General features: G+C 35.7%; 60 protein-coding genes and 1 other RNA gene (2 of these 61 only partly in view). 21 read left to right on the top strand and 40 right to left on the bottom strand.

The window, feature by feature from the left end; all coding sequences use genetic code 11:
• The 4 genes from ACMAYL_RS10300 to ACMAYL_RS10285 form a co-directional block, all read right to left on the bottom strand.
• Positions 1 to 751: the 5' portion of a hypothetical protein gene (locus ACMAYL_RS10300; protein ID WP_199177554.1), read on the bottom strand. It extends 326 nt beyond the left edge of the window; the window shows 751 of its 1,077 coding nt (coding positions 1-751); its start codon is at positions 749 to 751; its stop codon lies beyond the left edge, outside the window.
• Between the two features lie 31 nt (positions 752 to 782).
• Positions 783 to 1,565 (bottom strand): cytochrome b N-terminal domain-containing protein, encoded by a 783-nt coding sequence (locus ACMAYL_RS10295; protein ID WP_103218399.1) that lies wholly within the window; start codon positions 1,563 to 1,565, stop codon positions 783 to 785.
• Between the two features lie 29 nt (positions 1,566 to 1,594).
• Entirely contained in the window at positions 1,595 to 2,098 is a 504-nt protein-coding gene (locus ACMAYL_RS10290; RefSeq protein ID WP_021267552.1) for a ubiquinol-cytochrome c reductase iron-sulfur subunit, read from the bottom strand.
• Between the two features lie 111 nt (positions 2,099 to 2,209).
• A complete protein-coding gene (locus tag ACMAYL_RS10285) occupies positions 2,210 to 3,079 on the bottom strand; it encodes a HEAT repeat domain-containing protein (protein ID WP_412470529.1) in 870 nt (289 codons plus the stop codon).
• Between the two features lie 90 nt (positions 3,080 to 3,169).
• On the opposite strand from ACMAYL_RS10285, the gene ACMAYL_RS10280 reads away from it, so the two are divergent.
• Positions 3,170 to 3,715, top strand: coding sequence for a hypothetical protein (locus ACMAYL_RS10280; RefSeq protein WP_103218401.1), 546 nt, complete (start codon positions 3,170 to 3,172; stop codon positions 3,713 to 3,715).
• 187 nt (positions 3,716 to 3,902) lie between these two features.
• Here the strand turns inward: ACMAYL_RS10280 and ACMAYL_RS10275 are convergent, their stop codons facing one another.
• Both ACMAYL_RS10275 and ACMAYL_RS10270 read right to left on the bottom strand, forming a co-directional pair.
• Positions 3,903 to 5,228 (bottom strand): hypothetical protein, encoded by a 1,326-nt coding sequence (locus tag ACMAYL_RS10275; RefSeq protein ID WP_412470416.1) that lies wholly within the window; start codon positions 5,226 to 5,228, stop codon positions 3,903 to 3,905.
• A complete protein-coding gene (locus ACMAYL_RS10270) occupies positions 5,229 to 6,410 on the bottom strand; it encodes a thiolase family protein (RefSeq protein ID WP_392993708.1) in 1,182 nt (393 codons plus the stop codon).
• Positions 6,411 to 6,492: 82 nt separating this feature from the next.
• On the opposite strand from ACMAYL_RS10270, the gene ACMAYL_RS10265 reads away from it, so the two are divergent.
• Together ACMAYL_RS10265 and ACMAYL_RS10260 are read left to right on the top strand one after the other, a co-directional pair.
• Positions 6,493 to 6,918, top strand: coding sequence for a hypothetical protein (locus ACMAYL_RS10265; RefSeq protein WP_103218404.1), 426 nt, complete (start codon positions 6,493 to 6,495; stop codon positions 6,916 to 6,918).
• Positions 6,919 to 6,936: 18 nt separating this feature from the next.
• Positions 6,937 to 7,368: a FliG C-terminal domain-containing protein gene (locus ACMAYL_RS10260; protein WP_103218405.1), complete on the top strand. Its 432-nt coding sequence runs from the start codon at positions 6,937 to 6,939 to the stop codon at positions 7,366 to 7,368.
• Here ACMAYL_RS10260 and ACMAYL_RS10255 read toward each other — a convergent pair.
• From ACMAYL_RS10255 to glmU, 7 genes are all read right to left on the bottom strand, one after another.
• Complete coding sequence (locus ACMAYL_RS10255) at positions 7,363 to 7,740, bottom strand: hypothetical protein (protein WP_103218406.1); 378 nt, start codon at positions 7,738 to 7,740, stop codon at positions 7,363 to 7,365. The two genes, ACMAYL_RS10260 and ACMAYL_RS10255, sit on opposite strands and share 6 nt — an antisense overlap.
• Positions 7,733 to 8,176, bottom strand: coding sequence for a cyclic nucleotide-binding domain-containing protein (locus ACMAYL_RS10250; RefSeq protein ID WP_158246901.1), 444 nt, complete (start codon positions 8,174 to 8,176; stop codon positions 7,733 to 7,735). Before ACMAYL_RS10250 ends, ACMAYL_RS10255 begins: the two co-directional genes overlap by 8 nt.
• Positions 8,157 to 9,065 carry a hypothetical protein gene (locus ACMAYL_RS10245; protein ID WP_412471057.1) on the bottom strand — a complete coding sequence of 303 codons (909 nt, stop codon included), beginning with the start codon at positions 9,063 to 9,065 and terminating at the stop codon, positions 8,157 to 8,159. Before ACMAYL_RS10245 ends, ACMAYL_RS10250 begins: the two co-directional genes overlap by 20 nt.
• Positions 9,058 to 11,295, bottom strand: a complete 2,238-nt coding sequence (locus ACMAYL_RS10240) for a hypothetical protein (protein WP_412471056.1) — start codon at positions 11,293 to 11,295, stop codon at positions 9,058 to 9,060. The genes ACMAYL_RS10245 and ACMAYL_RS10240 overlap by 8 nt, the downstream gene beginning before the upstream one ends.
• 18 nt (positions 11,296 to 11,313) lie before the next feature.
• Positions 11,314 to 13,545 (bottom strand): ATP-dependent helicase, encoded by a 2,232-nt coding sequence (locus ACMAYL_RS10235; RefSeq protein ID WP_103218410.1) that lies wholly within the window; start codon positions 13,543 to 13,545, stop codon positions 11,314 to 11,316.
• A gap of 27 nt (positions 13,546 to 13,572) precedes the next feature.
• On the bottom strand, positions 13,573 to 15,402 hold the full coding sequence (gene glmS / locus ACMAYL_RS10230; protein ID WP_412471055.1) for a glutamine--fructose-6-phosphate transaminase (isomerizing): 1,830 nt from the start codon (positions 15,400 to 15,402) through the stop codon (positions 13,573 to 13,575).
• 79 nt (positions 15,403 to 15,481) lie between these two features.
• Positions 15,482 to 16,870, bottom strand: coding sequence for a bifunctional UDP-N-acetylglucosamine diphosphorylase/glucosamine-1-phosphate N-acetyltransferase GlmU (gene glmU, locus ACMAYL_RS10225; RefSeq protein WP_412471054.1), 1,389 nt, complete (start codon positions 16,868 to 16,870; stop codon positions 15,482 to 15,484).
• Positions 16,871 to 17,076: 206 nt separating this feature from the next.
• Between glmU and lon (ACMAYL_RS10220) the strand changes: the two genes are divergently transcribed.
• From lon (ACMAYL_RS10220) to ACMAYL_RS10210, 3 genes are all read left to right on the top strand, one after another.
• Complete coding sequence (gene lon / locus ACMAYL_RS10220) at positions 17,077 to 19,500, top strand: endopeptidase La (protein WP_103218413.1); 2,424 nt, start codon at positions 17,077 to 17,079, stop codon at positions 19,498 to 19,500.
• A gap of 62 nt (positions 19,501 to 19,562) precedes the next feature.
• Positions 19,563 to 19,958, top strand: a complete 396-nt coding sequence (locus tag ACMAYL_RS10215; RefSeq protein ID WP_158246902.1) for a response regulator — start codon at positions 19,563 to 19,565, stop codon at positions 19,956 to 19,958.
• Between the two features lie 4 nt (positions 19,959 to 19,962).
• The gene (locus ACMAYL_RS10210) at positions 19,963 to 20,319 is read left to right on the top strand and encodes a hypothetical protein (RefSeq protein WP_103218415.1); all 357 of its coding nucleotides are present in this window, start codon (positions 19,963 to 19,965) and stop codon (positions 20,317 to 20,319) included.
• A gap of 1 nt (position 20,320) precedes the next feature.
• Here the strand turns inward: ACMAYL_RS10210 and ACMAYL_RS10205 are convergent, their stop codons facing one another.
• From ACMAYL_RS10205 to ACMAYL_RS10130, 16 genes are all read right to left on the bottom strand, one after another.
• Positions 20,321 to 20,533: a hypothetical protein gene (locus ACMAYL_RS10205; protein ID WP_103218416.1), complete on the bottom strand. Its 213-nt coding sequence runs from the start codon at positions 20,531 to 20,533 to the stop codon at positions 20,321 to 20,323.
• A gap of 136 nt (positions 20,534 to 20,669) precedes the next feature.
• Positions 20,670 to 21,734 carry a PQQ-dependent sugar dehydrogenase gene (locus tag ACMAYL_RS10200; RefSeq protein ID WP_412470420.1) on the bottom strand — a complete coding sequence of 355 codons (1,065 nt, stop codon included), beginning with the start codon at positions 21,732 to 21,734 and terminating at the stop codon, positions 20,670 to 20,672.
• A gap of 26 nt (positions 21,735 to 21,760) precedes the next feature.
• Positions 21,761 to 22,378 (bottom strand): hypothetical protein, encoded by a 618-nt coding sequence (locus ACMAYL_RS10195; RefSeq protein WP_146037870.1) that lies wholly within the window; start codon positions 22,376 to 22,378, stop codon positions 21,761 to 21,763.
• A gap of 67 nt (positions 22,379 to 22,445) precedes the next feature.
• Positions 22,446 to 23,810 carry an aldehyde dehydrogenase family protein gene (locus ACMAYL_RS10190; protein WP_412471053.1) on the bottom strand — a complete coding sequence of 455 codons (1,365 nt, stop codon included), beginning with the start codon at positions 23,808 to 23,810 and terminating at the stop codon, positions 22,446 to 22,448.
• Positions 23,811 to 23,909: 99 nt separating this feature from the next.
• The gene (locus tag ACMAYL_RS10185) at positions 23,910 to 24,095 is read right to left on the bottom strand and encodes a hypothetical protein (protein WP_103218419.1); all 186 of its coding nucleotides are present in this window, start codon (positions 24,093 to 24,095) and stop codon (positions 23,910 to 23,912) included.
• 189 nt (positions 24,096 to 24,284) lie between these two features.
• The gene (locus ACMAYL_RS10180; RefSeq protein ID WP_103218420.1) at positions 24,285 to 24,482 is read right to left on the bottom strand and encodes a hypothetical protein; all 198 of its coding nucleotides are present in this window, start codon (positions 24,480 to 24,482) and stop codon (positions 24,285 to 24,287) included.
• 12 nt (positions 24,483 to 24,494) lie between these two features.
• Positions 24,495 to 26,126 (bottom strand): RHS repeat domain-containing protein, encoded by a 1,632-nt coding sequence (locus tag ACMAYL_RS10175; RefSeq protein WP_103218421.1) that lies wholly within the window; start codon positions 26,124 to 26,126, stop codon positions 24,495 to 24,497.
• Between the two features lie 88 nt (positions 26,127 to 26,214).
• On the bottom strand, positions 26,215 to 27,105 hold the full coding sequence (locus ACMAYL_RS10170) for a type II secretion system F family protein (protein ID WP_103218422.1): 891 nt from the start codon (positions 27,103 to 27,105) through the stop codon (positions 26,215 to 26,217).
• Positions 27,106 to 27,120: 15 nt separating this feature from the next.
• Positions 27,121 to 29,376, bottom strand: coding sequence for an ATPase, T2SS/T4P/T4SS family (locus tag ACMAYL_RS10165; RefSeq protein ID WP_103218423.1), 2,256 nt, complete (start codon positions 29,374 to 29,376; stop codon positions 27,121 to 27,123).
• The gene (locus tag ACMAYL_RS10160; RefSeq protein ID WP_103218424.1) at positions 29,376 to 30,899 is read right to left on the bottom strand and encodes a pilus assembly protein N-terminal domain-containing protein; all 1,524 of its coding nucleotides are present in this window, start codon (positions 30,897 to 30,899) and stop codon (positions 29,376 to 29,378) included. The genes ACMAYL_RS10165 and ACMAYL_RS10160 overlap by 1 nt, the downstream gene beginning before the upstream one ends.
• Positions 30,899 to 31,714, bottom strand: coding sequence for a Flp pilus assembly protein CpaB (cpaB, locus tag ACMAYL_RS10155; RefSeq protein ID WP_103218425.1), 816 nt, complete (start codon positions 31,712 to 31,714; stop codon positions 30,899 to 30,901). Before cpaB ends, ACMAYL_RS10160 begins: the two co-directional genes overlap by 1 nt.
• 83 nt (positions 31,715 to 31,797) lie before the next feature.
• Complete coding sequence (locus ACMAYL_RS10150) at positions 31,798 to 32,307, bottom strand: hypothetical protein (protein WP_146037871.1); 510 nt, start codon at positions 32,305 to 32,307, stop codon at positions 31,798 to 31,800.
• 1 nt (position 32,308) lies between these two features.
• Positions 32,309 to 32,836 (bottom strand): hypothetical protein, encoded by a 528-nt coding sequence (locus ACMAYL_RS10145; RefSeq protein ID WP_103218427.1) that lies wholly within the window; start codon positions 32,834 to 32,836, stop codon positions 32,309 to 32,311.
• The gene (locus ACMAYL_RS10140; RefSeq protein WP_103218428.1) at positions 32,823 to 33,137 is read right to left on the bottom strand and encodes a hypothetical protein; all 315 of its coding nucleotides are present in this window, start codon (positions 33,135 to 33,137) and stop codon (positions 32,823 to 32,825) included. Before ACMAYL_RS10140 ends, ACMAYL_RS10145 begins: the two co-directional genes overlap by 14 nt.
• Positions 33,107 to 33,613, bottom strand: coding sequence for a prepilin peptidase (locus tag ACMAYL_RS10135; protein WP_103218429.1), 507 nt, complete (start codon positions 33,611 to 33,613; stop codon positions 33,107 to 33,109). The genes ACMAYL_RS10140 and ACMAYL_RS10135 overlap by 31 nt, the downstream gene beginning before the upstream one ends.
• A gap of 326 nt (positions 33,614 to 33,939) precedes the next feature.
• Positions 33,940 to 34,128 carry a Flp family type IVb pilin gene (locus ACMAYL_RS10130; RefSeq protein ID WP_021267549.1) on the bottom strand — a complete coding sequence of 63 codons (189 nt, stop codon included), beginning with the start codon at positions 34,126 to 34,128 and terminating at the stop codon, positions 33,940 to 33,942.
• A 234-nt stretch (positions 34,129 to 34,362) separates the two neighbouring features.
• On the opposite strand from ACMAYL_RS10130, the gene ssrS reads away from it, so the two are divergent.
• A non-coding RNA gene (ssrS, locus tag ACMAYL_RS10125) (6S RNA) lies at positions 34,363 to 34,535 on the top strand.
• 70 nt (positions 34,536 to 34,605) lie between these two features.
• Positions 34,606 to 35,136, top strand: coding sequence for a hypothetical protein (locus ACMAYL_RS10120; RefSeq protein ID WP_103218430.1), 531 nt, complete (start codon positions 34,606 to 34,608; stop codon positions 35,134 to 35,136).
• Positions 35,137 to 35,142: 6 nt separating this feature from the next.
• Here ACMAYL_RS10120 and ACMAYL_RS10115 read toward each other — a convergent pair whose 3' ends face one another.
• The 3 genes from ACMAYL_RS10115 to ACMAYL_RS10105 form a co-directional block, all read right to left on the bottom strand.
• Entirely contained in the window at positions 35,143 to 36,123 is a 981-nt protein-coding gene (locus ACMAYL_RS10115) for an SDR family oxidoreductase (RefSeq protein ID WP_103218431.1), read from the bottom strand.
• Between the two features lie 92 nt (positions 36,124 to 36,215).
• Positions 36,216 to 37,049, bottom strand: coding sequence for a flagellin (locus ACMAYL_RS10110; RefSeq protein ID WP_103218432.1), 834 nt, complete (start codon positions 37,047 to 37,049; stop codon positions 36,216 to 36,218).
• A 257-nt stretch (positions 37,050 to 37,306) separates the two neighbouring features.
• A complete protein-coding gene (locus ACMAYL_RS10105; protein ID WP_021267425.1) occupies positions 37,307 to 38,155 on the bottom strand; it encodes a flagellin in 849 nt (282 codons plus the stop codon).
• Between the two features lie 243 nt (positions 38,156 to 38,398).
• On the opposite strand from ACMAYL_RS10105, the gene ACMAYL_RS10100 reads away from it, so the two are divergent.
• Entirely contained in the window at positions 38,399 to 39,400 is a 1,002-nt protein-coding gene (locus tag ACMAYL_RS10100) for a GNAT family N-acetyltransferase (protein WP_412470422.1), read from the top strand.
• Here ACMAYL_RS10100 and ACMAYL_RS10095 read toward each other — a convergent pair.
• Positions 39,397 to 41,112: an ABC1 kinase family protein gene (locus ACMAYL_RS10095; protein ID WP_412471052.1), complete on the bottom strand. Its 1,716-nt coding sequence runs from the start codon at positions 41,110 to 41,112 to the stop codon at positions 39,397 to 39,399. The genes ACMAYL_RS10100 and ACMAYL_RS10095 overlap by 4 nt on opposite strands.
• Before the next feature lie 90 nt (positions 41,113 to 41,202).
• Here ACMAYL_RS10095 and ACMAYL_RS10090 point away from each other — a divergent pair, with 90 nt between their 5' ends.
• Genes ACMAYL_RS10090 through ACMAYL_RS10065 form a run of 6 tightly spaced genes read left to right on the top strand, consistent with a single transcriptional unit; the run spans position 41,203 to position 45,874 of the window.
• The gene (locus tag ACMAYL_RS10090) at positions 41,203 to 41,694 is read left to right on the top strand and encodes a hypothetical protein (protein ID WP_103218435.1); all 492 of its coding nucleotides are present in this window, start codon (positions 41,203 to 41,205) and stop codon (positions 41,692 to 41,694) included.
• The gene (locus ACMAYL_RS10085) at positions 41,694 to 41,990 is read left to right on the top strand and encodes a hypothetical protein (protein WP_412463565.1); all 297 of its coding nucleotides are present in this window, start codon (positions 41,694 to 41,696) and stop codon (positions 41,988 to 41,990) included. The genes ACMAYL_RS10090 and ACMAYL_RS10085 overlap by 1 nt, the downstream gene beginning before the upstream one ends.
• A gap of 11 nt (positions 41,991 to 42,001) precedes the next feature.
• Positions 42,002 to 42,472: a transcription elongation factor GreA gene (gene greA / locus ACMAYL_RS10080; RefSeq protein WP_392993748.1), complete on the top strand. Its 471-nt coding sequence runs from the start codon at positions 42,002 to 42,004 to the stop codon at positions 42,470 to 42,472.
• Complete coding sequence (locus ACMAYL_RS10075) at positions 42,459 to 44,537, top strand: ATP-dependent DNA helicase RecG (RefSeq protein ID WP_158246903.1); 2,079 nt, start codon at positions 42,459 to 42,461, stop codon at positions 44,535 to 44,537. The genes greA and ACMAYL_RS10075 overlap by 14 nt, the downstream gene beginning before the upstream one ends.
• A gap of 37 nt (positions 44,538 to 44,574) precedes the next feature.
• Positions 44,575 to 45,012, top strand: coding sequence for a hypothetical protein (locus ACMAYL_RS10070; protein WP_392993753.1), 438 nt, complete (start codon positions 44,575 to 44,577; stop codon positions 45,010 to 45,012).
• A complete protein-coding gene (locus tag ACMAYL_RS10065) occupies positions 44,993 to 45,874 on the top strand; it encodes an alpha/beta fold hydrolase (protein ID WP_158246904.1) in 882 nt (293 codons plus the stop codon). Before ACMAYL_RS10070 ends, ACMAYL_RS10065 begins: the two co-directional genes overlap by 20 nt.
• Here the strand turns inward: ACMAYL_RS10065 and ACMAYL_RS10060 are convergent.
• Entirely contained in the window at positions 45,860 to 47,089 is a 1,230-nt protein-coding gene (locus ACMAYL_RS10060; RefSeq protein WP_103218441.1) for a TIGR04552 family protein, read from the bottom strand. The genes ACMAYL_RS10065 and ACMAYL_RS10060 overlap by 15 nt on opposite strands.
• A gap of 43 nt (positions 47,090 to 47,132) precedes the next feature.
• Between ACMAYL_RS10060 and ACMAYL_RS10055 the strand changes: the two genes are divergently transcribed.
• From ACMAYL_RS10055 to ACMAYL_RS10035, 5 genes are all read left to right on the top strand, one after another.
• Positions 47,133 to 47,651 carry a phosphatidylglycerophosphatase A gene (locus tag ACMAYL_RS10055; protein ID WP_412471051.1) on the top strand — a complete coding sequence of 173 codons (519 nt, stop codon included), beginning with the start codon at positions 47,133 to 47,135 and terminating at the stop codon, positions 47,649 to 47,651.
• Positions 47,652 to 47,823: 172 nt separating this feature from the next.
• The gene (gene recA / locus ACMAYL_RS10050) at positions 47,824 to 48,936 is read left to right on the top strand and encodes a recombinase RecA (RefSeq protein WP_103218443.1); all 1,113 of its coding nucleotides are present in this window, start codon (positions 47,824 to 47,826) and stop codon (positions 48,934 to 48,936) included.
• Positions 48,937 to 49,005: 69 nt separating this feature from the next.
• Positions 49,006 to 49,563, top strand: a complete 558-nt coding sequence (locus ACMAYL_RS10045) for a regulatory protein RecX (protein WP_103218444.1) — start codon at positions 49,006 to 49,008, stop codon at positions 49,561 to 49,563.
• Entirely contained in the window at positions 49,541 to 51,265 is a 1,725-nt protein-coding gene (locus tag ACMAYL_RS10040) for an ABC transporter substrate-binding protein (RefSeq protein ID WP_158246905.1), read from the top strand. The genes ACMAYL_RS10045 and ACMAYL_RS10040 overlap by 23 nt, the downstream gene beginning before the upstream one ends.
• 138 nt (positions 51,266 to 51,403) lie before the next feature.
• The gene (locus ACMAYL_RS10035) at positions 51,404 to 51,802 is read left to right on the top strand and encodes a hypothetical protein (RefSeq protein WP_103218446.1); all 399 of its coding nucleotides are present in this window, start codon (positions 51,404 to 51,406) and stop codon (positions 51,800 to 51,802) included.
• On the opposite strand, the gene ACMAYL_RS10030 is transcribed toward ACMAYL_RS10035, so the two are convergent.
• Together ACMAYL_RS10030 and ACMAYL_RS10025 are read right to left on the bottom strand one after the other, a co-directional pair.
• Entirely contained in the window at positions 51,795 to 52,028 is a 234-nt protein-coding gene (locus tag ACMAYL_RS10030) for a hypothetical protein (protein ID WP_392993760.1), read from the bottom strand. The two genes, ACMAYL_RS10035 and ACMAYL_RS10030, sit on opposite strands and share 8 nt — an antisense overlap.
• The gene (locus ACMAYL_RS10025; protein ID WP_103218448.1) at positions 52,028 to 52,267 is read right to left on the bottom strand and encodes a hypothetical protein; all 240 of its coding nucleotides are present in this window, start codon (positions 52,265 to 52,267) and stop codon (positions 52,028 to 52,030) included. The genes ACMAYL_RS10030 and ACMAYL_RS10025 overlap by 1 nt, the downstream gene beginning before the upstream one ends.
• 179 nt (positions 52,268 to 52,446) lie before the next feature.
• On the opposite strand from ACMAYL_RS10025, the gene rpoZ reads away from it, so the two are divergent.
• Complete coding sequence (gene rpoZ, locus ACMAYL_RS10020; protein WP_103218449.1) at positions 52,447 to 52,659, top strand: DNA-directed RNA polymerase subunit omega; 213 nt, start codon at positions 52,447 to 52,449, stop codon at positions 52,657 to 52,659.
• 65 nt (positions 52,660 to 52,724) lie between these two features.
• Here rpoZ and lon (ACMAYL_RS10015) read toward each other — a convergent pair whose 3' ends face one another.
• The 4 genes from lon (ACMAYL_RS10015) to ACMAYL_RS10000 form a co-directional block, all read right to left on the bottom strand.
• Positions 52,725 to 55,211: an endopeptidase La gene (gene lon / locus ACMAYL_RS10015; RefSeq protein WP_412463562.1), complete on the bottom strand. Its 2,487-nt coding sequence runs from the start codon at positions 55,209 to 55,211 to the stop codon at positions 52,725 to 52,727.
• 12 nt (positions 55,212 to 55,223) lie between these two features.
• The gene (locus ACMAYL_RS10010; RefSeq protein ID WP_103218451.1) at positions 55,224 to 55,706 is read right to left on the bottom strand and encodes a hypothetical protein; all 483 of its coding nucleotides are present in this window, start codon (positions 55,704 to 55,706) and stop codon (positions 55,224 to 55,226) included.
• 73 nt (positions 55,707 to 55,779) lie between these two features.
• Positions 55,780 to 56,382: a hypothetical protein gene (locus ACMAYL_RS10005; RefSeq protein WP_392993765.1), complete on the bottom strand. Its 603-nt coding sequence runs from the start codon at positions 56,380 to 56,382 to the stop codon at positions 55,780 to 55,782.
• Positions 56,383 to 56,499: 117 nt separating this feature from the next.
• Positions 56,500 to 57,671, bottom strand: the end of a protein-coding gene (locus ACMAYL_RS10000) for a hypothetical protein (protein ID WP_412471050.1). The gene runs 1,378 nt beyond the window's last position; 1,172 of the gene's 2,550 nt are visible here — the last part of the coding sequence; its start codon lies off the right edge, out of view; its stop codon occupies positions 56,500 to 56,502.

The following is a 57,671-nucleotide window of genomic DNA, read 5'->3' as shown; positions in this document are numbered from 1 at the left end:
CCCAGAACTCAAATGGTCCATAGAATGTCCAGTTTGGACCACGTAAGAAAGTACCAACGATAATTAGGTACATCCAAAGTACGATCCAACCATATAAGAATCCCCACATAGCGATTGGTCTTTCTTTAATTGTGAAATAACCATTCCCTTTTGGGTTTGTGTCAATATATGGAATCGCAATAAGACCAACAAGAATTAGACCAGGAAGTACAACCCCTGCCATCCAAGGGTCAAAGTATACAAGCATTTCTTGTAGACCAAGGAAGTACCAAGGAGCTTTCGCCGGGTTAGGTGCCCAAGTAGTGTTTGCAGGTTCTTCTAGAGGAGCTTTAAAGATAATCGCCCATACTACTAAGAAGATTGTCGTACCGATCATACACATTAACTCAGTAAATACTAAGTTAGGCCATACCCATACTTTTTCTCTATTTTCTGGAAGTGCTTCGATTGGGCACTCACCATTTTCAATTCTCTTGTCATTCTCTGCTGCTCTATAAAGTGCATACCAAGTAAGCCAAGCGATAAGAACGATAATAATGTTAATTGGAATATTATCTGGCCATAAGATAATTGCTCTAAAGTTTGCATCCATACAAAACCAAACTGTAATAGGTGCAGCAGCAATAAGTGCCCATTTAGCAAATTTCTTGCTTCCTACTACACGATAGTACTTCATCATGAAGAAGAATAGGACCGTCGTAATCGGGAATGATCTAATCGGATCGGCCAGCCAGTTTATAAGTTCTTTCATTTATATATCCCTTTCTCTCAAAATATATTTTCTAAAGTGGAGCTGAAATCCCACCGTCTTTTCTTACACGCCAGAAGTGAACTGCAATTAGAACACCAACAACAAGTGGAATGAATACACAGTGAAGAATATAAAATCTTAGTAGTGCTGGTTCCCCAACGAAACGTCCTGCAAGAAGCTGGAAACGAACGTCGTTTTTATCAGAAACCATCACGAAGTCACCAATTTGAGCTAAAGCTGCACCTGGACCACCATGACCTAGGAAAGGTGTTGCTTTTGCCATGTTCGAACCAACGGCAATCGCCCAAATCGCTAGCTGATCCCAAGGAAGTAGGTAACCAGTAAATGATAGTAGAAGAGTTAATACTAAAAGGATAACACCAACACCCCAGTTAAATTCTCTAGGTGGTTTATATGAACCAGTCATAAATACACGGAACATGTGAAGCCACACAGTAATAACCATGGCGTGAGCACCCCAACGGTGAATTTCACGCATAATCCCTAAAGGCACGTGCTCTTTAAGTGCGATAATATCGTTATATGCGTACTCTGCAGTTGGTCTGTAATAGAACATTAAAAGTACACCAGTAACAGTTAGCGCTAAGAAAATGAAAAATGTAAGTCCACCCATACACCATGTATAACCAAGCTGAACCCCTGATTTTTTTAGTTTGATTGGATGTAAGTGTAAAAACACGTTACCAGCTACGACAGCTGCTCTGTTTCTTGCGTTCGTTGGAGGCCCGTGTCTGAAGATCGATTTCCAGACCTGAGTTTCTCTAATGTAATCAACAACACCTCTTTTAGCCATTGTTATTCCTTCCTATTTATTAATCTAAATTAAACTTTTAAGTAACTTTGTGGATTGTCCCACTGACCTTTCTCATAACGATAAATTTTTGTTTTATCGACAATGATTTTTCCTTCAGCATTTAGTGAGATTTTATATCTCTCTAACGGTCTTGGAGCTGGACCTTCGAAGTTGATACCATTTTGATAGTAACCAGAACCGTGACATGGACATTTAAATTTTAACTCGGCAGGAAGCCAGTTAGGAACACAACCTAAGTGTGTACAGATATTTGAAAGAGCGAAAAGACGTCCTTCCATTTTTACAATCCAAACACCGTAACCATTCTTCCAGCGCTCATCTACACCTTCTTCATAATCGTTAGGACGACCAGCGACGAAATCCATTTCTGGTTCAAAGTTAACGTTTGGATACGTGTAACGGAAAATTAAAGTTAAGAATCCTGCTACCGCAGAAGTGAAGGCTACCCAACCAACAGTAACAAAACTAAAGAACTCTCTTCGGTTTAACTGTTTTTTTACATCATCAGACATTTTAAAAAACCTCTATTTCTAATCATAAATACACAAATTTAAGTCACGATGACCCAATTTATGATTCATAAGTTATTGCAAATTCATTTTATACTTTGAAGGATGTTATCACTATTTCAACGAATTTAAAACTTCCTTTGCAAGACTAACTACTTTTATATCTTTCTCAATATTAATCATTTTCTCGACGCTTGGCGCCATCTTTTTCCAATTCGCTCTCTTTAATGCAGTGAGTACATTAAATTTTAGACCACTGATCTCCTGAACCGTTAACTTCTTACCTAAAGACTCATCATTTAGAGTAAGAATTTCATTTACAGTAGGGATCGCTTGATCACTCTTATATGCGATTAACGCTGTTGCTGCGGCATATCTCACAGAGAAACCAAGGTCGCTATTTAGCCTCTTAATAAATAAATCTTCTGTACCATCAACATTATGAGTAGCTAGAGTCAGAATTGTTACCTGAACCATAGCCGCGTCATTCTTCTCAATAAAGCTTTTTACGATGCTCCAATCAAACGAAATACCTTTAGGCATTTTTGATAGTGCAACCATCGCATGAAAATTAATTTCTGGATTATTTGTTTGTAGTGCATGCTCAAGAACTGGAAGTCCCCCTTCATGTCCAAGGGCACCAATGGCCACGACAATGAAGTCACGTGTTCTTGGGTCTACTGTCGTCTTATAAATATCTCTTAGGTTTGTTACTAACCAAGGGATATCTTCTTCTTTTACTGCTCCAGCAGAGATAACTTTAGAAAGCTCTAATGCTGCAATCCACTTATTACCAAAGGTTTTAGACTTCATCTCGTGGACAAGGTCTTTATAAGAGTGATCGTTAGAAAGCATCTTAGTCACACCAAAAATGATCAGTGCTCCTACTAGTACGATAGCAATAGGAACCATTAAAGAGCCCATTACCGGATTACTTTCGAGTAGTTTTTTATCTAACTTAGTGTTCTGATTTTTCTCGCTCACGAAGAAATTGCCTTATAGTAAATGTTTTATTAAATATGGGATAAGAATTAGCAAATTAGAGTATAGTTGACAATTATAAAAGGTGAAATTATGGCCTATCTACTTAGAGGACTGATCGTTATCATGGTTGCTGCAATTGGATTAACAACTTGCGTAGCACTAGGATTTATTGATGTGGGAATTAGCCACATTAAATTGGCCATTCCAGCCTATCTTTATACAATCTTCGCACAAGCATTTGTGATGTTTTATTTCATCGGTGTTTCACGCCTAGTTAATAACATCAATTTAATAGTGACTAGCGAACAAAATTTAAATGAGCTTTTTGATGAAGCACCAGGTGATTTAACTCCTTATAGAGAAAAAGTTAAAAGATATGTTCACAAAGCTGACCTTGCAAAGAGACAAACTATTCCTTGGACAATGCTAATGATCATTCTAGGAATGATTGCATTCTTTCTTGGTGGTGCTCACGATACGAATATGGTTGAAAAGACAACTCACTCTGGTGTTGCATATGGGTTCATCGCTTCAATGCTGATTGGATTTGTTAGACAATGGTGGTTCCTTGGTCAGACTCACCAATTACTTCGTGAAGTAAAGACGCTATTTAGTATTCCAGATGGGCAGATGTAGATCCTTCCGACTGTTTTCCGAATCGTCGGCCCTTGAGGCGAACCGTCGTGTATATATACACTCCTCTCGAATAATTTTAAAGCTAAAGATTAGTGGGCTAGCACCGCAAACAATAGATTGGCCTTAGCCAATCAATTTTGCGGATGCTTTAGTATTCCAGATGGGCAGATGTAGCTATCGCGAAGGGCTAAATTGCCTTAAGCCAAATAAACACCTTATTTTTTCCAGGTGGGTTACGACGTGTTCGTGTTCTTGATTCGTAAATAATTACGGAGTCATCCCCTTTAACTTGGGCCATAAATTCTTTCAAGTAAGATCTTGGAACATAAAGGTTGTAATAGAAACCACCAGGTACCGCTAGCCCAGGCTTTACATTATCAACTTGAGTTACTTGATAGAGGTCGAGAAGTTTACCAAGACGTTTTCTCGTATCATCAGTATCAGCGGAGTTCATCATAACACGATAAACTTTTGTGTTACCGTAACGACTATCACGATACCCACCACCTTTAATATCTTCTTCAAATGAAGACTGCTCTCTATCTGCTGACGAAATATCACGCGGAAGTGTATCAATAGAAGTTAGTACAACTTCCGATTCTACTTCATCACGTTCTTCATCTTCTAAAGTTTCCCCTAGGAAGTTTTCAGTATCATCAACATTTTCAATATCTTTAATATCTAATTCAAATTGTGCAATTTGCTCTTGATCAGCAATTGTTTCATCAGTGAACTTTAAACCTTCATTTTCCCAACGAAACTGAGGCTCGTAAACACTGATCTTATCTGATAAGTATTTTTCATAAGTTCTATTTGCAAACTCAATGGCCCACACAAGAAAAATTGCGATCCCAATGAAGGCAAAGACTTGAGCAAGGCTCTGCATTTTCGCACTTAAATTATCTCTAAGTTTTAACCTTGAGATATTAAAAGTTGTTCCACGAAAATCCTTCTCCATTTTTTTTACAAAATAAATCCACTCTTGATAGAGAGTAACTTCCATCGAAGTTAAGATTTCGTGATTATGGCTTCCTGAAAATGTCAGATCAACACCTAGTTCGGTAACGAACTTATTGGCGCTAAAATCACGATTCCTAGAAAGAATATCGTTAATTGTGAAATGCTCATTTATATAATCTTCATGTTGAGGAAAAACCTCGACAAAAAAACTACGCAGTAAAATTGAAGTATCACGCTCACTTTGGTGTAAATTTTTAGCAAGCTCTTCAATTGAAATATCTCGAGAAATAAAAACAAAACAAATAAATTTATCCCTAAGCCAAGTAAACCAAGACTCAAGTGGACCTACGTGAATATTGTCGATGATATAATAAAATCTTTTTGAAATTTCAAAAAGAGTTAAGTCTTCATCAAAGAATACATCCCAAAAACGTTCAAAATCTTCACGGTACTTTCCTTGCCAAGTAACATTTTGGATATCCAGGCAAAGCCAATCGCGAAAAGATGCATAATCATGATGAAAAAACTTTAATTCATCGTTAATATTTTTCATTTAAACTCTTTTAATTAAAATACCAATTCCTTGGCCACCACCGATACAAGCACTCGCAATTCCATACTCCTTACCTTCACTTGCAAGTTGATTTGCCAAAGTAGTCGTAATACGAGTTCCAGATGCCGCAAGAGGATGCCCTAATGCAATCGCTCCCCCCCAAATATTAACCTTATTTATATCTAGGGCAAGCTCTTTCATACAAGCAAGTGCTTGAGCTGCAAATGCTTCATTTATTTCCACAAGATCAATTTGATCAAGTTCCATCTTATTATCTGCTAAAAGTTTACGAATTGCCGGCACCGGACCAATTCCCATTATCGTAGGGTCAACACCAACGACTGCACCATCAATAATTTCAGCAATAGGCTTTAACCCATGCTCTTTAACAAAGTCTTCACTTGCCACAAGTGCAACGGCCGCACCATCAACAATACCAGAAGCAGAACCTGCAGTAACAAGTCCATCTTTTACAAAAGATGAGCGAAGTTTATTCATATCTTCAAGAGAAGCACCCTCTCTTAAATGTTCGTCTTTATTAACTGAACCTTTTCTAATTTCTACTTCACATATTTCTTTTTGAAGTTTTCCATCCTCATAAGCTGCAGTTGCACGTTGGTGTGATAAAAGTGCGAATTCATCGCAGTCCGAACGAGACACCTCATATTTTGAACCAAGATTTTCTGCAGTTATCCCCATAGGGCAACCTGCATGTTGATCAGTTAGAGCATCAAGGAGCATATCAACATTCTTCAATGATCCGTATTTCGTACCAAAACGTGAACCATAAGTTAAATGAGGAACCATCGACATATTCTCAGTTCCACCAGCAAGTACACAACTTGCTTCTTCTAATTTAATTAGACGAACAGCATCGAGAATTGCCTGAATACCCGATCCACATAGTCGATTAATAGTAATTCCAGGAGTATTTTCAGCGCAACCGGCTTTTAAAGCGAGATGCCTTCCCCCATACATAGTATCTGTTGATGAAGGAACAACATTGCCCAGGATTACCTGATCAATTAGCTCGGCCTTAACACCTGTTTCACTAAGTAGTGAATTTGTGGCAGCAACAGCTAAGTCAACTGGCTTAATATCCATTAAAGAACCACCAAATTTACCAAATGGTGTTCGTTTTCCACCTACTAAAAATACGCGACGGCCTTTATTTAAGGACATATTTGCCTCCATTCACTTACAGTTAAATACTTACTAAAATATATTAGGACGCTTTTATGTCCTAGTCAAAGAAGAGTAATTTATGTCAACAGAAATCAATCGCCAACAGCTAGAGAGATTCAAACAGCAAGAGTACAAGCGACACTCCTATCAACTAAAGAAGGCAAAGCTTGAGAACTCTCAGGAGTATCAGAAGACTGAGAAAAAGCATCTTGCAGACCTAAAAAGACTCAACAAACACTATGAAACAGAAATTAAAAGTGTTGAAAACAGTACAGAACTTAAGTTAAAGCAAATTAGAGACAAGCAAACTGAACTTGTTAAAGAAGAACATGGTCGCATGGAGCTTGAGCTTGAAAATATGAAAAAGTCTCATCAGGCCAGAGTTGCAGAACTTAAAGAAACTCATGATAATCAGATCTCGCAAATGAATGAGTCCCACAAGGACACGCTTGAGCAAGCACGAGAGAAATACATGAAAGAAAAAATGAAATGGGAAGAGGCTTAATCTCCCAAAGGAAAGTAAATGGAAGCTAATAAGCAAAATGGTGGTGTATTTATAAATGGAAAGGCTCAAATTATTGAGATGCTGAAGTTTATGAATGCGGATGAAAGGGCGACTCTTTTGAAAAATATTCAAATGAGAAATCCTACACTTGCTAAAGAACTTTATGCTGAAAGTATTACTTTCGATACGATCTACGCACTAGATGAGATCGACTTAAATCAAGTAGTTAAATTTATTAAGGCACCAGTGATTGGTGTTGCACTTAAAGAATGTGAGAAATCTTTTCAAAAGAAAGTTCTTACAATTTTACCTAGAGAAGCGGCAGAAGAAGCCTACTCTTACCTAGTTAAAAATCTTGGTGCAAATGAAGCACGCGATATTCAAAGAGCAAGAAAGCGTGTCACAGATACTATTGTCGCCCTCAACAACAGAGGACGACTAAGTCTATAAATCACATTTATAATTAATTTTACGATCATCGATTTGGGGGCAGTTCTTAATGTTGCCCTCAAATTCTGCCCTCAACTCTTTTGTATTTAACTGAAGATCTAATAGCTCTATCTGAAGAAGTATTCCATCCTCACTCAACTGATCAAGACATTTTGCCTTAATAGAATATTCACACTTGGCAGGGTTTATCTTAGCAAGATTAACAAGAGCATTTTTTAGTCTCTCATTTCCATTGGCCTTCTTCTCTATCCAGCTATCAATATCATCGCGAACTCCATTTGAGTTAGCATCAGCTCCACCATGCCAATCATTATTATTGCCACTACATCCTATTAAGAACGCACAAAGAAAGAATAACGATAGTCTATTCATTGATTAACTTCCTAAATTTAGCTTCTACTTCATCAGTAAAAACAAAGTCGCTACTTTTAGTTGTATCGAATATTTTATGTTCTGCTAAAATATTAATAGCACTATCAAGACGATCAATTGTTGTGTTAACAATTTTTTTAAGCCACAGTTCATTTGAGTCGATAATTTTTGAAATTTCTGTAATTGGAATTGGGACGACTTCAACATCCTCAATTGTAAAACAAGACTCATCATAAACCTTACGATTGATTCCCCCCGAAACACCTAAGAAATCACCTTTCTTATGAGTACCAGTTGGTACAAGTCTTCCACTTTGTTCTTTTACAGTTAAAAGCGTTCCTGACTTCACAAGGAAGACAAATTCAGCACTTGCACTTTCTTTAAAAAGTAGGCTTTCAATCTCAACCTTACTCGTTTCATACGCGGTAAACGTCATCGATCTCTCCTCTAAGTGCCGTACCATAACGAAGTCCATAAGTTGAAAAATGGATATTCTTCGCTTCAATCTTATTTAGAATAGTCTGTGCACAAATCGCTCCAGACTGTATTGTTTTTGATCTTTTTCCAAGAAAAGCAAATTGTTTTCCAAGAGCTTTCGAATCTACTAATTGTATTCGATCAGTACTTTCATTAAAATCAGCTAATGAAATTGAATATTCATTAATAGCTTCCGCATTATAAGAAGCTTCACCAGAAAACATTAATGCTAAACTAGTAAGAGTTCCAGCAACACCAATAACATCCTGTCCAAGATAAGATTCTAGGTTAAAGCTTTCAAAAATTTCAGCTATTTTATTTCTTAGTTGGCCATCTCTAATCCAGTCATCAACTCGAACTGAACCAATTGGTAAAGAAACCGTTTCAATTATTTCAAACGGCTTTGTCTTTATTAAAATTAATTCACTTGAAGCTCCACCAACATCTAAAATAAGTTGTTTTTTGGATTTCTTCTTCATCATTTCATTAATACCAAAAGCAGTATAGAAAGCCTCTCCTTCTCCAGATATAATTTCAATATCCAAATCAAGTTCAGACTTAATTCTAGAGAAAAATTCAGGTGCATTCTTAGCAACACGAGAAGCTTCTGTTGCAGTAATAATAATATTTTTGCAACCTAATCTTAGACATTCCTCTTTATACTCTTTTAAAGCTTTAAAAGTATCTTCCATTGATTTTTCTTGAAAAACACCTTCTTTATCTAAACCTCGTCCAAGTCCTGTAATTGTAGAAAACTCTTGAACAATTTCCTTTGTATCGCGATCAATAACGAGCAAAAGTGTAGAGTTCGATCCGATATCGACCGAAGCAATTAAGTTTTTAGTCATTTTTAAAAATACCCTTAAATAATTTTTTAATTTTGCCTTTATTTTTTTGAAGGACTTTATCTGATTCTTTCTTTAATAAATTTTTTGCGGCACTCTTTGCTAACTCTTCGAGAGTATATTTATAGTCAGTATTTAGCGCATACCCAATACCTTCTAATCGGAAAGGAATTTTAGCTGTTCCATAGTCTCTATTCAGATCATGCTTTAATTCTTCTTCATTAACAACAACCGCTCCAAGTAATTCACCTGGAGCCTTGAAATCAATTTTCCCATTGCCTTCTAAAGCATATTTTCCTTCATCTAAAATAACCTTATAACTTTTAAATTGATGATAGCGATCGTCTAGGCGTCCATTGAAAGATACCTCATTAATGTCACCGTTAATTGTAATATCTTTACTCGCTAACTTATCAAGCTTCTGAAATAAGTTTCCAACGACCTTACCTAAGTTTATTTTATGCAGCTTAGCTTCTTTGATATTTAAAGCGACATTGAAGTCATACTCTTTACCAATCATTTTACCATCTAAATTACCCGACGCTTTACCTTCAACTGATTTAACAATACCTTTTGGAATAAAAAGAGCAGCGCTTACAATATCAACGTCAGTGAATGAAGCTTTTAGCTCAGTCGTTTTTCCCTTTTTATGAATCTCAGACTCAAGGTTCAGATTCAAAGGAGCAGTTCCAAGTTTAAGCCTATTTGTAGAAATACTTAATTTCTTTCTATTTACACTTATACCTAACTGACCATTAATCGGTGATTCACCTAAAATAACATTCGAGAATTTAATCTTTGATTTTACAGGATAGTTTGAAAATACCTCACCACTTGTACTAGAAATATCAATATCAGTATTCTCATCTTTTACTTCGACATCTCGAACCGTTTTATGTTCCGGCATCTTTTCTTTAATTTCTGTCGGAATTTGAATATCTTGTAAATGTAAATTCACTGTAGAAGTTTTTAAATAATCGAAACGGTCAACTCCTAAAACAAAAGGTGTAGACTGACCTACTTTTACAATACCTTCCAATAACTTCAATTCAATTGCAGATCTGATTTGCTTGCTATTGAGATTATTTTTCACATTAACATTTACAGGAATTCCAAGTGCAACGAGATTACTATCAACTGTTGTTGTAAGACTTGGGAATAGCTTCTCATTTTTCGAAGTGATACTTCCCTCAACTCTCAGATTTCCATCTTTAATTTTAACGCCATAATCTGCAACGTTTACAAAATAAGAAACAATATTTTCAAGATTACTTTCTAAATTTATATTATGTAACTTTAATATTCCCTTTTCTAAGTCGTAGTCTAATTTCGATTTCATGAACTGATGTTCTTCCAGAGCAACCACAACCTTTGAAGACATCAATTTCTTTTCAACATCACCGTCCATTTTTACAGAGAATTTTTTTAATGGCTTAACAATTAAATTCGACTTTATATTATTAATATCAACTTCGGCATTAAAGTTCAGTTTTTTCTCTTCTAACCATCTATCTAGTACCGTCTCTCCAATAATGAGAAGGTCAAATGATGTTTCATTTGTTTTTCCTTTAGAAAGAATGAAGTGAGACTTAAGTTCAAAAACAGAAGTTGTATTAAAACCAATATCTCTTAAAGCAAGTTTTTCAATTTTTACTTCACCAAAACCACTATCTCTTAATGCATAATTTGCATTAATATTTGTTACGTTAAAGTTTAGTGAGGCGTCAGAGAAAAAACTTAAGACGGCCAGACCAGGGCCATTATTTTCACTTTCTTCTTTTTTCTTGATTGATTTTTTATCTTCCTGCTCAAAGCTTACAACTGCTTTTGAGGCAAAAGAGTTTTCCCAATTTGATCCCTTCTTAAATTCTATATAGCTAACTTTAGGATTATCAATATTAACAGAAATTGTTCCGTAACCCATTAACATCGTCCAAAATGGAATCTCTATTTGAAGATTTTCAAATGAGCATAGAGGTAGTTTTCTTCCACCATGAGGATAGAGAATATCAACTCCTCTAATATTCACTTTAGAGTTAAGGCCTAGGGAATAGTCTAGAGACTGCGTTAAAACTTCCGCATTAGGTAATGTTTTTTGCAGCTGTGTTGTAAAAGCTTGTCTAATTGCATCTGGTTTTAAGTTTCGTTTAGCAACAATTAAAATAATTGCAGAAAAAACAATTAGAAACGCTAAAAATAAAAAAATTATTTTTAATGGTGACTTAGTTTTCACATACCCTCCAATGGTATTTTAGATTAAAGTCAGTGGCGCAAACTTTGCCATAAATTTCTTTTGTGCACCGTCATTAAATTTAATCGTTACCTTTTCATCTCCTGAAGGTCCGATACATTCTAAAACCGTTCCTTCTCCATAAAGAGAGTGAACAATCCTTGAACCCTTAGGATAAGTTACTTTTTTTGCACTTATACTTGGCGATTTTTCAACTCGGTAAACTGGTTCATCATCGTAAACTGGATCGCATAGATCGTCCCAATCATCATCCATTGATTGTTGGCGTCCACCACCTAGCTTTTTCCATATATAAAATTTATTCGGTATTTCTTGGATAAATCGACTAAAGCCATTAAAGCGTAGCTGACCAAATAACATTCGACCTTGGGCAAATGTAATATAAAGTCTCTTCATCGCTCTTGTCATCGCAACGTAGAAAAGTCGACGCTCCTCCTCTATTGCTGTTTCTCCATTTTCAATCGATTGATAACTTGGAAAAACAGTCTCTTCAACTCCTGTCACAAAGACATATTCAAACTCAAGCCCTTTTGCTCCGTGAATCGTCATTAAAGAAACTTCGCCTTGATTCTCTTCTTCTTGTCCAATTGCTGAGTTATCAAGAGTTATCGTTTCTAGAAATGCTCCGAAACGTCCGTTAGGGTTCTGATCTTCAAATTGTGTAAATGCACTTCCAAGCTCTTCAAGGTTTTCCATTCGAGCTTGAGACTCATAGTCCTTTGCAGCTCGAAGCATTTCCCAATAGCCAGATTCATAAAGGAGCTTTTCATATACGGTCTCTAATGCTTCCCCCTCATCATGAGCTACTTTAGCTTCAGTAATGAGATGTACAAATTGAGACAGTGAAGACTTAACTCGAGACGAAAGCCTTATATGTTTAAAATCTTCTGGGTTATCCACAACTCTATTCACAACTTCCCAAAGAGAACTATCTGACTTAATCGCCTCCTCTTCAATCTTTCTTAAAGTTGTGGCACCAATTCCACGAGTTGGTACATTGATTATTCGACTTAATGCTAGCGAGTCCTTGTCATTAACAAGAAGTCTAATATAAGCAATTAGATCTTTAATTTCTTTTCTTTCGTAAAACTTAATCCCACCAACAACTCGATATGGGATATTTGATTTTCTAAGTGCATCTTCAATTTGTCTCGACTGAGAATTCGTTCGATAGAAGACGGCCATTTCATCGTAATTGACACCATCTTCACTATGATGATGGATTAATTGTTCTGCGACAAAGTCAGATTCTTCTCTATCACTAGAGCACTCAACGATCTCAATTGATTCACCTTCTGGATTATCAGTCCACATACTCTTGCCTTTACGCTGAGTATTTCGTGCAATTACAGCTCCTGCTGCTTCAATAATATTTTTAGAAGAACGGTAATTTTGTTCCAACTTTAAAATTTGAGCATCACTATAAACTTCTTCAAAGTCTAAGATATTTCGAATATCCGCTCCACGCCAAGAATAGATCGATTGATCTTCATCCCCAACAACACAAATATTTCTTCTTTTCTTTGCTAGTTTTGTGACTAGGTCGAATTGGGCACGGTTCGTATCCTGATACTCGTCGACAAGAATATAACGAAAACGCTCTTGATATCTTTCGAGTACTTCTGGAAATTTTTCAAATAATTGAATAACACCAGAAATAAGGCCACCGAAGTCAGTGGCGTTAGCTTTGTGCAGCTCTTTTTCGTACTCGAGATACATATCGTAGAAAATATCATCACTTTCTACTTCATAATCTTTATCTGAAATATCACGATCAGGATAATGACCGTGATTTTTTAGGTCTTCAATAAAATATAAAACTTCAAATGGAGAAGTTTCTTTTTGTGAAATTCCACGTCGATTTAAGATCGCTTTAACAACACTTTTTTGCTCACTAGTATCATAAATCGTAAAATTTCTACTAAGGCCTAAGTAATTTGCCTCAGACCTTAGCATCTTTGCACAAAAAGAGTGGAAAGTAGTTACTTGAAGTGCACCTACATCACAGCTGACATCACGCCCGACACGATCACGCATCTCTTTGGCGGCCTTATTTGAGAATGTAAGGGCCAATAATTGAAATGGAGAAATATTCTTCTCTTCCAAAAGATAAGCAATCTTTGTAACAAGAGTTCTCGTCTTTCCTGAACCTGCACCAGCAAGGATCATCATTGGTCCATCAATCTCTTTAACGGCTTGTCGTTGTTGAATATTGAGGTGATCTAACTTCATTTAAATTCCTAATTTACTCTTTTCTTTTTATTCAACAGTAACTGACTTTGCCAGGTTTCTTGGCTTATCAATATCTGTCCCTAAATTCTTCGCAATATAATAAGCAAGAAGTTGGTTTACTACGTTTACGTAAAGTGGTGCCAAGTCTCCAAGCCCGTCAAAGTCTAATTCAATATAGTGATCAGAGATCTCTCTTAAATCTTCCTTACCTTTTGGACCAATTGAAACAATAAGACCTTTACGTGCCTTAATTTCTTGAATATTCGAAACTGTTTTTTCAAATAAATCTTCACCGACTAGGGCAACGTTAACTTTCTCTTCATCAATAAGAGCAATTGGACCATGCTTTAACTCACCTGAAGCATAACCTTCGGCGTGAACGTAAGCGATTTCTTTAAGCTTTAGTGCTCCTTCTAGGGCAATTGGAAAATATGCTCCACGACCAGTATAGAAGAAACCTTTATACTTATAAATTGCATCAGCAACATCTTTAATTGGTTTTGTATTATCTAAAAGTTGCTCAACTCTTTCAGCAAGAAGACTATAGCGTGAAGAAAGAGAGTTTCTTAAATCATCAGACATACCACCATTAGAAATAACTTCTGAAAGAGTCTTTCCAGTTAATACTTGTTGAGTAAATGCCTTTGTTGAAGCAACACCAATCTCAACACCTGCGCGAATCATAAGATTCACATCACAGTCACGATAAAGAGTAGATCCTTCAGTGTTTACAATTGAAAGTGATTTCATTCCTTTCTCTTTACACATCGTTTGCGCAGCTAAAGTATCTGCTGTTTCACCAGACTGAGAGATGAACATTGCTAGTTCATTTTGACTAAGAATTGGATTGCGGTAGCGGAACTCACTTGCAACTTCTGTAAAACATCTAATGCGATTATTTGATTCGAAGTAATCTTTAATTACAAGACCAGCATAGTAAGCAGTACCACAAGCTGTAATACTAATTGCATCCATTGGTAGTTTAATTGCTGACTCTAAACTCTCTTTTCCTTCACCTTGAAAGTAATATTGAGTTAGAGAACGAATTAACTCAGGCTGTTCGTGAATTTCTTTAAGCATATAGTGCTCAAAATCACCTTTAGATGCAGGATCGTGATCGATCGTTTGCTCTTTTGACATATAACGATGAGTCTTAGATCCATCAAGCTCATAAAAATTTAATAGCTGATTATTTTTTACACTTAGGTGACAAAGAACATTATCTTCAGGGAAGTAAATTCGAGTGGCCATACCAGCAAGAGCATATGGATCACTTGAAACAAATACTTCAGAATTTACTTCATTACTTCCACATACTAATGGAGCACCTTTTTTAATTGCAAAGATTTCATCTGTTTCACGATTTAATACAACAAATGCAGAAAATCCTTCAATTCTTTCAAATGATTTAATTACGGCTTCTTTGATTGGAGTACCTCGGCGCTTATGAAAAATTAAAAGCCCAAGAAATGTTTCCGAGTCAGTTTCTGATTCAAAGTAAATTCCATGCCCTTTTAACTCATTTCTAATTTCATTGGCATTTTCAATGATTCCATTGTGAACCATTGCAATTCCATCTTTAGTCGAAACGTGTGGGTGCGCATTGTAATCTGTTACACCACCGTGAGTGGCCCAACGAGTGTGCCCAATACAAGATCTTGCATGAATATCTTTACCTTCAAGCTCAGCTTCAAGGTTTCCAATTTTTCCTTCTTTTTTATAAACGAGAAGCTCATCATTTTTGCTGATGAAACTAACTCCAGCTGAATCGTACCCACGGTACTCTAATCTTCTAAGTCCTTCTAGAACAACGTCAACTGAATTTGATGGCCCAAGATGCCCAACAATTCCGCACATAGTCACTTCCTTATATGTTTAAAAAATACTAATTAAAGAAAGATACCATTATGCGGGCGAAAATAAAATTTTTGCAGGCTTATTTGTCGCTTTTTTTCCTAATGAAACGCCTTGCCATGCCTTCTTTCGTCTCTTGACGCCCTCTGGCAATTGCAAATGATCCATCTGGCATACTTTTGCTAATTGTTGAACCTGATGCTACATAGCATTCTTTACCAATCTCAATAGGTGCAATCATTTGTGAATCAGATCCAATAAAAGATCCATCACCAATAATTGTTTTGTGCTTATTGGCCCCGTCGTAATTACAAGTAATGAAGCCACAACCAATATTTACATTGTCGCCAATTTCAGCATCTCCTGCATAGCTTAAGTGTGAAACAGCTGACTTTTTACCAATCTTAGATTTTTTTATTTCGACAAAGTTTCCAATTTTTGCACCTTCACCAATATCACTTCCTGGACGAAGCTGCGCCATCGGTCCAATTGAAGCACCTTTAGAAACTTTTGAATCTGTAATATATGAATTGGCCTTAATAATGGCACCATCTTCAATAATTGAATTCTTAATTGTTACACCTTGCTCAATCACAACATTTTTTCCAATCACTGTTTTGTCATCGATGAATGCATTTTGATAAAGGTGTGTTCCTTGACCAATATTCTTTGAATAGCAATAAGTATGTGATGGATCTGTAAAGCGAACTCCAGCTTCTAACATTAGGTAACCTGCAATCGCACGTCTTAGATAGATATCTGCATCGGCCAATTGAATAAGATTATTAACGCCTAAAAACTCACGAGCGTCTTCAAAAAGAAGTGGTGTTACATTTGCTTCTGGGTTAAAGGTATCTGTAAGGTAAAACTCACCTGACTTATTATTATCAGAAAGATTGAATACATGATCCATTAAATAAAGTGTTTTAAAAATATAAAGACCCGAGTTAACTTCTGTCACAAGTCTTTGCTCTTCAGTTGCATCTTTTTCTTCAACAATCTGAAAGCCTGTCCCCTTACGAATAATTCTTCCGTAACCTGTAGGATTACTTGCTGAAAAAGTTGCACAAACTGCATTTGAGCCTTTCTCAATCTCTTCAATAAGAGCGTTAATTGTTTCTTTTGTAATTAATGGTGTATCTGCACATGTCACAATTGTATAATCATAGCCACGAGAGTTTTCAAAATCGTTCAAATAAGTCTGAACGGCATGCCCTGTCCCTAATTGCTCTTTTTGATAAACGTAATTTATACCTGTAAAGCGTTCATTAACATGTTCTTCAACAAGTTCACGTTGATGACCAGTAACTAAAGTGATATCTCCAAAATCTTTAAATGTTTCGATGACATAATCGACTAAAGTATTTTGGTGTAAAGGTGCAAGAGGTTTTGGAATATCCATTTTAAGTCTTGTTCCCTTACCTGCAGCTAATACAACTACCGCAACTTTCTTCGTTGTCTTCTGTGACATATAAAAACTCCTAATAACCGACTATATCGGTCTCTTTTCACTCTATGCGATTACAACACATTAACTAAATCATAGCAAAAAAATCAGTTAAAAAACTCAAAAAAATCACGCATTTTCGCTCTTTTTATTAAAGAGTTTTTTTTATTGCCCGATGTTAATTAAGAACAAATTGCCTATATTGCGCCGACCTGTTGGAGGAAAGATTTATGGTTACAAATTACGAGGGTGAGAACATTGAGTTTAAGGAAGAATTGGCCCTCTTACCAATCCGAGACTTAGTTATTTATCCATTTATGATTTTACCTCTATTTGTTGGTAGAGAAGCATCAATCAAAGCTATTGACCACGCTATTAATCATTCAGATCGTCTGATTCTACTTTCGAGTCAGAAAGATATTGTTGCGGAACATCCTGCACCAGAAGAGATTTATGAACTTGGTACTGTTGCCATGATCATGAGAATGAGAAAACTTCCTGATGGAAGAATCAAAATTCTAGTTCAAGGTTTATCAAAAGCTAGAATTACTTCATTTGAACAACAATCACCTTTCTATATTACTAAAGTTGAAAAGGTTGAAGATATTACGACTGATAGCTCTAATATTGCAACGACTGCACTTATGAGAACTATTAAAGAACAACTTGAAAAAGTTATTCAACTCGGAAAAGTTCTTTCTCCAGATATCTTAATGGTTCTAGAAGATATTACAGATGCCTCAAGACTAGCGGATTTAATTGCATCAAACTTAAATCTACACGTTTCTGAAGCACAAACAATTCTTGAAACATTAGATCCAGTTGATCGCCTACACGCAATCAATGATATTCTAAATCGTGAATTAGAAATCCTAATGATGCAACAGAAGATGAAGACAAACTCTTCAACTGAAAGTGCAAATCAAAGAGATGTATTCCTTAAGGAACAGATCAAGGCAATTAAATCAGAACTTGGTGATGGTTCTTCAGAGCAAGATGAATTCGCAGAATTCAAGAAAAGAGTTGAAGAAGCAGGTATGCCAGAAGAAGTTCTTAAAGAAACGACAAAGCAACTTGCACGTCTAGAGAAGATGCACCCAGATTCATCTGAAGCAAGCATCATGAGAAATTATATTGAGTGGATGTGTGACCTTCCATGGAGTAAAAAATCTGAAGAGCATATTGATCTTGACTCAGCTCTTGAGATCCTTGATGAAGATCACTTTGAACTTACTCAAATCAAAGAAAGAATTCTTGAGCACCTAGCAGTTAGACAACTTAAGGGTGATGATATGAAAGGACCAATCCTATGTTTCCAAGGTCCTCCTGGTGTAGGTAAAACTTCACTTGGGAAGTCAATTGCTCGTGCTACGGGAAGAGAGTTTGTAAGAATTTCTCTTGGTGGTGTAAAAGATGAAGCAGAGATTAGAGGTCATAGAAGAACATATGTTGGAGCAATGCCTGGTCGTTTTATCCAAGCGATGAAGCAAGCAAAAACAAACAACCCAGTTGTTCTACTTGATGAAATCGACAAGCTATCTGGTGACTACAAAGGTGATCCATCAGCAGCACTACTTGAAGTACTTGATCCAGAACAAAATGTTGAGTTTAGAGATCACTACCTAAATGTACCATTTGATCTTTCAAACTGTATGTTTATTGCGACTTCAAATATGCTTGAAAATATTCCAGGTCCATTAAGAGATCGTATGGAAGTAATCAATCTATCTGGTTACACAAGAGAAGAAAAAGTTGAAATCTCTAAGAGATATATCATTCCAAAGCAAATGGATGAAAATGGTATCAATGATGAGCACGTAGTATTTACTGATGAAGGTGTTGAGAGTGTTATCGAGCACTACACATCTGAAGCGGGCCTTCGTAATCTAGAAAGAAGAATCGGTACACTATGTCGTAAAGTTGCAATGAAAATTGCAAAAGGCGATATGGGAAAAACACACATCGTGAAAGATACTGTTGTTAAATACCTTGGTCCACCAATCTTCGTAAAAGAAGATCACAAAGATGAGGATGAAGTTGGAGTGTCAACTGGTCTAGCTTGGACATCTCATGGTGGTGAAGTTCTTTACATCGAAACAACAAAGATGAAAGGACAAGGACTAACTCTTACAGGTCAACTTGGTGACGTAATGAAAGAGTCTGCAAAAACAGCAATTAACTACATCAGATCACGTGCACTTTACATGGGAATTGATGAAGATATTTTTGAAAACCACGAGTTTCACGTACACTTACCAGCTGGAGCCACTCCAAAAGATGGACCTTCTGCAGGTATCACGCTAGCAACTGCCCTAGTATCAAATTGTACAGGCGTTCCAGTAAGTCGTGATGTTGCAATGACTGGTGAGATTACTTTAACAGGTAAAGTTCTTCCAATTGGTGGACTAAAAGAAAAAGCATTAGCTGCTCTTAGAATGGGTATCTCAACAGTTGTTATCCCATGGGGCAACAAGAAAGATCTTGTTGATATCCCTGAAAACCTAAGAGAACAGATTAATTTTGTTCCTGTTAAAACAATTGATGAAGTTCTTGATATCGCTCTAGTAGATTGGGCAGGTTACAAGAAAGAAGTTCAAATGAAAAAAGTGGACGAAAAACATCAAGAAAAAAGAAAAGCAGGCGTTGCCGCTTAAATAATGAGGGCCAACAAGGCCCTCTTTTTTTTTATCCAACATTAACTTAAAATGGAATGTATATGGGAAAAGAAGAAATGAAAGTAATGATTGTTGATGACTCTGAGATCTCTAGAACTTCTGTTAAAGATATTTTAGAGCAAGAAGGATATGAGGTCGTTGGCTGTGTTGGAAATGCACAGGAAGCGCTAAAACTATCTTTTGACGTTTCGCCAACTCTATTTATCATTGATGTTATTATGCCTGAAATTAGTGGCCTAGAACTAGCTGAATCAGTAGCAAATAACTTCCCTAATGCAAAAATTATGATGATGTCTTCACTTGATATTGAATCTGTTTGTATTGAAGCGATTTCATCTGGAGCGCAAGACTTCTTAGTAAAGCCATTTAAGCGTGAAGATCTACTTAGAGCAGTTGACAAGTTGACTCACGATATAGCATCAGAAAAAGCGAGTTAATTTAATGTTTAGGTTTTTAATTTATTTCACAATTAGTTTTCTTATTTTAGCTTTTCCAGTTTCTAAAAGTTCAACAGTATTTGATAGTGTAAATAAACCTTTGAAGCCTTATACTCAAAAAGTTTACTCAACGATAGCTTTTTACCTAAGTACTAGCCTTAGTGAAGGTAAAGAAATAACTGTAAAGCTATTCAATAATACTGCAAAAAAAGTGGATTATGTTAAACGAGAATCTTCTGGGTTTGCGAAGCCTGTCGCAAAGAAAGCTCAGGACCTCGACGCTCTCGATGACTATCAACATGGTGAGTACACTGTTGAAGAACGTGAGGCCCTTTTAAAAGTATTACGAGAAAGTGAATAGATTATTGATTGATCGACTTTGACTCAGTCTCTCTTTCAACTGTCCCACCAGAACTCGCAATTAACTCATCAATTTCTTGCATTTTTTGTTTGAGGTTTAGTCCCCTCGTTTCACAAATAGAATCATCAGATGTATTAGTCGATGCTTCTTTTACTCCGGCAAACACCTGAGCTGATAGTAGTGTTAGTACAGATAATAAAAATAACTTTTTCATAATACTTCTCCTTTTGTAGTCACTATATTCAATGCATGATGTATGCCAACAAAAGGACTTGTGTTTTCAACAACTTAAACACTAGTAAATGTTTAAGATGTATACGATTTTTCGTTGCTGTCTAGATTTTTAACACTTACCTTACAACCTTTAGTATCTTACCCGAATCAGTCGTTAAATAGAGCTCTCCGGCCGGTGAAATAGCTATCTGGCGCATCCTTTCTTCAAGCTCCTCAAGATAGCTTTCTTGTGCAATAACCTTATTACCATCCATTTTAAGCCTTCTGAGATGCTCACTTCCCAAGGCCGCTAAAAAGATATCTCCTTGCCAGTCCTTATATTTATTTCCTTCATATACAACCATACCAGATGGCGAGATACTTGGTGTCCAGTGCACAAGGGGCTGCTCCATTCCCTTCTTCTTCTCTTCACCAATGCTTGGGCCCCAATATTCTTTTCCATATGTGATTACTGGCCATCCATAATTAAGCCCAGGTTTTACTAGATTGAGTTCATCGCCACCACGCGGCCCAAACTCACAGCTAAAGACATCTCCTTTCTGGTTCATCCCAATGCCCTGTGGATTGCGATGTCCATAACTCCAAATTTCTTTTAGGGCACCACTTTTATTCTCAAACGGGTTTCCTTTTGCAGCACTACCATCAAAATTTAAACGAAGAATTTTACCATTATGATAAGAGAGATCTTGAGCATATTTTCTTTCTCCTCGATCTCCTACAGTCATAAATAAAAAGTTACCTTTAAATAATAAACGTGAACCGAAGTGGCGAGTTGTATCACTTATAATCTTGGTTTCTAAAAGAACTTCAGACTTTTTCAGTTGAGCCTTAGAGTATTGCGCACGAGCTAAAGTTGTAACAACGACCCCTTTAACTTCAGAAGAATATGTGAAATATGCATAGGACTTATCACCTATTTTTTTATAGACAATATCTAGCATTCCACCTTGGCCACGGGCCTTCACACTAGGAGCAAGTAAGTCTTTTGTTTGTTTAGTTTCAAAGTTATGATACTTGATCTTTCCACCTCTTTCAGTGAAAAGAATTTCATTTTCATTGATAAAGGTAAGTCCCCAAATAATGTCATTTGTTTTAAAGACTTCTTTTGCAGCTACTTTAGCTAGGGTAGTAATTGATAAAAAACAGCTTAAGATTAAAATAATTGTTTTGAGACTTTTCATAGAAAAAGTCTAGCATGTTAGAAAGATTACGGAAGTAAAAACATATTAAAGTCAAATTGATTACTAGACTGATCAACTTCGATTATATCTCCTCCACCTATGGATTCTTCATGGCGACTTATACGGGAAGAGAACTTCAATCTTTTAACTTTTTCGTTAGCAACTCTATAGTCTGTGGATGAATGCATTTCGTCATATTCAACAACATCTCCAGTCCTAAGGTCTAGAATAAGATTTAGTGATTCATTATTTTCATTTCGTATAATGAGCTCTGGGTATAAACTATGTTTTGATAATTCAGAAATAATATTTTCTTCTAAACGATAAGGAGGCTGTCCTCCATATAAACGAATAGAATTAACATCACCCAAGATCTTCACAAAATCTGAAATCGCGCCATTCAACTTAGTCCCACTATCAAGATGGGCCAATATCGATTTTCCATCTGCATTACTCATAACGACAGCAACACAAGTTGTAACTCCATATGTCTGTACAAATGAATGCCTCTGCGAAGATGTATAGATATATTCTCTTTGAAAAACCTCAGGGATATCAGCACGATCTAAAATAGTTAGTGCTAAAGAAGAATTAGCAAATATAAGTGAGCTTAATAAAAGAATATAAAAATGGGCCATTTTCATGACCCTATTATACTAATAATTAATATAAGTTTTTGAGTATTGAAAAGCTTTCAATGACCGTAAATTATTAAGACAGTAGATTCATAATTTTACGGACAAATGAAACCTTCTTTTCATAAGGAGGGTAACGTAGATCATTTTCTAAACAAAAGCTTCTCTTCATAACGGCTTTTTCATGAGAGAAAAGCTTAAATGAGAACTCACCGTGATATGCCCCCATTCCTGACTCACCTACGCCACCAAATGGCAGCTTTTCATTTGATAAGTGTACAATCGTATCATTAATGACCATTCCACCACTGCTAATGCTTTCAATAACCTTTTTCTTATCGCTATTAGAATCAAGAAAAGCATAACAAGCAAGCGGCTTATCATAGCTTTTAACAAACTCAATTGACTCATCTAAACTTTCAGAGTTGATAATAGGCATAATAGGGCCAAATATTTCATCCTTCATAATTGCACTATCTTTGTTGGCCCTTACATAAGTTGGAGAAATATATAATTGTCCCTTATCAACATCTCCACCAATAACAATGTCGTCTTGATTGATCAGAGATGAGAGTCTATCAAAATGCCTCTCATTAATAATTCTACCATAGTCACCACTTTGTTTAATTTCATCACTATAGAATTTTCTTAAATATTTTTGGGTCGCTTTGAGAAAAGCTTCTTCATCTGATTTTTTTATAAGAATATAATCTGGAGCAACGCAAGTTTGACCGGCATTAAAAAATTTCCCCCATACAATTCTCTTAGCAGCTAAATCGATATTCTTCGTTCCAACTATCGCTGGTGATTTACCACCTAATTCGAGAGTTAAGGGTGTTAGAAACTTGGCCGCTGCCGCCATCACAATTCGACCGACATGACCATTTCCAGTATAGAAGATATAATCAAATTTTAAACTCAATAGCTCTGTGGTCTCCGCGACACCACCTTCAATAACTGCAGCTATCTCACTATCTAAAGCGTTAGTTATAATTGTATTAATTATTTTAGAAGTGGCCGGCGCTAACTCTGAAGGTTTAACAATAACTTTATTGCCTGCCGCAATTGCTCCAATTAGAGGAACCATGGCCAATTGAAATGGGTAATTCCAAGGAGCAATGACTAAAACTTGTCCATACGGTTCACTATGTATAGCACTTCGAGCAGGCATGAAAGGAAGCGGAGAGAAAACCTTCTTAGGCTTCATCCACTTTTTCAACTTTTTCTTTATGAGCTTAATTTCATGTAAACAAAAATCAATTTCAGAAAGATAAGACTCAAATGCACTCTTGCTTAAGTCAGCTTTTAGTGCAGCTAAAATATCCCTCTCACGGGCCTTTATTTCAGCTTCTAAAGCTTCAAGGGCACTGATACGGTCATAGTAGTTTAAATTTTCACGCCCTTTCTGAGCACAATATGCAGTCGTTATATTATTGTCCATAAATGTATTATAGCTGTATTTGAGGAGTTCAGGCAAAAAAAAGCCTGACTACGTGGCCAGGCTTTTTAAGGAGTTGAATATAATTGTTTGAGTTAAATTTTATTGTCCAATCGATTGAGTTGATGAACTTGATGATGTTGGTGCTGCTGCTGGAGCTTCCGCTTCTACACTTGCTACACTATCAGAGCTTGCATACATATCATCACAGCTAGTTCCTGACTCATCTAATGCAAATACGTTTGTTACACTTAATAGAAATAAAAATACTAATGCTAACTTTTTCATAATTTCCCCCATTATGGTTTTGTTTCTTTGCTATTTATAAAGCAAGGAAAATGCCAACTTTCCGGATGTCTTTTTAAGTAGTTAGAGCAATAGAGGGTGTAATATTTTGTACAGTGTTTAGATTTTTAACAAAAAAAGGCCCGTTTCATAACGGGCCCTTTAGTATAAGATAATAAATTTAAAATAATCTTATTGTTGATCAGATGTAGTTCCACCTGGTGTTGCCGGCACTTCAGATGAAGATGGTATAGCAGTTGTAGGTGATGTATCTCTGTTATCTAAGTTAACTTTTGGACACTCACCATCTTTTTCACCAGTAGCCGCACTTTCTGCAGCAAAAATACTAAATGATCCAAGAACCAATAAAAGCGTTAGTAGTTTCTTCATATATCCCTCCAATTACATATTTAGGTTTACACCAGCAGGCTTAACAATTGCTAAGAGTGATTGGAAGGCCTGAGTAACTTGTAAGGCCATCTTATGTCCTGCTTTCGATTCTACTTTTAGAATCTCACCGTAGTTATCGTATTTAACGTTGATCTTTCCTACTTTATTCATAGTAATCTCAACTGGCTTACCTTGAGCATTGTATTGAAACTCAAGAGCTCTTTTCTGCTTAGTCTTTTTATTTAAATCCATCATTTTTGAAATACGACCTTTAGAATCGTAAAGTAAAACAACAGACATACCTTTAGAGTTATTAGCTTTCTTAAGGTTACCCTTCTTATCATAGTCAAACTCTGTCCAACCACGTGGGTTAACTACTTTAGTAATCTTCTTAAATTGCTTGTGATACTCAAGCTCTACAAAGTCACCTCTTGAAGAAGCCTTTTTAACAAGTAGTCCATCTTTATTATATTCAAAATTAGTTACGTGATTTCCTCTCTTAATCTGCTTTGGAAGAGAACAACACTCTGTATAAATCGTCTCTGTTTTAAGCCCATTAATTACAGTAAGGATTCTGTAAGTATAGTGAGATCCGTCTGGTTTCTTCTTGATCTCGTACTCATAACGATTTACAACTTCTTTCTTAGTTGGTGATTTCTTTGCTACTAAAGTCCAGTAGTGGAAATCAGGGTTTTTAGGATTACTCTCATATGAGTACTTAATTACTTCACCACTTCTCTTTGTAAGTTCTTTTACAAATTGAGTTTTCTTTTCATAAGCAATCTTTTGAGTTGATCCATCTTTATAAGTAATAAGAGTCATATTATGATTAGCATCGTAATCATACTTGAAATGATTCCCTGAAATATCTTTTGCATCTACTAAGTTATAATTTGTGTCATAAGTATAAGTCGTCTTTTTACCAGCACCAGATTCTACTGATTTCACAAGACCATTTGGATACCACTTAAAAAAGATTTGCTTGGCCATTGAGTCCTTGATTGACTTTAGTGAACCTTCTTTCGTGTAATCAAGATTAACAACATATCCGTTCTTATCTTTTACTTGAATAAGCTTACCTTCTTTATCAAAGTGGTTCTCTTTTCCATCATTATACTTTCTAATATAACCTTTGGCTGTCTTTACGACTTTTTGCAGCCCGCGAACATTTGAGTATAGTTCAGTTCCCACTGCAAGGTTTGAAGATACATTGAACTTCTTAGCATATGCTTGTCTAAGTTCAGCATCATTTGTAAGCTTCGTAACAAGAGTCTTTGCAACTGTCGTCGAAAGAGAAGTTTTCTTTCTCATCACATCAACGATTTTCTCTGCCGCTGCTTTAGGATCTACAGCCTGTCTTGGAGTGAAACGAGTCTTAGCACCTGAACCATTCTCGTGAACTGTTACAGAACCATCTGCTGAAACAACTAAGAAAGTTTCATAATCAGAACCCCAACCATAACCAAACCACCCCTTTCCAGGAGATTTAGAGTTGTACGTTCTTTCAACAACTAGGTCATTCCCACCACCAGGTACGATAATATCCGTGTACGTAATGTAGAAATTTCCGTTTTTCAGATTTACACCAGCAATCGATGCCAGTGAAAACAAACATAGTACTAATAGTTTTAAACTGATCCTCATGACTTGTATCCTTATTTAGTTAAAGAATCTTCATTCTCTCCATAGGCATATCGGAGGCCTTTAACTAAAACTTAAACATATAATAACTTTATTCTTTAATTTTCACTATTTTAAGAATGAAGAAGGTTCCAACACCGTCTAAAACACAGGCGACTACAAATAAGACAATCCCAATGGCCGAAGAAAACATCTTTGGTAGCAGAGTTGGATCATTTGCAGAGAAAATAGCTAGAATTACAAAGGGCATGGCCGCAATTGTGAAGCCCTGAAACTTTCCCTGGGCCGTGGCGGTATCGATTTTTTGCTTCAATCTAATGCGTTCACGAATAACAGTGACAATAGTGTCAAAAACTTCAGCAAGATTACCACCGGTTTCGCGTAAAATATTAACACTTGAAACGAACATATCATTGTCTTGAGTAGGAATTCTTTCTGCCAAGTTTTCGAAGCACTCCTCTAAAGTTACCCCAACTCTGTTCTGCTGCAGGATAATATTAAACTCTTCAGAGATAGGAGGAGGCATCTCATCAACAACCATACCAAGAGCTTGAGGTACTGATAGACCTGCTCTAAGACCATTTGAAAGCAGAGTTAGACCATCTACCATCTGGTTTTGATAAGCTAAAATACGACGATTAACGAGGTAATCAACAACAGGTTTAGGCGCCTTAAATCCTACAAAACCAACGATTAGGCCAAGAAACGCTCCACCACCCCAACTTCCAAATAAACCAAAAGTAATAAGAGTTAGAGTTCCAAGTCCAAATGACAATGCTAGGAGTGCATACGTAACATGATCTGGCTTGACGTCGATAAAAAGTAATTCAAACTTTTCTAAAATATATGTTCGAGTACCAAATGTTTGTTTTTCAATTAAATCAAAAATACCAACTGAATAGCGATAACAAAATAGAAAGAAGATTAAACCAATAAGTCCAATTAATCCACTTCGTCCTATTTGTTCAATAAAAAAACTCATTTATACCTCTATATCCTAAGCCTTCTTCTTCACAGGTGGTGCACCATTGCCTGGTCTTGGTCTAGCTTGAGGCTGACCCGGTCGTGGCCTTTGTTGTCCCTGCTGTGGAGGTCTCTTATTTGGAGGTGGTGGTGCTTTCTTATCAGCGTTAGCAGGTGTGGCCCCACCACTAGCACCAGGAGCATTTGAAAATAAACCACGAGGAATATTGTAACCTTGTCTTTCAAGGGTTTCGATAAACTTTGGAATAAAACCAGTCGCCTGATGGGAGCCAATAATTTTCCCGTTCTTATCGATATCTTTTTGTTGAAAGAGGAAAATATCTTGAAGAGTAACAACCTCTCCCTGAATACCACCAATTTCAGTAATATGTGTAATCTTACGAGAACCATCATCCAGACGTGAAGCTTGAATGATCAAATGAACTGCGTTGGCAATCATTTCACGAATTGCTTTTGGAGTAAGACCAGCTCCTGCATACTGTACAAGGGTTTCAATACGTCCAATACACTCTCTTGGATTGTTTGAGTGAACTGTCGTTAGAGAACCATCGTGCCCTGTCCCCATAGCTTGGAGCATATCCAGTGTTTCACCACCACGACACTCACCAACAACAATACGCTCAGGACGCATTCTTAGACATTGCTTTACTAGACAACGAATATCAATTTCTCCATCGCCTTCAAGTGAAGGAGGGCGTGTTTCTAAACGAACAACGTGCTCTTGAGGAAAACTAAGTTCAGCAGAGTCTTCACAAGTAATAATACGTTCATTGGCCTGAATAAAACTTCCCAAAATATTTACCAGTGTTGTTTTCCCGGAACCAGTACCACCAGAAACAATTATATTCTTATGTCCTTCAACAGCGATACGTAAGAAGTCCGCCATATTCTGAGTGAAAGAACCGAATTGAACAAGGTGTTTATAAGTAAGTCTCTCTTCAGGGAATTTACGAATTGTAATACAGCATCCGTCAATTGCAGAAGGAGGAATAATTGCATGAACCCTAGAACCATCATGCAAGCGGGCATCAACGTATGGAGTCTTTTCATCAATACGACGACCAATTGGAGCAACAATTCTTTCAATAACATTAAGAACCTGTCTATCGTTTGAAAAAGTTACTTTTGAAAGCTTAACCTTTCCATCTTCTTCATAGTAAATCTTATTAGGTCCAACAACCATAATTTCAGAGATTGACGAATCAGCAAGCAAGTCCTCTAGAGGCCCTAGTCCTAAGGCTTCATCTAGAATTTCTTTAACAATGCTATTCATATCATCGCGATTGTTTAAAATGCCTTTTGTATCTTCTTTACCAAGTAAATCAATAACGACTTTCTTAGTCTTTTCTTTAAGAATAATTTTCGCTTTCGGATCGTTATCATCATCTTTAGATAGATCCATTTCTTCAACAAGACCTTTATGAATTCTAAGTTTTAGATCTCGCCATCCATTTGCAGCAGCACCAGTTGGACGCTCTTGTTTTGTACCAACATCATTAGGTTTATTAAGCTTAGCCAATTGACTAAGAATTCCCTTTCCATTGATTGTACGAACTAACTCTGTGACACCTTTAGCAAAAGCACTATTTTTAGCCGCCAGCATAACTGGTTTCTTCTGATTAATGGCCATTGCACAAGTTTGTTCATCTTTTTGAATTTGAGCTAAAACAGGGCGACCAACAGATTTCCCGGCCACATCAGCAGTTACAGGATGACCTTTTTGCGCCTGATTAAAAACAAAATGAATCATTTCTTTAGGAAACATCATTGTTATTAATTCTGAAACAAGGCGCTTAGTCTGATTTAGAGCAAGAAGGTCTGGAGTTATCACAACTAAAATCATCGTTGAATGCTCTAAAGCCTTTGCAGTGAGATCAGTGATTTCCGTTCCAACGTCAATAACAGTGAGTGGATACATGCTTTTTACGGCTTTAAGTACCTTACCAGCTCCATCAACACTCATCCCTTCAGTTGCTACAGGATCATTTGGTAAACCAATATAATGAACACCACTTGGGTGCATATTTACGAATGGCTGAAAAGTTCGTGGATCAATATTTCCATTAAAATTAAAAAGATCTTTTAAGTTCTTATTTGTTTTAATTCCAGTTAACAAATTCAAGTCACCACTAGCTCTTTGATCGAAATCAAGAAGTAATGTCTTAGATCGCTTTTCACCACTGAAAGCAAAAGCTAGGTTTGTAGCAACTTGGGATTTCCCTACGCCGCCTTTACCACCAATGACTGTAATAATATGACCTTCGGCCACTATGGCCCCCTCTTTCTAAATTTTCTTTTAATATCTTCAGTACCAGTTGAGGCACTCTCAATAATCTCAGGAGTGATAAAAACAACAAATTGCTCTTTAGATTTTGAAACATCTTTTGAGCGTACAAATGAGAACAAAGAAAAAACTTGTCCTTCTTCACTTCCATCACTACCAGTTGTTGAAACACCATCAGGTGGGTCTTTGTCATATTCGGTAGCAGTTTTATTAATTGAAATACCACCAACAACCGCTGATTCACGAGACTTAACAATAATTTTCGTATCGAGATTATTAGTTTGTTTATCTGTTCCTTGAGAAGAAGAAACACCAAGAATAATATCAAGATTAATTTTTTCTTCTTGTAGAATCTTAGGTGTTACATCTAAGTTAAATCCCGCTTCGATAACTTTTGCTTGTTGGAACTCCCCAGTACCAACCGCAACGTTCCTCTCAGAACCCTTAGATAACTTTGCCTTTTCACCATCTTTAGTGATTACCATCCCAGATTGAACAATTCGAGCATAACCAGCTGCTTTAGCAGAACTCAGTTTAGGAAATAGTTGTGAGATTGTTCCACCAAAACTACCAGCAGATGAAGTCGTTACTGTTCCACCATTTTCAGTACGTCCAAAAACGATCTGTCCACCTGTTGTTCCAACGCTTGGATTCCATTTAAATCCAAAGACACGATTATAATCTTTTGAAAGCTCAACAAATTGAGCAGTTATTTTAATAAGTTTTGCGGCTTGAGGTGGCTGAGGCTTTCTATTGATAGCCAGAAAGTTTCTAATAATCTCACCCTTATCAAGTTGCTGAACAGAATCTGTTCTTCTAGCTAAACTTTGAATTCTATCAGGTAAGTATGTCGCCGCGATTTTAACAGCAAGGTTACTTTCTTCTTCTGAGTTTACAATTCCTTCTAATAAATATGAATTATTAAAGAATCTAACTGTTACATCTTTTAAGTTATTTCTTCTTAGACCTTCTTGCATTTCTCGAGAAATAATTAAATAAGTCTGTGGTGAAACTTCAACAAGGTTCTTAACATCTGGGTAATCTTCTAAAACTTTTACAATTCGCCCAATATCTCCAGGAACAATAATCTTTCCTTCAACAAAGACCTTACCACCCTTCAAGTTTATTTCTAAACCTTCAATTGGTCCCAATTGTTCTTTAATTTCTGCAATAAGCTTTGACTTCTCTGTTGCAGTAACAGTTACAAGATAACGCTTTTTAATAGCACCTAAGCGATCTCGAACAGTAACAGAAGTAATACCAGGTGCTTCACCTTTTAAAACAAGCTCACTTGTTCCCGCCGCAGTATTAACTGGTTGTACTTTAAGAATTCTTTGATTTGCAATTTGTACACTTCGAGATGTTATTGTGAAATCAATTGGTAAAACTTTATCAATACCAAGAACTACCTCTACTTTTTCTTCAGATACCCCAATACCAGAAGAGGCCTGCTGAGCGCTGGCCGTTAATGCAAATATAAATAGAGTTAAGTACGTTAATATTCTCATTAATTCTTTTTCTTATATTTTTCGTTAAAGAAGGCCCTTGCCTCATTCTTATCAGTATCCGAAAGAATATCGTAGAGTCGAGTTCCTTCGATCATTGCCTTCTCACCATCATTAATATTTCTTAAAGTCAGAATTGGTTTATTTGGTTGGAATACATAAAGATGCGCAATCTTCTGAGCTTGAAATGGACTAAGCTCTAACGTTACCGTTGTATAATTAGAGTAAGTGTTAAGTTTCATTTTTCTTACAACTTCCTCTGTTTTAACACCAATTAGAGGAATATTATTTGAAACACTCATCCCTGTTGAAAGAACACGAACATCTTGAAGGATTGTAACGATTTTTTCTTGATCTTTTCTCGCTCCACCTGTGTAATCAATCGGTGCTAGAACATCGACACGATCACCAGGACGAATAAGCTTTCCTACTGAACTTCTTTCATCAACTTGGAAAGCAATTGCACGCATCCCCACTGTAACTTCTCTTGAAAGACCTGTACTCTCTCCAGGATATGTTACACGTGGTTTCGTAATTTGCTCGCCTTTTAGAATTGGAACTGTCGCAATTGTATTTTCAATTTCTTTTACTGTTTTAAAACTTCCAGGAGCTAAGAATTTCTGTGGAACTGTAATAATTGAAACCTTCGTTTCATCCAGTAGATCGAACTCGCGAATATCTTCTTTAGCAACAAGAACAGAACTCATTGTTCCATACTTTTTAATCAAAGCAGATTGTTGATCTTCGATATAAGTGTGGACCATAAACATGGCAACACCTGCAATAATAAGGGCCAGCGTAAAAGCTCTAGTATTCATAAAACATCCTGTTTTACTTCGTTAAGTAATCACTTAATATTTTAACAAAAAACAAGCATTTAGTTACAATGAGGCATTTTTGGCTACTTATAGCTACAAGAAGTGACCGGTGAAAGGATAGTGGCATCATTGGCCCTAAATAAAACATCACCTGGTTTAGTGAAGGTCTCACCACAGACTCCAAACAAAGTGAACACCTTAATACAATTTGTATCCTCTGGATCACCTGCTTCTTCGCAATTTTCATCTTCAGCTGCGGCCCAAGGAAGAGTTGGAATTTTAAAGCTTGATGAAATCGGTGTACTATTAGATTGTAGTGTTTTATTCCAACCAATCATAAAGCCTCCAACCTCAGTGAACGTCCCACTTAAGCTTCTGATATCATTTCCACCAATTCCATCAGAGTTTCCTTTAAGGATATAAAATGTATATGTTCGAGTTGCTTTATTCTGATTAATCGATGCATTGATTGAGTTGCCTACTGTAATGAGCATCACAACCATATAAAGAAGAATTGGAATAAAAATCATCGCCTCAAATAAGGCCTGTCCTTCTTCATTGTTAAATATTGTTCTTTTCTGATCTGCACTCAAGTTAACATCCGTTATCATAGATCGTTGAGTTCGTACTTGAACAATTCCCATTTCCTAGATCAGTGGCAACCTCAGAAAAAGCTCGACAAACTTGAGCAAGACACTCTCTTATCGTAGGCTCTTTTCCTAGAAACGATTCAATTCGAAAGTCTAAGTCAATATCACCTGTTAATACCTTCATGACAGAGAATTTTGTTTTATAATCTAGATACGTTCCACTTAAGAACCACTGGTTTGTTGTTTTTGAATTAAATTTTATCTGACAATCAGTGCCGCAATTAACAACATTATATGAGTTGAAAACTTCCGTTGCATTTTGACGTGCAAGAGAGTCATTTTGAATTTTATTATCTGCAACGAGATACGCTCGTGATGCCATAAAATTTGCATATTGAAGAAGATAAGTATTTGTATAATTAATTGCAATCTTTGCAAAAACAAAAAAGAAAGCGATCACAAAAGTAAAAGTTGATAGGAACTCAATTGTCGATTGCCCATTTTGATTTCTTATCTTCTTATAATTGCTCATCATAAATTCCTACAGGAGAGAAGAAGTGAGACCTTCCTTCATCATTATTATAATAGAGGGGATGAACTGGATTTCCATAAGTTTTTCCATATGAATCGACACTACCTTTATCACCATAGCGAGCTGAGTATTCCATAGAGCGGGCCAATGTACCAAACATGCCCTCTCCAATCATGCCTTGGAAACCTTCACTTTTGAAGACTAGCATTGCAAAAGATGTCACAACAACAAAAAGTAAAATATACTCTACTGTCGATTGTCCCCTTTCATTTAAAAGAATATATGCTTTTTTATTTTCCATCCTAGAAATATCCATGAAATAAGTATAACAGGGGCAAACGCAAATTTCTTCCCAAAAATCTTTTTAATCTGAACGATATTACCTTCTTTAAAAGCCTGAATAATAAACTCAAGATTTTTAAGAATATTCGTAATAAAAACTGAAAGCCCGACAATCACTGTTACAACAGAAAGGGAGATCAAAGCTTGATCTTGATGAGCGACTGGAATTAAAAGAAATAAACTAGCTAAATATTTCGAATCACCACCGCCCATAATTTTTAAAATAAAAAGTAAAAAACCTGCGAGAAATATCCCTAGAGGGTAAAGAAGTGTTTCAATTCCAATAATGTAGTTATTCGGGAAGAACAATACGAGAACTAAAAATAAAAAGATGTTTCCAATTGACCATACGTTTGCAATCTTTCGAGATTGAATATCGATATAAGAAACATAGAGTAATTGAATAAAGATAAAAACATAGACACTAACGGGCACTCTAACCTACCTATCTTGGTTTACATATGGTGAATGCCAACAGCCATTAGGACACGAGCCTGTTGCAAGCTCCTGCGATAAATGGAATGCAAAACTTTTAAAAAAGCCTGTAGTATAAGCCCCTATTCCCCTTGCCATTGCAATGGAAATACCAGCAAAGAATGCTAAGATAAAAATATACTCTATTAAAGCCTGACCGCTTTGAGACTGACGTGACATACTTAATATTCTACATTAAGTATGCAAAAGGTTTTGGTGAGAAAGTTTTTCCTCCGCTCTCTAGAGTAGAGTGCTTGATAGTCGCATCAAACTAAAGAGCGGAAGAATTAGTTTCCTTGTAGTTCGCGAAGTAGGTTATCCGTGTTCCCGAAAACACCATCAGTAAGAGTTGTAATACCCTCTGATGCCTTTTCCTTAAACTTCATAACAAGCATCGCTGCAACAGCAACAAGTAAGATATACTCTGTTGATGTTTGACCTTCTTCGTCTTTTAGAAACGCTAGCAAGGTTTTCATTTCATACTCCTTTCAATCGCCCCCATTCAGCGGGGTTGAAACTTAAATAACTACTTGAAAGTTTCGGCAATAACTGAGTAAAGCTTTAACTTTTCTTAATAATATTTTAACACTTCGCGCATTTGGTTCAAAAAAAAGGTGTATTTGTTCATAAGTATCTGTAAATACTACCGTCAAGTGCTTTTAATTATGCCTATTATTGTTGCCGTTTACGTTTTTCGGGTATAATTTATGAGTGAGCTAGATGGGCACCAAATAAAGTTGTTTCGCCCTACAAAGCTTAGAAAGGAAGTGGTCACTGGTCACGGTGAGCAGGCCCATGAATCAGTGGGAAGCCTAAAGTGATTATCACTACATCCCCCTGTCGTACGACGGGCGGAAACTTTCATCGCTCATCTAGCTCATTCACACTGCCCTTTCCATTGCGCAATCCAAAAAATTCTTTTCAAATCATCAATATCTAGTAGAATTTAAGTTATGGATATTACAAAATTTGAAAGAAACACGGAAGTATCAACAAAATGGATCGAAAATCTTGCTCTCGAAGAGATCAATATGGACGAGAGTGGTGTTGTAAGTTTTAACGACCACTTAAATCCAGCATTCCAACTTGAAGAATCTTCAATTAACTTCATGAATAAGCTCAGAGATCTTTTTGAGATTTATGTCCATAAATTCAATGAATACCGCGGTGATAATAATACGATCAAAATTTTTAAGATTGCTAATACAATCAATGACTTTATGATCTATCGCAATTCACTTCGTCTTATTTTTGCAAGAAAATCAGATGATCTTATTTCAATTGGCTTCTTAGCGAATGGGAAAGACATCTTTAGTGCTAGAACTAATGAATCTCAAGTTCATGGCGGTGGACATCTTCACGAGATCCGCGCACACATCGGGCCATTTAATCAAATCACATGGCGTTTTGAAAATGAAGTTGTTGATTGTGATGCACTTGTAAGACACTACTTAAGCGAATTTATCAAGCTTTCTGCGCGCTAAGAAGATTTAGATATAGTTAATTGTATCCTTAGACTCATGTGCTTCCTTAGCATCAAGGCCTACCCGTAACTTTTGAGCTGAATATTCTAAAGACTCTTCTACAGTTGGTAGACGCAAATGCAGATAGCCCTCAGCATTAGTGATATTCATATTAAAATTTAGAACACCTGAACTATTATCTCCAACCTTTGCTGAACTCATAATTGGATATGGCCATTTGGCCGATGCAATCAACTTTTGTGGTTCTTGAAATTTTTGACAATACAGTTTTCCAAAAGAATAAGTCGACATAAAATCATTTGAACTAATTTGTAACAAACGATTCTTAAGACCTCTTTCGATGCAAATTTTGATAACCATTCCAAGGTAGTCAATATCGAGAAAGCCCGTTTTAATATAGTCATCAAGTTCAATCTCTTCTCGCGCATGAAGCTTTGCTTGAATTTTCTCAAAGAGATTACGACGAACGTGTACACCGCCTCTTCCATATAATCGACAAACTCTAAAAACTAAGTAATTTAGAGAGGATTTTTGAATATAAAATTCCGCAGCCGCCTGAGTCTTGCCATAAGTAGTAGTTGGATCAGGAATATCTAACTCAAAATTTTCAGATGATTCACCTGAGAAAACGAAACTTGAAGATAAATAAATAATTTGTGATTTATATCGCTGACAAACATCTGCCACAGTAAAGAGTCCACTTGTATTTAAAGCATCCGCCCTTCTCTCACTTAGTGCACAATCCACAATTGAAGATAAACCTACCGCATATATTGTAATGTCTGGTTTAAATGTATACATGATTAACTGAACTTCTTGCTTACTGTGAACATCACATGGAACAGTTGTTATGCCATCAATAGAAACAGGGTTCTTATGATAAGTACCAATGATTTTGTAGTCTTTCTTTAAAAAGCTTGCAAGTGATGAGCCCACAAATGAAGAAATACCAAAGATTAGAATTGTCTTGGTTCTTTGTTCAGTCATGATTCTATTATATAGGTAAGATTTGTTTTTTGAGAAAAAAAAGAGGAGGCAACTATGTCCTATTCAGGACCATAGTCGCCTATATGATTAGTTTATCCGATTAGTTTTAACGCCACATTTGGCACTTGGTTTGCCTGTCCAAGAACAGAGGCTCCCGCCTGAATTAAGATATTGTTTTTAGTCATGTCGGCAGTTTCTTTTGCCACATCAACATCTCTAATTCGCGATTTTGCCGCACTCAAGTTCTCATCACTGATCCCCAAGTTATTGACTGTTGATGTGAGTCGATTCTGTAACGCACCCATACTGGCACGATAACCGTTGACTGCGACCAACGCATCGTCAAGTTTTTGAAGAACTGCTTGAGAGCCTTCTTTAGTGGACACACTATCTGAGGCAAGTCCAAGTGCTGTGATTGTAGCATCTGATCCTGCTGCATCGTAAGTAAGTCGATCAAGCATTGGATCATTGTGAATCCCAACTTGAAACTCGAGCTTGCCACCTGTTCCATCGAGTAGCTGTGTTCCGTTAAAGTTAGAAGATTTTGCGATTCTATCAATCTCTTCTTTAAGCTGTTGGAACTCGATGTCTGAAAATGCTCTTTCAGTATCCCCAATCGTGTCAGAGGCAGTCTGTACTGCAAGCTCTCTAAGACGAATGATGATATTTGAAACTTCATTTAATCCACCTTCTGCTACCTGGACAAGTGAGATTGCATCGTTTGCGTTTCTCTTTGCTTGCCTCATACCTCTGATCTGAGCTTTTAAGTTTTCACTAATTGCCAGTCCAGCGGCGTCATCTCCAGCCTTTGTAATACGTTCACCTGAAGATAGTTTTCTTAAGTTGTCCCCAACTCTTTTATTTGTAAGTGACATTGCTCTTTGTGCTGCGATTGATGCCACGTTTGTATTAATTCTGATTCCCATGATTAGTCTCCTTTAATCATCATATAAACCTCCTGTTTGATAATTGAGCATCCAGCTCAATAAATTCGTTAATAATTAAATAATGCTTCTACGGATAAACCAATCATTCCTCTATATATATTTGCCAAGCAATCAAAGGTTGCAGTCTCTAATTGCCGTACATAACTTATCCAGTAGTATGCATATTATTGACTCCGTGTTCTTTACTCTAAAATTTTCTAAACAATGCTAGTGCCATCCGGCGCTGTCAGGGATTATTACCCTTGAGCAGCAGCCTGGATTAAGCTTAGTGCACTGTTTGTACTAGTGTTCGCCTGAGCAAGAACCGAAGTACCGGCAGTCATTAAAATGTTTTGTTTTGTTAAGTTTGCAGTTTCTGCTGCTACGTCAGTGTCTCTTACACGAGAGTTTGCCGCACTTAAGTTTTCAATCGACGTTGCAATATTATTTACCGTTGACTGAAGTCTGTTTTGAAGGGCACCAAAGTCCGCTCTAATACCAGATACAGAGATAATCGCCTGATCAATTGATGATAGAGAGTTCTGTGCAGAAATCTTATCAGCAACTGATGCTAAGTTAAGACCAAGAGCTGCTACGTTTACGTCAGCTGATGATGCATCAAACGTTAAACGATCTGATATAGGGTCATTACGCGTACCGATTTGGATATCAAATACTGCACCTGTACCGTTTAGTAGTGGTACTCTGTTGAATTCTGTTGAGTTAGCGATACGATCAACTTCAGAAGTTAATTGTTCGAATTCTACGTTTAGGAACTTTCTTTCAGTTGCTCCAATAGTATCCGAAGCTGCTTGTACTGATAGTTCTCTAAGTCTAATTAGGATATTTGAAACTTCCCCTAAAGCACCTTCAGCGATTTGAACTAGTGAAATACCGTCTTCTGCGTTTCTTTCAGCTTGTCCAAGACCTCTAATTTGAGCCTTTAGGTTTTCAGAGATTGCTAGACCTGCGGCATCGTCACCCGCTCTGTTAATTCTCTGACCTGATGATAATTTTTCTAGAGATTGTTGCATACCAAGACGTGTTCCACGTAGGTTTCTCTGTGCGTTTAGAGATGCAACGTTCGTGTTAATTCGTAGTCCCATTCGATCCTCCTTGACTGGGTACCGACAAGATTCCTTCCTGTCAGTCAGCTGAAATCCATACAGCTGTACAATTGTTACACCACCTTATCGCTCCAATTTCTTAACTCTTTAGAAAAAAATTGTATATTTCTTATACGAAACTTTTTGCCTAGTTAAGAATTAACCTCAGTGTTTATGGGGCTTTTGAATTCTGGATAATTTTATTCAAGATTTTATTTGCAATTAAATGTAAAATAAATCGACATGATATTTACAACTCTAGAACAATATTCTCATTTAAAAAATGCTCTCAATAAAGAAATTGAAAAGGCTTTTCATTATAAAGATGAAAACAGCTTTAATACTGACTTCTATCAACTAATGAAGGAGAGCAATCATCACAATTGTCATCTGCTTCTTGATGATAATGAAAATATCGTCGCGCATATTGGTGTTAGACCAGTAACACTACATTATAAAGGGCATGAGTTAAAAACATTATTACTGGGTGGAATTGTTACTAAGGAAGAGTTCCAAGGACAAGGACATTTTAAAGAACTCTATAATCACATAAAGAGCATCTATAAAGATAACTACTCTCTCGTCATTCTTTGGAGTGATAATATGAGTGTCTATAAGAAGCTTGGCTACACTCAGTTTGGATTAACTGCTGTAATTGGAGATACTCCAGTAACAGAAGAGAAAATACGACAGAGGGGTTACTGGCCAATTAATATTCAAGAAATTGATAAAGAAAATTTAGAAAAAAAATATAATAAATCTTATAAAGACACCATCTCAATTCAGAGATCTCTAAAAGAATGGAACGATATTAAACAAATATCTTCAATGAAGACTTTTACAAACGATAATGGTGATTATCTATTCTTTGAAAAAGGACAAGACTTAAAAGGAATTATTCACGAGTGTTCTTTTTCAAATAATAGGCAAGAACTTGAGAAATTTAAAGGACTTCAACTATTAAACCCTACTCCACTTGATGAAGAGTCTTTTTTTATTCATCTAGCCTGGGGTAAAATTATTAATACTTGTGAATTTTCTAATTTTTTAAAGGCCATCACTAAAAATGCCGTGTCTATTTCAGACTTTAAGCCAGATTTAGATAAGGTAACACTTACTATCAACGAAGAATCTTTTTTATTTAAAAAAGAGGAACTTTTACCACTACTTTTTGGACCAGAACAAGCCATCGAGCTAAAAGAGTTGATTCCTCAAATTTATATTACTGGAGCAGATAGTATTTAATTTCTGTGCTTCAAAGTCCCATAGCCAATTGCTGATATTGAAAGCACCCACAAAATTATAGTAAGAGTTGGGTAATCGAGTAATGCACCCTTATAAAGATCTTGTTCAGAAACAAATGACCTCCCAGCAAAAAAGAAAACACCGCCAAGAACATAAAATGAAAGTAATCTCACGCTACTGGCAAGAGATGCAATTGGTTTCCAAATTCCTTTGTGTCTAATTTTTACTGCATAGTTATTCTTCGCAAATTCTTTGAGAAACCATTTAAGATGTCTTGGAACAATTCGAGACGCACTTAAGACATCCTTAGCAATCCACATTCCATCTTCAATAAAGCTATCAGTAGAGAAACTATCTCTAATAATATCATTGATATCTCCTTCTAAAAGGCTAAAGATATCAAAATCAAGATCTAACGATTGACCTACTCCATCGAGTGTTATTAGAGCTCTAAAGACAACAAACCATTCACTAGGTAAGAAAATATGATGTTCTCTTAGGGTTGTGATGATCGAACTAATAATTAAAGAGAAATTTGTTTGTTGAACTGTTAGTCCAATTTGCGGACCAATTGCATTCTTAATATCAATAATTAATTTATCGACATCCGGTACTGTTTCATAGATGGCAACATCCAAGAACTCATAAACTAAGTTTTCGAAGTTTTGAGTTAGAATTGCATAAATAATAGCAATAAAATTTTGACGAGCATTTTTAGAAAGATTTCCAACTAGTCCAAAATCAATCAGAGCAATCTTTCCATTTGGAAGATAGAAGAAATTCCCACCATGAAGATCTGCATGGAAAAAACCTTCATTTAGAAAACATCGCATAAAAATTTTCACACACTCATCTAACTTTGAATCAAGCTCTTCTATATGCTCACTGATTTTTTCACTATCACTAAATGGAATTCCCTCAATAAGCTCCATGACTAATAAATCATGGCAAGTAAACTCTTTATAAATTTTAGGTAAATGAAAAATTTCAGAGTTGTCATACTTTGCAATTATTTTCTTTAGTTTTTCACAGTTAAGTGCTTCAACATTAAAATTCAATTCACTCTGAAGAGAGAATGCAAAGTCTTCAAGCACCTTAGAAAAGCCTAAGAACTTAAAGTCATCTGCAGCTTTTTCAGTTTGAGTTGCCAAGAAGATAAGTATTGAAAGATCAGTTTGGATAATACGATCAATTCCAGGTCTCTTTACTTTTAAAACAACTTTTTCACCTGTTAAAAGCTCAGCTCGATAAACTAAACCAATCGAAGCTGTTCCAATCGGTTGATCTTCAACGCTCTTAAATACGTCCTCAATTTTTTTACCAAGAGATGATTCAACATTTTTCTTTATCCCAGAAAATGGAATCGGTTTAACTTCATCCCTAAGCTTTTTCATATGCTTAATGAAGTCTTCATCAAAAATATCTTCTCTTGTACTTAGAAGTTGTCCAAACTTAACAAACGCAGGACCAAGCTCCTCAAAGCAAAGTTTTAATCGGTAGCCCATCACATCTCCCCACGAGTTATCATGGACAGATACTTTTTGAGACTCTTCACTCTTTCTTGGAAATACGAAATTGGGAATAATATTGATGACGTTTTGAGAAACAAACTCATCTAGACCATTTTTAGCAAAAACAGTAGCAATTTCTCTTAAACGAGAAATATTTCTAATTGTTTTCGTTATCTTAAAACTCGTCGTTATTAGGCCCACATAATATCCTTTAGAAAATATCTATTATTTTATCACGATAGAATCAAAAGGTGCATAGCCCTATTGCCAGAAAAATGGTAAAAATAAAGAGTGAAAGAATTTATTATAATTACATCGCTTTTATTTTCTCTAGTGACTCATGCAAATGATGAGACTTGCTCGCGCATTGCAGTAATTAATCAACAAGAAATTCTTATTGACCCAAGCTCATCTTTAAAAGGTGAAGGTCTTCGCTACCATCTTGAAAAAGATAAAGTGGCCCTAAGTTATCTAAATGATTATCAATCGCTACAAGAAGATATTTGGCGTCCTGCAATAATGGGTACTGTTGGATCAGGCCTTATCCTATCGGCTTTTCTAACAAACCCAAGTTCAAATACCAGGAGAAGTCTTATTGCTTCTGGTACCGTCGTTTTAATTCTTAATTACTTATTAACGAAAACAATTCAAACAAGTAATGAAGAGTTACTCTATAAGAGTATTGATGAGTACAATAAGAGACAAGAGCCAAAAATTTACTTGAAGTCTGATGACCAAATTAATACGCCCGAAGTTTATATAGAGAAAAGCTGGAGCTTCTAATGTTGGACAATAATGAAATCACTTGCCATGCGTGTCATAAGGCACTAGATCTTGAACCTGGACAAAAAATCTCATTAAAAGAGGAGTGTCCATATTGCTACGCTAGTGTTCATTGTTGTAAAATGTGCAAGTTCTACGACATTACAGCATATAATGAATGCCGTGAATCAAGTGCTGATCGCATTGTAGAAAAAGAAAAAGCTAATTTTTGTGACTACTTCGTCCTTAAGGGAGCTGGAGATGGTGACGATAGCAAGAATGATCTTCTTGCCGCTGCAAACGCATTATTTAAATAAAGGAATTATTAATGGCAAATCCAATAACAAAACAAGGTTACGATATTATTCAAACTGAGCTTGACCACTTGATCAAAGTAGAAAGAGAAGAGCTTAAGGTAACGATTGCAGAAGCAAGAGAACTAGGCGACTTGAAAGAGAATGCTGAGTACCATGCTGCAAAAGAAAAACAAGGTGTTGTAGAAGGTCGAATCTCTCAACTTCAAGGTATCCTTGCACATTGTGAAGTAATTGATCCAAGTACGATTAAATCTGACAAAATTGTTTTTGGTGCAACTGTCACTATTTTAAATATCGAAACAGACGAATCACAAACGATTAAAATTGTTGGTGAGTCTGAATCAGATATGAAAAAAGGCTTAATCTCTTACAATAGCCCACTAGGTAAAGCACTAATTGGTAAAGAAGAAGGCGACGAAGTTGTTGTTCGTGCACCAAAAGGTGATATTGAATATGAGGTGGAGAACATTGAGTTCAAATAAGGATATCCTATCTACTCAAATTTCTGATCTCTACTCAAAGCCTACCAAAACTTTAGAAGCGCTTAATAAAAAAAATATTTATACAATTAATGATTTGCTTTGGCTGATGCCAAGGCGAATCGTTAAGTTACCTGAGATTGCAAATTTTCAATATGCAAATATTGGTGACTTTTTTAGAGGACGTGGAACGATTGTTTCCATGCAGGCCAAGCCTAATTTTAAATCAAGAGGAAAAGGACGAGCGGTTCTTTTAAATATTGCTGTTACAGTTAAAGATGATCTTAGTGATAACTATATTACTCTTAAATGGTTTAATGCCTATCAATCGATTCAAAAAAAACTAGAGCAACTAAAGCATCTTGAATTCTTAGGTGTCGTTTCTGTATTTAATGATTCGTTACAAATTGTGAATCCAGAGCTTTTTGAAATTGGTAAATCAGATTCCGAAAGTGGTTTACGTATTACCTACCCTACAATTGAAAGTGTTAAGTCTCATCATATTCAAAAGGTTTTCGATAAATTACCAAATGGATTTTGGGACAAAATTCCAGAAATAATCCCAAGTAATATTCTAGAAGACAAGGGCCTTCTCTCTCGCAGTATGGCCTTTAAATACCTACACGGAAGAGTTCCATCTAATGAATGGAGTCAAGACAAGTTTGATCAAGCAAAACGTCGAATTATTTATGAAGAATTTATCTATGATCAACTAAAGATCAAATTACGAAAAAATAAGAGAACGGAATTATCGAGGAAAAGCCTAAAGATTAGTTTAGATCAGATTCAAAAAGCAAAATCGCTCTACCCCTATCAGTTAACTATTGATCAAGATAAGGCTTTAGATGATATTGTATCTGACTTTTCAGGAACAACGCCAGCGATGCGATTAATTCAAGGAGATGTTGGTTGCGGAAAAACAACAGTTGCCGTCGCCTCAGCATACTTAATTCTTAAGACTGGTGGACAAGTAGCACTCATGTGCCCAACAGAAACACTAGCACTACAACACTTTCGTGAAATTGAAGAAATTCTTGGAAATGAATTTAAAGTGGAACTTTTAGTTGGAAGCACGAAAGCCAGTGAAAAGAAAAAGATTAACGAATCACTAGAGAGTGGAGATTGCGATATTGTCATTGGCACACATTCTTTATTTCAAGATAGCGTGAATTTTAAAAATCTTGAATTAGCGATTATTGATGAACAACATAAATTTGGTGTTGAGCAGAGAATCAAGCTAATGAAAAAAGGTGAAAATCCTCATTGCTTAATTATGTCCGCTACACCTATTCCACGCTCTCTAAGTTTAACAAAGTATGGCGATCTCGATATCTCGATAATTAAAACAATGCCAGGAGGTAGAAAGGGGCAGAAAACAAGGATTGTTACAAATGCCAACTTAAATAACTATTTGAGTTTTGTAAAAACAAGACTTGAAATGAAAGAGCAAGCTTATATCGTTGTTCCGGCCATTGAAGAATCAGAAAATGATGATATCAGAAACCTTGAACATACATACGAGCTATATAAACAATACTTTCCTGAATTTAGAATTGCTTACTTACACGGAAGAATGTCTCCAGATGAAAAACAAGCAGCTATAACAGACTTCAAAGAACATAAAACTGATATTCTAATTGCGACCTCTGTTATTGAAGTAGGTATCAATATTATCAACTCCACTATAATGGCGATTCTAAGCCCTGAAAGATTTGGACTAAGTAGCCTCCATCAAATGAGAGGACGTGTTGGAAGAGGAAATAAACCAGGCTTCTGCTTTCTTGTTACTGATAGAGAAATAACTCCTGACAGTATGCAACGACTACAAGTAATCGAAAAATATACTGATGGCTTTAAGATTGCGGAAGAAGATTTAAAAATACGTGGAGAGGGAGACTTATTTGGTCAAGAGCAATCCGGAGTTGTGACGCAAAAAAGATTGGCCAATATTGTACTCAACCAAGATATCCTCTATGAAGCGATTGAAGATATCAAAAAATACCCTAATGACTTTGATTCCATCATAAATTTTATGAACCATGATGAAAAAGTTTTCACTACGATTTAACTTAGCAAAAAACTCAGATCGAGTATAAAATAAAGCTATGATTCATCTTAAAGTATTAAAAACTAACGATCTACTATCTCTTGGAGAATATCAATTTCAACTACCAAGAGTTTATATTGGAAGCTCGGTTCACAATAATCTAATTATTGAAGACAAAACATTATCAAAAGAGCTTGGTGTTTTAAAGTCCATCGGCCATCACTTAGTTTTTGAAACAAGCTCAGCTTACAAAGTAAACTCTAAGTCAGTTGAAGGAATTATAAGATTAGAAAAAAATGATATTCTTGAATGCCAAGGTATACAGATACAAATAATAGAATTTCAAAAGAGTGATGAAAATGACTTTCAGGACTACTATAAATATCTTGAGCGTATTAAAGAAGAAGATCCTGCAAAATACGACTTTATTCAATCACTAGAAGAACATTACGTAACTTTAACTGGAAAATATGACAATGACCTCTTGGAGAAATAAAGCGAAGTATCACCAAGTTGATGAGACAACTAAGATTCAATATTGGACAAATATTGAAAACTTAGATGAAGAACATAATCAAGTTATTGTTTTTAACTATGGCCTTGTTTGTAATGTAAGACACTTTGTTTACCAAATTGATCACTTCGAAAAGCTTGGCTATAAAATACTTCTTCATGACTACAGAGGACATTACAAGTCAGAGACAACACAGGGAATTGAATCAATTACCTTCAAAAATATTATTAATGATATTAACTCATTAGTTCGTGCATTAAATATTAAAACAAGTATCCATATTGGCCACTCAATGGGAGTGAATGTAACACTCGACTATGCTCATAAATATCCTGAAGAAGTACAAAAAATTGTATTAATTTCTGGAACAATCTTTCCTCCTCAAGATGTCATGTTTGATTCTAATATAATTGATATGACTGAGCCTTATATCAAAGAACTTAAAGATAGATGGAAGTCACAATTTCAATTTATTTGGAAAAATGTTTATCGCAACCCTCTTGCAAGTGCATTAGTCTGGAATGGCGGATTTAATATAAAGAAAACAAATATTGAATTTGTTGAATACTATATGAAGAAACTTGGTGAACTTTCACCTGATATCTTCTTCCAACTCCTTGATCAAATGAGAGATCAAAAGATCATTAAAGAACTTGAAGAAATTAAAATTCCTACGCTAATTATTGGTGGGGATAAAGATAAGGTGATTCCAAATTATCTACAACAAATCTTACATGATAGCCTTAAAAACTCCGAACTATATATCATCAAGAATGGAAGCCATGTTCCACAAGTAGATTTTCCTGAATTCATCAATGAACGAATCGATCTATTCTTGGACTAAACCTTTGTGAATTAGAAGTTTTTTGAAAACACGATTCATTGCATAGATTCGTTGTGCTTTCTTATATTCACTGTGAGACGCCTCGCCTTCAGAATTAATTCTATAAGAAGTTTCATCAACAACTTGAACTTCAAAAGGATAGAAAAATCTAATATCTCTAGCAAGAGAAGAGAAGTCTAAACCTAGTAATTCCTTTGCAACTGCCGAATCTTCCTCTTTGGCTAACTTTCTTAACTTAAAGAACTCTGCCAAAAAAGGATTCTTATATTTTATAAGTTGGCGACAAGTGAATTGAACAGAACGATACTTTGTAGAAGAATGGAGATTATTCTCATTCTTTAAATTATCAAAGCTACATTCATCAATCTCTCTATTGACTGCTGACACAAATCTTTCTTCAGAAAGATTGTTTCTTAAGGCCATCTTCACTAAGCTTGAGTACTTAGTTCTAAAATGACTAATATCAAAGATTGTATTTAGAGATCTTGATGGCTTAATATTGTGAGGAGTAATAATATAATTACGAATCAAAAATTGAATCACTTTTAAAATATCTAATTTATTCTTCGTAACTAATCGTACTCCTACTCTATCAAATAATTCTTCCGCTACGTTTTCGGCCTTGTGGAGTAGCTTAATAATTACACTATCACGCGACTTCTTAGACTTTGTTTCAAAGTCCACTAAAGGAATTGAAATCTCTCCAGACTTTAAGAAAAGATTATTTTCTTGGTCGCGATGAAGGTAGCGATAAAATTTATCAAATATTTGAGTTTGAATTTGATTAAAGTAGTTAGAACGTAGGTCTTTGTCCGCGTGCAGAATTGTGTGCATTACTTTTAAAACAATTTCTGCCCACAATTGTTCTTCTACAGTGTGATCCGAATTACCAGTTGCCATTAAAAACAGGCCACTTATATCAGTAACAGTATAAAGAGAATTAGGTATCTCTAAATCAAGACCATCCGGTGTTCCATCTTTTAAAAAGTAACGTTTAATAAATTGGACGGCCTCTTGAAAATTACCAAATAACTCCGCCCTTGAGACTGGATCTTCAGTATCAAGTCCGTAGCCTTTTAAGAATTTATTTACTTCTGTAATGTCATCTAATTTAGCTACAAAGAAGTTTGAGTCGAGTGCTGATTTACCACCAACAACAACATCAATTACATCCCAGTCAAAAATATAATTTTTTAAATAATCAGGTCGATTCATAAAGTTACTTTGTTCTATCGTTGAGTAATGCTACCATAAGCCCATGAAGACAGAAAATCAGCTAAAAAATACAAAAAAACTGACATTAAAGTCACTAACTGACTTAAGAATTCTATTTCTTACTTTTTTTGGAGCAGGACTAGCTCCTAAGGCCCCTGGAACTGTTGGAAGTTTAGTTACAATTATCCTTCTTTATTTTATCGGAAAATTTAATGCGCCATTCTTCTTCTTCATTCCATTTCTCTTAATACTTACAATAGGTGCAGTGTTTATCACTGGTGTTATTGAAAAAGAATATGATTGTGTCGATCCTTCTTGGATTGTAATTGATGAAGTAATCGGAATTTGGATTGCGTCATTTTTTTTACAGGACCAAAGTTACGTAAGTTACGTAGCTATTTTTGCCCTATTTCGACTTTTCGATATCTGGAAAATAGGACCTGTTAAATACTTCGACGATCGCAAAGACGCTCTAGGAACGACATTTGACGATATTGCAGCGGGTCTTATGGCCGGAATCAGCTACATCCTTACTTTTAAATTGTTAGAATTTATCTCTTGACTTACGCAAAACTTACGCTAAAAATATTAATAAGCGAAAAGTAAAAAACTGGAATTCAGTTTTGTTGTGTTCATTAAATCCCCGCACTTAAAGGGAAGTTAAAAATACCGCTTTTTGCATTAGCTGATAGAAGATAAATTTGATAGAACTTATAAAAAAACACGGAGAGCTTATGGCCACAACATCTAACGAGAACAAGCAAAAAGCATTAGACCTAGCACTTTCAACAATTGAAAAACAATTCGGAAAAGGTGCAATTATGAAACTGGATACTGAAAATGGTCCAGAAAGAATTCCAGCGATTCCAACAAGCTGTTTAGGACTAGATCTTGCACTTGGTGTAGGTGGTGTTCCAAAAGGTCGTATCATTGAAATCTACGGACCTGAATCATCAGGTAAAACAACACTAACTCTTCACATTGCAGCAGAAGCGCAAAAGCAAGGTGGTACTGTAGCATTTATTGATGCTGAGCACGCACTTGATACTGTTTATGCTCAAAAACTAGGTGTTGATATTCCAAATACACTTATTTCACAACCAGATAGTGGTGAGCAGGCCCTTGAAATTACAGATATGCTTGTACGTTCAGGTGCTGTTGATCTTCTTATCGTTGACTCTGTTGCCGCACTTACTCCAAGAGCTGAACTTGAAGGAGACATGGGTGATTCACACATGGGTCTTCAAGCAAGACTAATGTCACAGGCACTAAGAAAACTTACTGGATCAATTAATCGTTCAAATTGTACAGTAATTTTCATTAACCAACTTCGTATGAAGATTGGTGTTATGTTTGGAAACCCAGAGACAACAACAGGTGGTAACGCACTTAAGTTCTATTCTTCAGTAAGACTTGATATCAGAAGAACTGGTGCAATTAAAAATGGTGACGAAGTAATCGGTAACAGAACTAAAGTTAAAGTTGTTAAGAACAAAGTAGCTCCTCCATTTAAAGTTGTAGAATTTGATATTATGTACGGACAAGGTATTTCACAAACAGGTGACCTACTAGATCTTGCTGTTGCAAATAATATCGTTGGGAAAGCTGGTGCATGGTTCTCATATAATGATGCAAAAATTGGTCAAGGGCGTGAGAACTCAAAACAATACTTAGCTGATAATCCAGAGATTGCATTAGAAATCAAAAATAAGATTCTAGCTCTTCACGGACTAATCGAAGGTAACACTGTAGTTGATCAAACAACTGGTGAAATCATCGAAGATGAGCCAGTAATTGAAGAAAAGAAGACGAAGGCAAAATCTAAGTCTAAAAAAGTAGTACAATAAACAAATATAGCCCCTTAAGTTTCTATCCTATCGAATGATAGATATTAATATTAAGGGGCACCCTTTCTAATGACTCTCAAAGAAACCATTGAAAAACTACCTCTAGACGACTCAGAAACGAAGTCTGAAGACATTCGCTCGTTTAAAAGAGCTTATCAATACTGCATCTGGCTTCTATCAAAGAGAGACTACTCAAGATATAAATTATCTCAAAAATTATACGAGAAAAAATACACTCCTTTCATAGATCAGCTACTAGATTTTCTAGAAGAATCTAAATATCTTCAAGAAGAACAATACATTCGTACACGTATTAAAACATTTATGTATAAAGGCTTAAGTAAGAGAAATATTCTCAATAAATTAAGGGCCGAACGAGTCGAACCTAGTACAGAGCTGATCGATGAATTATACGAAGAGTATCGATATACTGAAGATGGTCAACTAAGAGAGCTAATTAATAAGAAATTGCGTTCTAAAGGCGTTTCGGCCCTCGAAGATTTTAATTTTAAGCAAAAGTTGATACGCTTTCTTTTGTCAAAAGGACATTCATACGACAAAATTAATACTGAACTTAAAAATGTCCAAAATGATGAGGAAAGTAATGAGCAAAACTCCCCTTTTTAATTTTATTCTGATTATTCTGTTACTGCCTCTAGTATCTTGTAGAGTTGATAAAGATGATAAGAATACACTTCGATTTCCACTAACAGAATCGATCTCAACAATTGACCCCGTAAATGGCTATGACTCTGTTTCTATGTCAGTTATTTATCAAGGTTATGAACAATTATTCGAATATCACTATTTAAGAAAACCATTAAAGCTTGTGCCTCTTCTTGCTGAAGAAATGCCACAAGTTTCAGATGATGGACTTACATATACTATTAAAATCAAAGAAGGTGTGCAGTATCATGACCATCCTGCTTTCAATGGTCAGCCACGTTTTGTTGAAGCTCAAGACTTTATCAACCAAATTAAACGCCTCGCCTTTACTCCATATAGAAGTAATGGTTGGTGGCTCTTCGACGGTAGAGTTGTCGGTCTTAATAAGTTTAGAAAAGAAGTTGGAAGTGATTTTGATAAGCTTCTATCTACTGATGTCGACGGACTTAAAGCAATTGATAAAAGAACATTACAAATCAAATTAATTGCACCATATCCACAAATGTTAAACGCTCTGGCAATGAGTTTTACTTCACCTATGCCGGCAGAAGTTATTAAGAAAGAAACATTTCTTGATGAGCTCATTGGTACAGGCCCATATAAACTAGATAAGTGGTTTCGCGGTTCAAAACTCTTTATGAGCCGTTTTGATAAGTATCATAAATCATTCTATCCAGGAAAAGGTGACCGCTTCGCTCATAGTAAGAACTTACTTACTGATGCAGGTAAGAGAATTCCATTCATTGATAAAATTGAATTCCATATCATTAAAGAAGCCCAAACAAGATGGCTACAATTTATGTCTGGGAAATTAGATTTCCTAAGAGTTCCAAAAGATAATTATCACTCACTTGTATCCCCTAGCGGTGAACTTACAGAAGACTTTCGTGATAAGAATATCACTCTTGATATTTTTTCAAGTTTCACATACTGGTGGTTCTCATTCAATATGAAGGATCCAATCGTTGGAACAAATAAGAATCTAAGGCTTGCTATTGCACATGCTGTAAATGTTGAGAAGTATATTAAAACTTTTACAAATAATATTGGATTAAAGGCTAACTCAATTTATCCTCCAGGAATTCCTGGATATGATCCATCAAGAAAACTTCCATATTCTTATAACGTAGAGAAGGCCAAGGAATATCTAAGGAAGGCCGGATATCCAGATGGAAAAGGACTTCCAACTCTAGTTTACGATACGAGAGCATCTTCTACAACTCAAAGACAACGAGCAGAGCTTCTTAAACAAGATCTTGAGAAAATTGGGATTAAAATGAAAATCCAATTGAATACTTTTCCTGCGTTCTTGAAGAAATCAAAAGAAGGTAAATTACAAATATGGCTAGATGGTTGGACTCTTGATTATCCAGATAGCGAAAATGTTCTACAACTTTTAACAACGAAGAACCAAGCTCCTGGACCAAACGTATCAAATTACTCTAATTCAGATTTTGATAAAAAATTTGAAAGTATTAAAGTAATGAACGATAGCGATGAGAAATATCTACTTATGTCACAGGTAGAGGATATTGTTCTAGAGGACCTTCCTTGGGTACTTCTGTACTACTCTCGTGATTATATTGTTTACCATAACCGACTAAAAAACTTCAGATATAACGACCTAGTTGTTAATAAAGTTAAATACTTAAGACTAAAGTAGTTAATAAGCTAATTATTTTGGGGGAATATATTTCCCCCAATTTCCGTTAAAAACGCCCCTATCATTTTTTACCTCATTTTTCCGAATAGTAGATCAGTATGCTTGCAAAGTGTACTACTGCAACAAAGGAAGTAATGAATGAAAACTCTTGCACATTTCATACTCGTCATCATCGGAATCCTATTTCAAACGCAAGTTATCGCGAATGGCTACATGATCTATTCTGTGGAACATGAATTACCTATGACCAATGACGTACAAGAAATTCAAAAGAACTACTATGTGAACCTTGGAGAAAAACAAGGTATAAAAAATGGAACGTTACTCGATGTATACCGAGTCGTTATTTTAAATGATCCATATGACCGAGAGAAGCGCTACCGTCATAAAATGAAGGTTGGCCAGCTCGAAGTAATTCATCACGACTCAGATACTTCTATTGCGATTACTAAGAACTTTAATGACAAAGATAGACAGCCAATTCTAGATATTCCTGCCTTTATGGTTGGTGACCAGGTTAACGTAAACCTTAATTAGAACGCTCATGGAGCAGAAATCTTCTTTCTTTTAGAAGCTCTATCTGCTCTTTAATCGCCTTTGTCGCCTTCTTCTGTCTTCTTATTATATCTTCATCTCCGCCTTGCTCTTCTAATAGCTTTAAAACTTTAGCGGCCATTCCATCCGCGATTGCAAGCTTATTAGACATTTCGTGCAGAAACTTCCTTTCTTCTAAGGCCAGTTCGACTATTGTAGAATTATCCATTATTCACCAAAATATTTATAACTTAACACTTCACCAAAAAGTGTCTTTGATTCAATTTTTATAATATCAATCTTAAAAATATAGTAACCAATTGCCAAATCACATGGACCATTTTTAAAAATTAAATCAATTTTTCTTAATATATTGCCTGCACAGACGCCACTGAACTTTCTTTGATAATGTTTAACAGATTTTGAGACGGCCTGTTGTTCAATAAATATAAATAATTGCTTCTTCATATAAAATGTAATTTGCAAGTAAAATGCTCAACAATTGCAACCTAAGTTACTTAAATCACGTGAGACATATTCCTGTATTTCTAAATATTTTAAATATTTAGGCCCAATCTCTAGACAAAAACAGCGCTTTGTCCTATAAAAATAACTTAAGTCACATTTAATTTTTCGGAGTGCACAAAATGGCAAGAATTACGATTGAAGACTGTTTAGAAAAAGTTGAAAACCGTTATGAGTTAGTACACCTAACAGCTAAGCGAGTTAAGCAACTAAGAGATGGTGCAGACCAACTTGTTAAAAGTAAAAATAAAGATGTTGTTACAGCACTTAGAGAAATTGCAGCTGGTAAAGTTAAGCATGCTCCAGTAAGTGAGTACGACTCAGACGAATTCTAAGTCGAATTCTAATTTGAATTTAAATTTTTTCATATAAGAAAGGCCCTCCATGAGGGCCTTTTTTATTACTTAAACTTTGGTTTAAATTTTGGAATCGCAATTTTTAGAACTTCATCAAAATGCGCAACCGGATAAAACTTCATTCCCTTTCTATGTCTTTCAGGAACTTCTTTTAAATCCTTCTCATTATCTATTGGTAGAATAATATTTGTAATACCAGCTCTCTTAGCTGCTAATACTTTTTCTTTAATACCACCAACTGGAAGTACCTTACCTGTAAGTGACAACTCACCAGTCATTGCAAGATTACTCTTAATTGTCACATTATGTGCCAGAGAATAAAGGGCCAATGCCATTGTAATACCTGCTGAAGGACCATCTTTAGGAGTTGCACCTGCTGGAAGGTGAAGGTGAACTTCTCTTTCAGAAAGGAAGTCTTCCATCTCATCTTCTTCATTTTCATCAGAAACCTTTCTCTTTGGTTTCATCTTGAAATACTCATCCATTTCATTTTGAAGAAGTTGTTTTACATAACTATAAGCAAGGTTAGCTGACTCGTTCATTACATCACCAAGCTGACCAGTTAACTTAAACCCTTTACCATTCAATGAAAGAGTTTCGATATAAAGAATATCTCCACCATAACCAGTCCAAGCTAAACCAGTAGTCATACCAGGACAAAGCTTCTTAAGGGCCTTTTCACTTTGGTAGCGAGCAGTTCCTAGAATATCTTCTAGCTCCGTAGGTTTAGGATTGAATACCTTATGTCTCTTTGCCTTAACTTTTTCAAGTGCAGCACGACGACACATTTTAGCAATCATTTGCTCCATAACACGAACACCAGGCTCACGAGCGTAGTCTTCAATAAGCTTCTTAAGAGTAGCTTTTGATAGACTAATGTCTTTCTTTTCTAAACCATGCTTTTTAATTTGCTTTGGAATTACCCATTTAGTGGCAATTGAAAGCTTCTCTTCCATCGTATAACCACTAAGTTCAATGATTTCCATACGATCTAATAATGGTTCTGGAATATCACCAATGTAGTTTGCTGTAGATATAAAAAGTACTTTTGATAAATCAAAAGGAACATCTAGATAATGATCGATGAATGTATGATTTTGTTCTGGATCTAAAACTTCTAATAATGCTGAAGCTGGATCACCCTGAAAAGATTGTCCAAGTTTATCAATCTCATCAAGCATGATTACTGGGTTATTAACCTCAACACGTTTCATTGCTTGAATTAAACGACCTGGCATCGCTCCAACATAAGTTCTTCTATGTCCTTTAATCTCTGCTTCATCTCTCATACCACCAAGAGAGAAACGATAGAACTTACGTCCTAGAGATTCAGCAATAGATTTCCCCATAGATGTCTTACCAACACCTGGAGGACCTGCAAGACATAGAATTGTTCCATCAAATTGTGGCTTAAGCTTACGAACAGCTAAGAACTCCATGATTCTTTCTTTTGCTTTTTCAAGGCCATAGTGTTCTTTTTCAAGAATCTTTTGCGCCTTATCCATATCTACATAATCATCAGTAGACTTAGACCAAGGAAGGTCTACAATCCAATTTAGGTATGTACGTGTTACGTTATACTCAGGAGAAGAGTCTGGAATTACTTCTAATCTCTCTAACTCTTCATTTACAGACTGAAGAACTTCTTCAGGAAGCTTTGCTTCAAGAACTCTCTCTTTAAGCTTGCTAATATCACGGGCCTTATCATCTTCTTCAAGCCCAAGCTCAGATTTAATTACCTTAAGCTGTTCACGTAAGAAGTATTCTCTCTGATACTTATTTACTTTATCGTTAACTTCGTCTGAGATTTTCTTTTGAATATCTGCAACATCTTTTTCACGCTTTAGATAAACAAGTAGTTTTCCAAAACGTTTTTTAACAACAAGAGTTTCTAAAAAGTCTTGAGCTTCTGGAATATCAAGTGATAATGCAAAGGCAACTAAGTCAGCAAGTGCACCAGGAGAAGAAGAGTTAATCATTGCAAGCTTCATCTCTTCGTTGAAGTATGCGTTTACTTCACTAAGCTTTTTAACCTGATTAATGATAGAACGAGTGTATGCATCTAGTTCTTCATCTTCCTCTAAAATATCATCAAATACTTCATACTTTGCACGTAGTAATGGTGATTGTTCATAGATATTAGATGCACGATATCTCTTAATACCGTGAACTAAAACGTTAACTGACCCATCTGGCAGCTTTAGTCTTTTTACAACTTTACAAAGAACACCTACTTTATAGATATCTTTTGAAGTTATTTCTCTTGAATCAAGATCTTCTTGAATTGTAGGATCAATCTCTCCTTCTTCATTCTTAAGATCATTTTTAACCAAGTTAAGTGCAAGGTAACCACTCTTGATTAGATACTCATCTAATTCAGCAGTAAACTTGTCTTCAGTTAAAATAATTGGTGCAATCATTCCCGGAAAAATCGGGCTATTCATAATAGGTATGATTACAACATCTTCAGGAAATTTTTCATCCCCTGCTGAGTCTTTAATTTGCACGTTGTACTCTTCGTATTCATTCATAATAAATCACACCTACTTTTTAATATCGATTACTAATCGACCTGGATTTTTTAATGTAAAAACATCAATTGAATGTTTTCCATCGATAACAAGTTCTGCAGAGAGTGTATCGTCTCCTACAGGATAAAAATCAACTTTCTTCACAAGCTTAGAAGTTCCAAATGAACCAACTTTCTTATTAAGTTTTGTCTTAAAAAAATCTACATAGATCTTATTCTCTTTTTCTGACTTATATCCATAAACTCTTGGAGCTTCATTTGTTTCAAAGTCGAATACCAATCTTTCAAATCCTCTTGAGCTACCATTTCCATGACGAATTGATTTCAAGACAGAATTGGTATTACTATTTGTCGAATGAAAGATTCCTTTGTTAAAAAAGATTGATCTCTTCTTATCCGGAATTTTGCGAATTCTTTCGTTTAATAAATCTTGTGAATAGGCCTTGTGACCCAGTGAAAAAACTGTGATTAACAAAAGTACTTTTAATAGATTCATATTTACCTTCCATGGGATAATTAGTTAAATTTTACTAAATTGCGCGTCAAAAATGAATAGTAAATTTAGATAATTAGACTTTTGATTTTCTTAACTGTGCCGCACCAAGTAATCCAAAAAGAAGTGCTAACCAATAGATGTGAATTTTATATTCGTTTGATTCTGAAGAGTCGTTGAGTGAGGCTATTTTTCTTCCACCCTTTTTCTTATGAAAAATATCCTTATCAGTTCCAATCCCTTTTAATCCTTCGCCATAAATACTGCTGATCCACAGATTAAATGTACTGAATGAATTTGAACCAAACTTTGGGTTATCAGGAAATGCTTGAGAGATGACTGCTTCTTCACCACTTCGTCCAATTACATTATAGACACCAAGTCTTTCATTTAGAGGATAAAAGTCATATTCGCCTTTTCTCAAGAGTACGATATAACGGCGACCTTCAACGAAACGAGGTCGTAATTTATTAGGATACTCAATCCCCTGCCAAGTCCCACCATCGTAGACAAAGCTGAAGGAATTCTTATTCATCAATTGTCGACTTCCTAAACCTACAGATTTTTCTAATTTAAACGAGACATTCGTAACAACGGAGCCGTTGCTTAACTTTTTAGGGAAGCTTCCCTGATAAATTCCCATAATAATCGCATTTGATTCTGAGAGTTGCTTACTCAACGGAATTTGGAATAACTCTTGTGCCGAAACATTCACAGAAAAAAGAAAAGAAATAGTGCACAACAAGAACTTTAACATACTGTTCTTATCGGATAATACTCTTAATACTTTAGCATTTTAATCAAGCTCTATCGTATTGAAATTACTAAAAATTTCATGGTTATCGAGTAAAATTAGCGTATTCCCCTGTCTTGTTAACCCCTCAAGTAATTCACAGATAGAATTCAGTTCATTAATTGATAATCCGTAAGAGATATTCGTTAGAACAATAACAGAATTCTTTACTTTCTTATCAATGGCCTTAAGAAGTTTTACACGCAAGCGCTCTCCACCAGATAGCGACGGAATGATACGATCAAGAGTTAGGTAATCGAGATTTAATAACTTTAAATATTCAATTGTTCTCTTAATTTTCGGCGTCGTTGGAATTGACTCAAACAAAGTTGATATGGGTGTTTTACAAGCATCAATAATTGTATATTTTCCATCAGTGATAGTTGCGTAGAATTTTTTTAAACCTGTTCCACCACACTCATCACAATCGAATGTTACATCTTCAAGAAATTGCATATCTATTTCTTGAATACCCTTTCCTTCACAAACAGCACATTGTCCTAATTTACTATTTTTAGAAAAGTGACCTTTTTCTAGTCCAAGTGATTTAGAGACAGGTAGCTTTGAAAAATAGTTTCTGACATGACCACTTAAATCGAGAGCCGTTCCAACAGTAGAGCGACTTGTTGATTTTTCAATCCTTGTTTCATAAATAAAGATATTTTCAATCCCCTCAGGATAACTTAAACCATCTATTTCATAAGAAGTTTCAAAGTCATATTTTTCATTAAAGATATCTTCATTTAACTCATTAAAGAGTGCATTAATAACAAGTCTCTTATCAAATGAATCCATCTGAGTTTTCACTTGATTAATTGTACCGACTTGAAATTTGATCTCATTATATCTAAAGCCTTCAAACTCAATATTTTTAAAGATAATCTCCTCATCAGATAGAGATTTTTTAGAAGCTTTCTTTTTAACTGTTTCTAGTTTCGGAAGTTTATGAGCAACAACTTCACCACCTAAATGGCCTGCTCCAGGTCCAATAACAATATTATGGTCACTTCCTTGTTGTAAGACTCTACTATGTTCAACCATTACAACAGTATTATTTGAAGATAGTTTTTTTAGAAACTTCAATAAAACTTTCTGCTCTTCAGAATTCATTCCAAGACTAGGCTCATCAAGTACAAACAATGAACCACTACCTTGAAAACTTAAATAGCGTACTA

The organism is Halobacteriovorax sp. RT-2-4 (assembly GCF_047085445.1).
GTDB lineage: Bacteria > Bdellovibrionota > Bacteriovoracia > Bacteriovoracales > Bacteriovoracaceae > Halobacteriovorax_A.
This window is presented reverse-complemented; position numbering and strand designations above follow the sequence as displayed.

Excerpts from the sequence above, each read along its gene's own strand:
- ACMAYL_RS10295 (WP_103218399.1), bottom strand. The coding sequence starts at position 1,565 with ATGGCTAAAAGAGGTGTTGTTGATTACATTAGAGAAACTCAGGTCTGG.
- ACMAYL_RS10290 (WP_021267552.1), bottom strand. The coding sequence starts at position 2,098 with ATGTCTGATGATGTAAAAAAACAGTTAAACCGAAGAGAGTTCTTTAGT.
- ACMAYL_RS10280 (WP_103218401.1), top strand. The coding sequence starts at position 3,170 with ATGGCCTATCTACTTAGAGGACTGATCGTTATCATGGTTGCTGCAATT.
- ACMAYL_RS10275 (WP_412470416.1), bottom strand. The coding sequence starts at position 5,228 with ATGAAAAATATTAACGATGAATTAAAGTTTTTTCATCATGATTATGCA.
- ACMAYL_RS10270 (WP_392993708.1), bottom strand. The coding sequence starts at position 6,410 with ATGTCCTTAAATAAAGGCCGTCGCGTATTTTTAGTAGGTGGAAAACGA.
- ACMAYL_RS10265 (WP_103218404.1), top strand. The coding sequence starts at position 6,493 with ATGTCAACAGAAATCAATCGCCAACAGCTAGAGAGATTCAAACAGCAA.
- ACMAYL_RS10260 (WP_103218405.1), top strand. The coding sequence starts at position 6,937 with ATGGAAGCTAATAAGCAAAATGGTGGTGTATTTATAAATGGAAAGGCT.
- ACMAYL_RS10255 (WP_103218406.1), bottom strand. The coding sequence starts at position 7,740 with ATGAATAGACTATCGTTATTCTTTCTTTGTGCGTTCTTAATAGGATGT.
- ACMAYL_RS10250 (WP_158246901.1), bottom strand. The coding sequence starts at position 8,176 with ATGACGTTTACCGCGTATGAAACGAGTAAGGTTGAGATTGAAAGCCTA.
- ACMAYL_RS10245 (WP_412471057.1), bottom strand. The coding sequence starts at position 9,065 with ATGACTAAAAACTTAATTGCTTCGGTCGATATCGGATCGAACTCTACA.
- ACMAYL_RS10235 (WP_103218410.1), bottom strand. The coding sequence starts at position 13,545 with ATGAAGTTAGATCACCTCAATATTCAACAACGACAAGCCGTTAAAGAG.
- glmS (WP_412471055.1), bottom strand. The coding sequence starts at position 15,402 with ATGTGCGGAATTGTTGGGCATCTTGGGCCATCAAATTCAGTTGACGTT.
- glmU (WP_412471054.1), bottom strand. The coding sequence starts at position 16,870 with ATGTCACAGAAGACAACGAAGAAAGTTGCGGTAGTTGTATTAGCTGCA.
- lon (WP_103218413.1), top strand. The coding sequence starts at position 17,077 with ATGGTTACAAATTACGAGGGTGAGAACATTGAGTTTAAGGAAGAATTG.
- ACMAYL_RS10215 (WP_158246902.1), top strand. The coding sequence starts at position 19,563 with ATGGGAAAAGAAGAAATGAAAGTAATGATTGTTGATGACTCTGAGATC.
- ACMAYL_RS10210 (WP_103218415.1), top strand. The coding sequence starts at position 19,963 with ATGTTTAGGTTTTTAATTTATTTCACAATTAGTTTTCTTATTTTAGCT.
- ACMAYL_RS10205 (WP_103218416.1), bottom strand. The coding sequence starts at position 20,533 with ATGAAAAAGTTATTTTTATTATCTGTACTAACACTACTATCAGCTCAG.
- ACMAYL_RS10200 (WP_412470420.1), bottom strand. The coding sequence starts at position 21,734 with ATGAAAAGTCTCAAAACAATTATTTTAATCTTAAGCTGTTTTTTATCA.
- ACMAYL_RS10195 (WP_146037870.1), bottom strand. The coding sequence starts at position 22,378 with ATGAAAATGGCCCATTTTTATATTCTTTTATTAAGCTCACTTATATTT.
- ACMAYL_RS10190 (WP_412471053.1), bottom strand. The coding sequence starts at position 23,810 with ATGGACAATAATATAACGACTGCATATTGTGCTCAGAAAGGGCGTGAA.
- ACMAYL_RS10185 (WP_103218419.1), bottom strand. The coding sequence starts at position 24,095 with ATGAAAAAGTTAGCATTAGTATTTTTATTTCTATTAAGTGTAACAAAC.
- ACMAYL_RS10180 (WP_103218420.1), bottom strand. The coding sequence starts at position 24,482 with ATGAAGAAACTACTAACGCTTTTATTGGTTCTTGGATCATTTAGTATT.
- ACMAYL_RS10175 (WP_103218421.1), bottom strand. The coding sequence starts at position 26,126 with ATGAGGATCAGTTTAAAACTATTAGTACTATGTTTGTTTTCACTGGCA.
- ACMAYL_RS10170 (WP_103218422.1), bottom strand. The coding sequence starts at position 27,105 with ATGAGTTTTTTTATTGAACAAATAGGACGAAGTGGATTAATTGGACTT.
- ACMAYL_RS10160 (WP_103218424.1), bottom strand. The coding sequence starts at position 30,899 with ATGAGAATATTAACGTACTTAACTCTATTTATATTTGCATTAACGGCC.
- cpaB (WP_103218425.1), bottom strand. The coding sequence starts at position 31,714 with ATGAATACTAGAGCTTTTACGCTGGCCCTTATTATTGCAGGTGTTGCC.
- ACMAYL_RS10145 (WP_103218427.1), bottom strand. The coding sequence starts at position 32,836 with ATGAGCAATTATAAGAAGATAAGAAATCAAAATGGGCAATCGACAATT.
- ACMAYL_RS10140 (WP_103218428.1), bottom strand. The coding sequence starts at position 33,137 with ATGGAAAATAAAAAAGCATATATTCTTTTAAATGAAAGGGGACAATCG.
- ACMAYL_RS10130 (WP_021267549.1), bottom strand. The coding sequence starts at position 34,128 with ATGAAAACCTTGCTAGCGTTTCTAAAAGACGAAGAAGGTCAAACATCA.
- ACMAYL_RS10120 (WP_103218430.1), top strand. The coding sequence starts at position 34,606 with ATGGATATTACAAAATTTGAAAGAAACACGGAAGTATCAACAAAATGG.
- ACMAYL_RS10115 (WP_103218431.1), bottom strand. The coding sequence starts at position 36,123 with ATGACTGAACAAAGAACCAAGACAATTCTAATCTTTGGTATTTCTTCA.
- ACMAYL_RS10110 (WP_103218432.1), bottom strand. The coding sequence starts at position 37,049 with ATGGGAATCAGAATTAATACAAACGTGGCATCAATCGCAGCACAAAGA.
- ACMAYL_RS10105 (WP_021267425.1), bottom strand. The coding sequence starts at position 38,155 with ATGGGACTACGAATTAACACGAACGTTGCATCTCTAAACGCACAGAGA.
- ACMAYL_RS10100 (WP_412470422.1), top strand. The coding sequence starts at position 38,399 with ATGATATTTACAACTCTAGAACAATATTCTCATTTAAAAAATGCTCTC.
- ACMAYL_RS10085 (WP_412463565.1), top strand. The coding sequence starts at position 41,694 with ATGTTGGACAATAATGAAATCACTTGCCATGCGTGTCATAAGGCACTA.
- greA (WP_392993748.1), top strand. The coding sequence starts at position 42,002 with ATGGCAAATCCAATAACAAAACAAGGTTACGATATTATTCAAACTGAG.
- ACMAYL_RS10070 (WP_392993753.1), top strand. The coding sequence starts at position 44,575 with ATGATTCATCTTAAAGTATTAAAAACTAACGATCTACTATCTCTTGGA.
- ACMAYL_RS10065 (WP_158246904.1), top strand. The coding sequence starts at position 44,993 with ATGACCTCTTGGAGAAATAAAGCGAAGTATCACCAAGTTGATGAGACA.
- ACMAYL_RS10060 (WP_103218441.1), bottom strand. The coding sequence starts at position 47,089 with ATGAATCGACCTGATTATTTAAAAAATTATATTTTTGACTGGGATGTA.
- ACMAYL_RS10055 (WP_412471051.1), top strand. The coding sequence starts at position 47,133 with ATGAAGACAGAAAATCAGCTAAAAAATACAAAAAAACTGACATTAAAG.
- recA (WP_103218443.1), top strand. The coding sequence starts at position 47,824 with ATGGCCACAACATCTAACGAGAACAAGCAAAAAGCATTAGACCTAGCA.
- ACMAYL_RS10045 (WP_103218444.1), top strand. The coding sequence starts at position 49,006 with ATGACTCTCAAAGAAACCATTGAAAAACTACCTCTAGACGACTCAGAA.
- ACMAYL_RS10040 (WP_158246905.1), top strand. The coding sequence starts at position 49,541 with ATGAGCAAAACTCCCCTTTTTAATTTTATTCTGATTATTCTGTTACTG.
- ACMAYL_RS10035 (WP_103218446.1), top strand. The coding sequence starts at position 51,404 with ATGAAAACTCTTGCACATTTCATACTCGTCATCATCGGAATCCTATTT.
- ACMAYL_RS10030 (WP_392993760.1), bottom strand. The coding sequence starts at position 52,028 with ATGGATAATTCTACAATAGTCGAACTGGCCTTAGAAGAAAGGAAGTTT.
- ACMAYL_RS10025 (WP_103218448.1), bottom strand. The coding sequence starts at position 52,267 with ATGAAGAAGCAATTATTTATATTTATTGAACAACAGGCCGTCTCAAAA.
- rpoZ (WP_103218449.1), top strand. The coding sequence starts at position 52,447 with ATGGCAAGAATTACGATTGAAGACTGTTTAGAAAAAGTTGAAAACCGT.
- lon (WP_412463562.1), bottom strand. The coding sequence starts at position 55,211 with ATGAATGAATACGAAGAGTACAACGTGCAAATTAAAGACTCAGCAGGG.
- ACMAYL_RS10010 (WP_103218451.1), bottom strand. The coding sequence starts at position 55,706 with ATGAATCTATTAAAAGTACTTTTGTTAATCACAGTTTTTTCACTGGGT.